Here is a 56,041-nt window from a genome sequence, read left to right as displayed (position 1 = left end):
CGTGCGGCCGGCCCTCCAGAACCTTGTTCACGCGCTCGGCCGGCACGCCGCTCTCGACCAGGAATTTCTGCGTCCCGCCGGTCGCCAGGATCGAGAATCCGAGATCGGAGAGGAGCTTCACGCTCGGCAGGATCCGGGCCTTGTCGGCATCGCGCACCGAGACGAACACCGTGCCGGAGCGCGGCACCTGCGTGCCCGAGCCGAGCTGGCTCTTGGCGAAGGCCACGCCGAAGCTGGCATCGAGCCCGATCACCTCGCCGGTGGAGCGCATCTCCGGTCCGAGCAGCACGTCGACGCCGGGGAAGCGCGCGAACGGGAACACCGCCTCCTTGACCGCGATATGGGCCAGCTCCTTGCGCTTCAGGCCGAAGCTCGCGAGCTTCTCGCCGGCCATCACCCGGGCGGCGATCTTGGCGATCGGCTCGCCGATCACCTTGGCGACGAACGGCACGGTGCGGGAGGCGCGCGGGTTCACCTCCAGCACGTAGATGTCGCCGTCCTTGATCGCGTACTGCACGTTCATCAGGCCGCCGACCTTCAGGGCCAGCGCCATCGCGGTGGTCTGGCGCTCCAGTTCCGCGATGGTCTCCGGGGAGAGCGAGCGCGACGGCAGGGAGCAGGCGGAATCGCCCGAGTGGATGCCGGCCTCCTCGATGTGCTCCATGATCCCGGCGATGAACACGTCCTGCCCATCGCAGACCGCGTCCACGTCGATCTCGGTCGCGTCCGACAGGTAGCGGTCGAACAGCAGCGGGTTCTTGCCCAGCACCGTGTTGATCTGCCCGGTCTTGTCGTTCGGGTAGCGGGCGACGACGTCGGACGGGATCAGGCTGGGCAGGGTGCCGAGCAGGTAGTCGGCGAACTGGCTCTCGTCACGGATGATCGCCATGGCGCGGCCGCCCAGCACGTAGCTCGGGCGCACCACGAAGGGCAGGCCGAGCTCAGAGGCGATCAGCCGGCTCTGCTCGACGGAATAGGCGATGCCGTTCTTCGGCTGCTTCATGCCGAGCTTGTCGAGGAGCCGCTTGAACTGGTCGCGGTCCTCGGCGAGGTCGATCGCGTCCGGGGAGGTGCCGAGGATCGGCACGCCGGCCGCCTCGAGGGCCCGGGCGAGCTTGAGGGGCGTCTGGCCGCCGAACTGAACGATGACGCCGTGCAAGGTTCCGGCCTGCCGCTCGGTCTCGATGATCTCCAGCACGTCCTCGGCGGTCAGCGGCTCGAAATAGAGCCGGTCCGAGGTGTCGTAGTCGGTGGAGACCGTCTCCGGGTTGCAGTTGACCATGATGGTCTCGTAGCCGGCCTCCGACAGCGCGTAGCAGGCGTGGCAGCAGCAATAGTCGAACTCGATGCCCTGGCCGATCCGGTTCGGGCCGCCGCCCAGGATAATGATCTTCTTGGCATCCGTGGGTCGCGCCTCATCGACGACCGTGCCGGCGAAGGGGGCCACGTAGGTCGAGTACATGTAGGCGGTCGGCGCCTTGAACTCGGCCGCACAGGTGTCGATGCGCTTGAACACCGGACGCACGTCGAGCGAGCGGCGCAGGGCGCGCACGTCCGCCTCCTCGGTCTTCGCCAGCACGGCCAGGCGCGCATCGGAGAAACCCGCGGCCTTGAGCTGACGGAACGCCCCGGGGGTGCGCGGCAGGCCGTGGGCCTTCACCCGGTTCTCCAAATCGACGATCGCCTGGATCTGCTCCAGGAACCACGGATCGACCTTGCAGGAGGCGTGGACCTCCGCGTGGCTGACGCCGAGCCGCAGGGCCTGGGCGATCTTGAGCAGACGGTCCGGCGTCGGAACGCCGAGCGCCGCCTTGATGGCGTTGTGATCGTCGCCGCGGCCCAGCCCCTCGATCTCGATCTCGTCGAGGCCCGTGAGCCCGGTCTCCAGCGACCGCATGGCCTTCTGCAGCGATTCCGCGAAGCAGCGGCCGATCGCCATCGCCTCGCCCACCGACTTCATCGCGGTGGTCAGGGTCGGCTCGGCGCCGGGGAATTTCTCGAAGGCGAAGCGCGGTATTTTGGTGACGACGTAGTCGATCGTCGGCTCGAACGAGGCCGGGGTCGCGCCGCCGGTGATGTCGTTGGCGATCTCGTCGAGCGTGTAGCCGACCGCGAGCTTGGCCGCGACCTTGGCGATCGGGAAGCCCGTGGCCTTCGAGGCGAGCGCCGAGGAGCGCGAGACACGCGGGTTCATCTCGATCACGATCATCCGCCCGTTCTCGGGGTTGATCGCGAATTGCACGTTCGAGCCGCCGGTCTCGACGCCGATCTCGCGGAGCACCGCCAGCGATGCGTCGCGCATCACCTGGTATTCCTTGTCGGTGAGCGTCAGGGCCGGGGCGACGGTGATCGAGTCGCCGGTATGCACGCCCATCGGGTCGATGTTCTCGATGGAGCAGACGATGATGCAGTTGTCCGCCTTATCGCGGACGACCTCCATCTCGTATTCCTTCCAGCCGAGGACGCTCTCCTCGATCAGGACCTCGTTGGTCGGGGAGGCGTCGATGCCGCGCTCGACGATGTCGAGGAATTCCTCGCGGTTGTAGGCGATGCCGCCGCCGGTGCCGCCCATGGTGAAGGACGGGCGGATGATCGCCGGCAGGCCGACCTCGGCCAGCGCGATCAGGGCCTGCCCGAGGGCATGCTCGCCGTAGCGCTTGCGCCGCTCGGACTCGCCAGACTGCCACTTGCGCTCGAAGGCCGCGATCGCCGCGGCGCGCGCCTGCTGGTCGGGGTTGGCGGCCTCGATCTTGGCGATCTCGGCCAAAAACTTCTCCCGGTCGGCCTTCTTGGCCGCGGAGGCGTTGGCGAGCGCCGATTTCGGGGTGTCGAGCCCGATCTTGGTCATGGCGTCCCGGAACAGGCTTCGGTCCTCGGCCTTGTCGATGGCCTCGGCCGTGGCGCCGATCATCTGCACGCCGTACTTGGCGAGCACGCCCATCTTCTGCAGCGACAGGGCGCAGTTCAGCGCCGTCTGGCCGCCCATGGTCGGGAGGATCGCGTCGGGGCGCTCCTTCTCGATGATCTTGGCGACGATCTCCGGGGTGATCGGCTCGACATAGGTCGCGTCCGCCATGTCCGGGTCGGTCATGATCGTCGCCGGGTTCGAATTCACCAGGACGATCCGGTAGCCCTCCTCGCGGAGCGCCTTGCAGGCCTGGGTCCCGGAATAATCGAACTCGCAGGCCTGCCCGATGATGATCGGCCCCGCACCGACGATGAGGATCGAGGAAATGTCGGTGCGCTTGGGCATCTGCGGCCTTTTCAGGCCAAGCGCGCCCGGTCGGGCACGGCTCGGATCGGCCCTGCTCCCGGACGCGCGTGGCGGGATTGTCGTTGAACGCCGCGTTTACACGGGGGATCGGCGCATTGGAAGGCCGGGGCCGGGCGGCCGTTTCCGGACCCTCCGCGCCGACGCTCGCCATCCTTGTGTCAACGTCGAATAATTCTCAAGTATCCGAGAGATCATCCGCGGCGTTGCGGAGTCTTTTCGCGGGTCATAAAGCTCCAGCGATCGACGGATCCGCCGATTAAAACGATACCAATTCGAGATAGACGATGATCAGGGAAACGTTCAGCGCGGCGATGCTTCTGCTCGGCGCGGCAGCGGGGGCGCAGGCCACGGAAGTCTCCATCAAGACGCTCAACAGCGGCCCGGGCGGGATGATGGTCTTCGATCCGGCCTTCGTGAAGATTCAGCCCGGGGACACGGTCCGGTTTGTGCCGACCGACAAGGGCCACAACGCCGAGCTCATCAAGGGGATGGCGCCCGAGGGCGCGCCGAGCTTCAAGACCGTGGTCGGCAAGGAGGAGACCGTGACCTTCGAGAAGCCCGGCCTCTACGGCTTCAAGTGCGCGCCGCACTACATCATGGGGATGGTCGGCCTGATCGAGGTCGGCGACAAGCCGGAGAACCTCGAGGCCGCCAAGGCGGTCCAGCATGGCAAGCTGGCCGCCAAGCGCTTCGAGCCGCTGTTCGAGAAGGTGCAGTAGGGATCCGGCGGGGGCGGCCCGCCGCCCCCGCTCAGAAGCCGGCGTGAAGCGCGGCGAGCGCCCGGTCGATGGACAGATAAAAAATCCCGAAGGCGACCAGGGCCGCGGCGGCGAATTCCAGCGCCACGTTCGAGAGCGTCTGCGCCCGGCGGAGCATCTCGCGGCCGAAATACAGGGACACCCAGGCGAGCACGAGCACCGCCGGCATGGCGAACAGGTAGGAGACCGTGCTCTCGACCCGGTCGAGACCGGCAGCCGGATCGATCAGCGCCCGGATGTTGCGCACCCACGGGGCATAGAGGGCGGCGTAAAGGGCCGTCGCCCAGGCGAGGCCGGACGCGATGCCGAGATGGACCATGAACGTGCGGTGCAAGCGGGAGAAGTCGTCGCGTGCCTCGTCGATGGTCATCCGGCAATCCCCTTCGGACGAAACCGCCATGCGCGGTCCGTCGAGGGGTTCCTTAGACCTCCGGAATTCGCAGATTCTGTGACCCCGGCGCGGCCTGAATGGGACCGCGCCGCACCTCGCGTATCAGGCGTCGGCGGCCTTCTCCGGCTCGCCGGAGCGCATCAGCGTGACGAAGCGCTCGAACAGGTAGTGGCTGTCGCGCGGGCCGGGCGAGGCTTCGGGGTGGTGCTGCACCGAGAAGGCCGGCCGGTCGGTCAGGGTGAGGCCGCAATTCGAGCCGTCGAACAGCGAGACATGGGTCTCCACCGCGCTCGCCGGCAGGCTCGCCGGATCCACCGCGAAACCGTGGTTCATCGACACGATCTCGACCTTGCCGGTGGTCTTGTCCTTCACGGGGTGATTCGCCCCGTGGTGGCCCTGGCCCATCTTCACGGTCCGGCCGCCGAGCGCGAGGCCCATCAGCTGGTGCCCGAGGCAGATGCCGAAGGTGGGCACCTTCTCGTCCAGCAGCTTGCGGATCACCGGCACGGCATAGGTGCCGGTGGCCGCGGGATCGCCGGGGCCGTTGGAGAGGAACACGCCGTCGGGCTTCAGCGCCAGGATGTCCTCAGCGCTGGTGGTGGCCGGCACCACGGTCACGTCGCAGCCGGCCTGGGCCAGCAGCCGCAGGATGTTGCGCTTCACGCCGTAATCGATCGCCACGACCTTCAGGCCGTCGCGGGTCCCGCGCTTGCCGTAGCCATCGCCGAGCGCCCAGATGGTCTCCGACCATTCCGAGGTTTCGCGGCTGGTCACCGGCGGCACGAGGTCCAGACCCTCCATGGGGGCCAGGGCCGCGGCGCGGGCCTTCAGCGCTTCGCGGTCGAACCGGCCCTCGGGATCGTTGGCGATCACGGCGTTGGGCATGCCGTGGTCGCGGATGCGGGCGGTCAGCGCCCGGGTGTCGATTCCGGTGATGCCGACGATCCCACGAGCGTCGAGCCAGCCGTCGAGATGCGACGAGGAGCGCCAGCTCGACGGCTTGGTGACCGCCGAGGCGATCACGGTGCCGCGTACGCCGGAGGCCGGCGCCGCCTCCAGGCTCTCCAGATCCTCGTCGTTGGTGCCGACATTGCCGATATGCGGGAAGGTGAAGGTGACGATCTGCCCGGCATAGGACGGGTCGGTCAGGATTTCCTGATACCCGGTCATCGCCGTGTTGAAGCAGACCTCGCCGTCGGCGATTCCCGTCCGGCCGATGCCGAAGCCTTCCAGGATGGTCCCGTCCGCCAGCACCAGCAGCGCTGTCGCGACGGGCTCGGCCCAGGGCTCGGGGGCAGCGGGTTTGGAGGCCTGCGCGGCGGCGTCTTGCAGCATCGGGTCGGTCTCGCTTATGTCCGGCCGAAGGCAGGCACCGCGTTGCGGCGCGCTCGGCTGGCGGCATGATCGTGTGCGGCGCTCTTAACGAGCGGCCCGCGATGGGGTCAATGTGGCCCTGTGGCCGAAGCCGCTCAACACCCGCAAACTGCAGGCCAGCCCCCCGTTTCTCCCGTCGGAAGGTTTATCGAGATGCTGCGCGCCCGCCTCACCACCGAGATGAAGGAGGCCATGAAGGCCGGCGACAAGGACAAGCTCGCCACCGTGCGGATGATCCAGGCCGCCCTCAAGGACAAGGATATCGAGGCCCGCGGCCTCGGCAAGGAGCCGGCCTCCGACGAAGAGATCCTGTCGCTGCTTCAGAAGATGATCAAGCAGCGGACCGAATCCGCCTCGGTCTACGAGCAGGGCGGCCGCCCGGAGCTCGCCGCCAACGAGCGCGCCGAGATCGCGATCATCGAGGCGTTCCTGCCCAAGCAGATGGACGAGGCCGAGACCAAGGCCGCGGTTGAGGCGGCGATCCAGGAGACCGGCGCCGCCGGCCAGAAGGATATGGGCCGCGTCATCGCCGCCCTGAAGGGCAGCTACGCGGGTCGTATGGATTTCGCCAAGGCGAGCGGGCTGGTGAAGGCCGCGCTGGCGGCGAAGGGCTGAGGCTCAGTCGCCGCTCTCTCGGGCGATCCGTGCGGCCATGTAGCTGCGCAGCACCGCATTGATCCGGCTCTGATAGCCGGCACCCTCGTGCTTGAAATAATCGAGCACGTCGGTGTCCAGCCGGATCGAGACGGGGACCTTGCGCGGCGGCATCACGACCTCGGCGCGCGACCAATCGATGTCGAGAGGCGCCGCATCGGGATCATCCGCCACGGCGGCAGCGATCTCGGCGTCGCCGAGGGTAGCGATTCGGTCCCAGTCCGTCCGGCCGGCCGCGCCATCAGTGTCCGAAGCGCGCCGTGTAGGCTTGTCTCTCATGTCGCCTCGCAGCTCTTGCGGAGATGATCCGCACGACGCCCGCCCGTTCGGTCCAAACCACCGCGATGACCGACTGAGCGACTCGACCTAGGCTCACCTTCCGGGCCTCGCCGTTCCGGATCGTTTCGACCGTCAGATGCGGACCGTCGAAAATGCCGGCGGCATCGCAGAAATCGATGCCGTGCTTTTCGAGGTTCACGACTCGCTTGCGCTCGTCCCAAGCGAACCCGGCTTTCGGCATCATCGTAGCCCAGAATCGGACCGTCGTCGATACAATTGTATATACATCGCCGTCCAGCGGAAGTCACCCACTGATGCAGGTCGGTATGATCGAGCGGAGGCATTTCTCCCCGCAATCCCCGGACGGCCTGATTGACGGATGACCGCGTGAGACTCGACCCGCCCCATCGCGCTATATTCAGCGGTCAGGTAATCGACCCACAGGCCCCGTGCGCTATCCCCCCCACATCCTGGAAGAGATCCGCGCCCGGCTGCCGGCCTCCTCCGTGGTCGGGCGGCGGGTGCAGCTGAAGAAGGCCGGCCGCGAATGGCGCGGCCTGTCGCCGTTCAACGCCGAGAAGACGCCGTCCTTCTACGTGAACGACCAGAAGCAGTTCTATCACTGCTTCTCCTCGTCCAAGCACGGCGACATCTTCACCTTCCTGATGGAAACCGAAGGCCTGAGCTTCCCCGAGGCCGTGGAGCGGCTGGCGAGCGAGGCCGGCGTCACCCTGCCGGCGCCCACCGAGGACAACCGCGCCAGCGAGCAGAAGCGCGCGGGAGCCATCGAGGTCATGGAGATGGCCGCCCGGTGGTTCGAGGAACGGCTGCGCTCCGGGCAGGGCAGCGAGGCGCGCGCCTATCTGGAGCGCCGGGGGCTGAAGGACGAGACGCAGCGGGCCTTCCGGCTCGGCTACGCGCCGAACGAGCGCTATGCGCTCCGCGACCACCTCGCCGGGCAGGGGGTCGACAAGGCGCTGATGGTCGAATTGGGCCTGCTCGCCGGCGGCGAGGATGTCTCGGTCCCGTACGATTATTTCCGCGACCGGGTGATGTTCCCGATCACCGACACCCGCGGCCGAGTCGTCGCCTTCGGAGGGCGGGCGCTCTCCAAGGAGGTGCGCGCCAAGTACTTGAATTCGCCGGAGACGCCGCTCTTCCACAAGGGCCGGACGCTCTACAACCTCCACGGCGCCCGCAAGGCGTCACACGAGCGCGGCTCGATCATCGCGGTCGAGGGCTATGTCGACGTCATCGCCATGACGCTGGCCGGCCATCCCGAAACGGTGGCGCCGCTGGGCACCGCGCTGACCGAGGAGCAGCTGGCCCTGCTCTGGCGTCACGCCGACGAGCCGATCCTGTGCTTCGACGGCGACAAGGCCGGCCAGCGGGCGGCCTTCCGGGCCCTCGACATCGCCCTGCCGGCCCTCGAACCCGGGCGTTCGCTGCGAATCGCCCTGCTGCCCGGCGGGCAGGATCCCGACGACCTGCTGCGCTCGGGCGGTCCCGGGGCGATCGACCAGGTGCTGCAGGCTGCTTTGCCCCTGTCGGAGCTGCTCTGGCGCCGCGCCCTCGAATCCGGTCCGGCCGATACGCCCGAGCGGCGGGCCGGCCTCACCCAAACCCTGCGCGCCACCGTCGCCACGATCCGCGACGAGACGGTCAAGCGCTACTACCGCGACGACATCGAGGAGCGGCTGCGCAGCCTGTCGCCCCGCGCCGCGCGTTCCGCCGGGAATGGGCCGAAGGGGCAGGGGCAAGGCCGACGGTTCGTCCGACCGGGCGAGCCGGTCTCGCCGCGCATCACCGGCAGCCCCAGCGCCTCGATGACCGCCTCGGCGGGCTTCTCCGGCGCGGCGCCGGTGCGCGAGGCGGTGATCGCCGGCACGCTGCTGGTCCACCCCGAAATGCTCGCCGAGTTCGGCGACGAGGTCTCGGAACTCGACTTCGAGGATCCCGACGCCCGGGCGCTCCTGTCGGTCCTGGTCGCATCTGCCGCAGAGGATGGGCAAACGAATGCCGACCTGTTGCAAAGCCGCATCACACGGGCCGGTCTCGCAGAGGCGGCGGAGCGGATTCTCGCGCTGGCGCGCTCTCGCGACAGGATTACGCTGTCTCCGCACGCCGATCCGCAGCAGCGCGCGGACGCTCTCAGACAGGCGATGATCTTGCACCGGCAGGCAGGAGCGCTACATAGCGAACTTCGCGAAGCACGGCAGGCGTTTGAGGACGATCCGACCGATGCCGGGTGGGCATGGCTCTGCGAAGTCAAGGCGAGGCTGGAGACCGTCATCGCCGCCGAGGCTGAAGCCGATAAGCCGGTGTCGAGCGACTCGACCGCTGCATGAGGGCTGTGCGATGGCGGTGACGGCGGGCAGAACCCCGCCATAGTTAACAATCGGTCAAGCCTCAGGCTTGCATACGGAACCCGACGACTCAAGGCGTCCGGAGCAATCCGGGGCCACTCGCAAGTATCGCGGCGCCGACGGCGTGGACCGGCCTTCTTCAGGCCTCCGCAGTGCGCCGCATCCGGAACAATAGGCTGATCATGGCGACGAAGGCAACGGAACGGGACGAGACGGACGCTGCCCCCGAGCAGCAGACCGACGGGCCGCTCCTCGACCTGACGGATGCCGCGGTCAAGCGGATGGTCAAGCTCGCCAAGAAGCGCGGCTACGTGACCTACGAAGAGGTCAACGAGGTGCTGCCCGAGGGCCAGTCCGACCCCGACCAGCTCGAGGACGTGCTGTCGCAGCTGTCCGAGATGGGCATCAACGTGGTCGAGGCCGAGGAGACCGACGAGGCCGCCGCGACCGAGAAGACCGCTAACGGCGCCGACGGCGAAGAGGAAGAATCCGAGGGCGGCGAGGTGGCCGAGGTCGCGCCGACGCGCGCCGTCGCGGTCACCACGACCACCAAGGAGCCGACCGACCGCACCGACGATCCGGTGCGGATGTACCTGCGCGAGATGGGCTCGGTGGAGCTCCTGTCCCGCGAGGGCGAGATCGCGATCGCCAAGCGCATCGAGGCCGGCCGCGAGGCGATGATCGCGGGCCTCTGCGAGAGCCCGCTGACCTTCCAGGCGATCATCATCTGGCGGGACGAGCTCGTGGAGGGCAAGGTCCTCCTGCGCGACATCATTGATCTCGAAGCGACCTATGCCGGCCCTGACGGCAAGAACGCCCCGCAGATCGCCGAGGGCGAGAGCGAGGAGGGGGCCGAGGAGGCCGAGCCGCCGGCGCCCCCGGAAGGCGGCGACGACGAGGACGACCTCGAGAACAACGTCTCGCTCGCCGCGATGGAAGCCGAGATCAAGCCGCGGGTCCTCGAGACCTTCGACGCGATCGCCGCGAACTACCGCAAGCTGCGCAAGTTCCAGACCGAGGGCGCCGAGCGCAAGGCCGCCGGCGACAAGAACAGCCCGGCCCAGAACCAGAAGCAGATCGAGCTGAAGGACAGCGTCGTCGCCGACGTGAAGTCGCTGTCGCTTAACAACAACCGCATCGAGGCGTTGGTCGGCCAGCTCTACTCGATCAACAAGCAGTTGATCGGCCACGAGGGCCGGCTGATGCGCTATGCCGAGAGCCACGGCGTGGCCCGGGACGAGTTCCTGCGCCACTACCAGGGCTACGAGCTCGATCCGAACTGGATGGAGCGCGTCGGCACGCTGGGCGGCAAGGGCTGGAAGAACCTGGTCGAGCGCGGCTCGAAGCAGGTGACGGAGCTGCGCGCCCAGATCCTCGACCTCGCCTCCGAGACCGGCCTGGAGATCGGCGAGTACCGCCGCATCGTCAACATGGTCCAGAAGGGCGAGCGCGAGGCCCGGCAGGCCAAGAAGGAGATGATCGAGGCCAACCTGCGCCTCGTGATCTCGATCGCCAAGAAGTACACGAACCGCGGCCTGCAGTTCCTGGACCTGATCCAGGAGGGCAACATCGGCCTGATGAAGGCGGTGGACAAGTTCGAGTACCGGCGCGGCTACAAGTTCTCGACCTACGCCACGTGGTGGATCCGGCAGGCGATCACCCGCTCGATCGCCGACCAGGCCCGCACGATCCGCATCCCGGTGCACATGATCGAGACGATCAACAAGATCGTCCGCACCTCGCGTCAGATGCTGCACGAGATCGGCCGCGAGCCGACCCCGGAGGAGCTGGCCGAAAAGCTGGCGATGCCGCTGGAGAAGGTGCGAAAAGTCCTGAAGATCGCCAAGGAGCCGATCTCCCTCGAAACCCCGATCGGCGACGAGGAGGACAGCCATCTCGGCGACTTCATCGAGGACAAGAACGTCGTCCTGCCGATCGACGCGGCGATCCAGTCGAACCTGCGCGAGACCACGACCCGCGTCCTGGCGTCGTTGACCCCGCGCGAGGAGCGCGTGCTGCGCATGCGCTTCGGCATCGGCATGAACACCGACCACACCCTCGAAGAGGTCGGCCAGCAATTCTCGGTGACCCGCGAGCGCATCCGGCAGATCGAGGCCAAGGCCCTGCGCAAGCTGAAGCACCCGTCGCGCAGCCGGAAGCTCCGGAGCTTCCTGGACAACTGAGCCCCCGCCGCGGATTCCGCGGCGCCTCTCCTCCGACCGCGTTGCCACCGGGCTGCGCGGCCCCCATTGTGGCGCCATGCTCGAACGCCGCCCGCCAACGCCCGGATTGCCGACGGCCTTCGCGGACGGCTCCGAAGCCGACGACGTGCCCTTCGGTGCGCTCCAGCCCTCGGTGGGCATCCGGGACTGGCTGCTGGGCGAGGGCGCCCGGCTGGAGAAGGCCGAGGACATGCTCTCCGGCCTCGCCGAGCGATTGATCGCGGTCGGCGTTCCGGTGGACCGGGCCTCCACGGCGATCGACACCCTGCACTCGGAATATGCCGGGGTCGGCCGGGTCTGGACCCGGGACGGCGGCACCAGCGTCCGTCTGTTCCCGCACGGGAGCCGCTCGCAGGAAGCCTATCTCAGCAGCCCGTTCCACACGGTCCACGAGACCGGCGAATGGCTGATCCTCGATGTCGCCGAGACGCCGGACGACGCCTACGCGATCATCCCGGACCTGAAGGCCGGCGGTTACACCCACTACGTCGTGGCGCCGCTGTTCTTCACCAACGGCACCAAGAACGGCATCACCTTCGCGACGAAGGCGCCCGACGGGTTCGGCGACGACGACATTGCGATTTTGCGCTTCGTCATGCCGGCTTTGGCCGCGGTCGTGGAGATGCGCGTGCTCAACAAGCAGCTCGATCACGTGCTGCGGCTCTATGTCGGCGACGAGCCGCACCGGGCGATCCTGGCGGGCGATATCCGCCGCGGGCAGGTGACGCGGATCCGTTCGGCGATCCTGTTCGCCGACATGCGCGACTACACCCGCACCTCCGCCGACATGACCCCCGAGGAGGCGGTCGGGCTGCTCAACGTGTTCTTCGATTGCCTGGTGCCGCCGATCGAGCGGGAAGGCGGCGAGGTCCTGAAATACCTGGGCGACGGTCTGCTGGCGATTTTTCGCGAATCCGGGGACGATCTCGGGGGCGCCGCCAAGGGCGCGCTCACGGCCGCCCAGCACGCGCTGGCGGCCCTCGACGAGGCCAACGCCCTGCATCAGTTCGCTGTACCGGTGGCGGCCGGGATCGCGCTTCATCATGGCGAGGCCGCCTACGGCAATGTCGGCTCCGGCTCCCGGCTCGACTTCACGGTGATCGGCCGCGACGTGAACCTCGCGAGCCGCCTGTCACGGCTGAACCGGCAGCTCGGCGAGCCGCTGCTGATGTCGAAGCCATTCGTGGATTTCCTCTGGGGCGATCCGATCCCACTGGGCGAGCATGTCCTCGACGGGTTCCGCGAGCCCATGGCGGTGTTCCGGCCGAAATTTTTGCGGCCGCGGACGCCGAGCTGATCGGCCCATCGCAACCGGTTTCGTCTTCGGACGCTGACTGCGACCTGCCGATTGTTCTCCCCGCAGGCCCGACCGGCCAGCCCCGGGGTTGACCGGCGCTCTCCGCGCGACCAGATCTATGCCTGTTCCAGGGAGATCCCCGGCAAGGGGCTGAGAAACCGCTGGCACGTCCTCACGGACCTGCGGCGCGGAAATCCTTTGAACCTGATCCGGCTCATACCGGCGTAGGGATTGGACCGCGGCCGCCCAAAAGGCAGGCCACAGCTTCTCACCGAAGCAGACGGCCCGATCTTCGCGACGGAATCCCGCGGAGATGTTTCTTGTCCTTTGACCGCCCCGTTTCACCGATCGGACGCCGCCGCCTTCCGGCCGGTCTCGCCGCGCAGGCGCCACTGCCCACGCGGGCGGATGTCGCCATCGTCGGCGGTGGGCTGATCGGGCTGTCGATCGCGTGGCGTCTGGCCCGGGCCGGCCGCTCGGTGGTCGTCGTCGAGCGCAACACGATCGGCGCCGGCGCGAGCCTGGCCGCCACCGGCATGCTCGCCCCGGCCGCCGAGCACGAGCCCGGCTCGGACCCGCTCCTGCCGCTTGCCCTCGAATCGCTGCGGCTCTGGCCGGGCTTTCGCGATGCGCTCGAAGCCGAGAGCGGGCTGCCGATCGACTACCGGCCGGATGGCACCGTGGTGGTCGCCATCGGCCGCGACGAGGTCGAGCGCCTGCGCTTCCGCTACGATCTGCAGCGCCGCTCCGGTCTCGACGCCGCGTGGCTGCCGGGCACCGAAGTGCGGCGCCTGGAGCCGGGCTTACGCCCCTCCGTCACCGCGGGCGTCCATTGCCCGCTGGATCACCAAGTCGATCCCCGCCTCGTCATGGCGGCGCTGGCCGAGGCCTGCCGGCGCGCTGGTGTCAATCTGGTGGAGCACAGTGCGGTGACCGGGCTCGACTGGTCCGGCGGGGCCGTCACCGGCATCCGCGTCGGCGATCAGGGCGTGACGGCCGGCACCGTCGTTCTGGCCTCAGGCGCCTGGAGCGGGGAGGGCGGCCTGCTGCCCGAGGCTCTGGCCCTGCCGGTGCGCCCGCTCAAGGGCCAGTCCCTGGCTTTGCGCACCACCGCCCGCACCGGCACGCTCAGCCGGATGATCTGGACCGAGCAGGTCCACATGGCGCCGAAAAGCGACGGCCAGCTGATCGTCGGCGCCACCGTGGAGGATTGCGGCTTCCGCCCCGGCGTCACCGCCGGCGGCCTCTATGCCCTGCTGGAGGGCGCCCGCCGGGTGCTGCCGGGCATCGAGGAGATGGAGGTCGAGGCCGTGTGGAGCGGCTACCGCCCAACCTCGGACGACGACGCGCCGATCATCGACACCCTGGCGCCGGGCCTCGTTGCCGCCACTGGCCATCACCGCAACGGCTACCTGCTCGCCCCGGTCACCGCCGACGCGGTCGCCGCGTTGGTGACGGATGGCGCGCTGCCCGAGATCGCCAGGCCGTTCACCCGGGCGCGCTTCGACCAACCCGAACCCCGGAGGGCCTCGGCATGAAGCTTCTGGTGAACGGCGAGCCGCGCGAGCACGCGGTCGAGACCATCGCGGCCCTGTTCCGGGTCGAGGCCGAGGAGACCGGCATCGAGAGCCCGCAGGGCGTCGCCATCGCGCTGAACGGCCGCGTGCTGCGCCGCCGGGACTGGGACGAGACGCCCGTCGCCGAGGGCGACCGCGTCGAGATCGTCCGCGCCATGCAGGGAGGTTGACCATGGACCAGATTGTCACGCCGCTGCGCCCCGAGGCCGACGTGGATCGCTTCACCGTCGCCGGGGTGGAGCTGTCCTCGCGGCTGTTCATCGGCACCGCCGGCTACCCGACCCAGGCGATCATGCGCGACGCCGTCGCGGTTTCCGGGGCCGAGGTGGTCACCGCCTCGATCCGCCGGGTCTCCCTCCAGGGCCATGGCTCGGACACGGTGCGCATCCTCAAGGGCAAGCGGTTCCTGCCCAACACCGCCGGTTGCGAGACCGCCCGCGACGCGATCATGACCGCGGAACTCGCCCGCGAGGCGCTGGACACCACTTGGATCAAGGTCGAGGTGATCGGCGACCGCGAGACCCTCTACCCGGACGTGGCCGAGCTGATCGAGGCCTGCCGCCACCTCGTGGACGCAGGCTTCGTGGTCCTGCCCTATTGCAACGATGATCCGGTGGTCTGCCAGCGCCTTGAGGATCTCGGCTGCGCCGCGATCATGCCCATGGGCTCGCTGATCGGCTCCGGCATGGGTGTCGCCAACCCGGCCAATATCGAGCTGATCTGCCGCCGGGCCGGCGTGCCGGTGATCGTCGATGCCGGCATCGGCACGGCCTCCGACGCGGTCATTGCCATGGAGCTGGGCGCGGCCGCCTGCCTGATCAACACTGCCATCGCCAAGGCCGACGACCCGGTGCGGATGGCTCGCGCCATGGGCCGGGCCGTCGAGGCGGGCCGCGACGCCTATTGCGCCGGCCGGATCCCGCGCCGCGGCCGGGCCGACCCGTCGAGCCCGCAGCTCGGCCTCGTCGGTTCGTGAGGCCGCTGCCGTCCCGCCTGCTCGCGGTGACGGACCGGCACGGGCAGTCCCGTCCCCTGGCCGACCGCGTGCAGGCGGTTCTCGACGGTAGCGCTCGCTGGGTCTGGTTCCGCGACCGCGACCTGGAACCGGAAGCGCGGCGGCAGCTCGGCACGGACGTCGCCGCCCGGACGCGCGCGGCCGGCGCGTTCCTGACGGTCGGGGGCGATGTCGCGCTAGCCCGCGCGCTCGGCGCCGACGGCGTGCATCTCGGCGGCGGAAGCGGGCCGGCGGCGATCGCGGCGGCGCGCAATGCAGTGGGACCCGGCGCGCTGATCGGCGTCTCGGCCCACGCGCCCGCCGAGGTCGAAGCCGCGGCCCGGGCCGGTGCCGACTATGTCACGTTGAGCCCGATCTATCTCACCGCCAGCAAGCCCGGCTACGGCCCGGCCCTCGGCCCGGAGGGCATCGCGGCCGCCCGGCGCACCGGCCTGCCGGTGGTCGCCTTGGGCGGTATCACGGTCGACCGCATTCCCGCGTGTCGGGACGCGGGCGCCGCTGGCGTCGCCGTGATGGGCGGGCTGATGCGCGCCGCCGACCCAGCGGTCGTAGCCCGCGCCTTCCTGGCCGCGTGGGCCGAGTGACCGGCCGCTACTGGGCCGCCAGAAAATCACCGACTTCGAGCAGCACGAATTCGTTGTCGTCCGCCTTCGCCGGGTCGCGGCTCGCCGAGTAGGGCAGGTTGTTGTCGTTGCCGACGATGATGTGCGTGGCATCGACCCGGTCGACGTTCTCGATGGTGAAGAACGGGAAGGCGAGGGCGCCGTCGGTCAGCGGCTTGCGGGCGAGATGCTGCGGATCGGCGATGTGCAGCAGATCGATCGCGCCGATCTTGCGCACCGGGCCGCCGACATTCGCCTCGTTCATCTCGATCTTGAACACGCGCTTGAACTTGGCCGGCGTCGCGAAGCAGTCCGGGCGCTTCTCGCCGGTAGGACAGGCGCGGTCGGTGGTGCCCTCGTTGTCGTCGCGCTCGATGATGAGGCCGTGGGTCGCGTCGATCAGGTTGAAGTCGCCGATGGCGTTGCCGTTGGCCTCCAGCACGTATTTCCAAGAGCGCCCGGTCCAGCGCGCGCCGGCGACGTCGAATTCGAGGATGCGCAGGAAGGGGCGACCGTCGGCATCCTGCTCGAACGCCTTCTTGTCGGCGTCCAAGACCGGCCCTTCGAGGAGCGGATAGAGGTATTTGCCGTCCGGCGAGGCGGCCATGCCCTCGAAACCCTTCGAGCGCCGGATCTCGAAGGCCACCGTGCCGCCCGGGGCGCCGGGCGTCGTCACCGCGACATGGTCGGGCGAGCGCAGCACCTTGCCGTCGAGCTGCGTCTCGAACACCGCCTCGATCCGGCCGGTCTTGTCGGCGCGGATCAGGTAGGGGCCGAACTCGTCGCCGATCCAGATCTTGTCACCGACGAACTGAAAGCTCTCGGTGTCGAAGTCGGACCCGGTCAGGTAGCGGGTGGTGGTCGCCTCGTTCGCGATCCGGAACGGGACGCGCTTGTCGGGATCGCGCAGGAACACGGTACCCAGCCGCTCCACTGTGCCGGCCTTCCAGTTCATGCGGTAATGGTTGAGATACAGCATGGCGTCCGGCGAATTCGCCTTCGCGCCGAAGCCATTGTCGGTGATCACCCAGAACGTGCCGTCCGGCATCCGCTTGATGCCGGAATGGCCCTGGAGCGGGACGCCCGCCAGGGGCAGCTTCACCCCGGTGGGCCGGCCGTCATCCAAGATCTCGACGGTGCCGGGCTGGTCGACCCGCCGGCCGGTGGTGAACTTGCCGGTGACCTTCAGATCCGCCGGCACATCGGCGGGCGGCGCAACGAAGCTCAGGGCCGGCAGGACGACATGGCCCGCCAAGGTGGCTGGATAAAGGGTCTCGGCGGATGCGCCCGTGACGAGGCCGAGACAGGTCGAGACGAACAGAGCCGAAAAGCAGGGCGAACGCATCGTGGCAGGATCCGGCGAGGAAGGTCCGCCACATGGCAGAGCCATGCGTCACGTCAGTGACACCCCCGAATAAGCCCCGCACCCATGATGTCCGCGCAACGCCGAGTGCAAGACGTGAAGCGCCCGCTTCCGCGTGCGCGTCATCGTCCCGCGCGCCTAGGGCACCGAAAGGGCCGCCGGAGGCGGCAATCCAGAGCCGGCGACGGTGCAAGAGCCTGGTCCACCTGCGATTCTGGATCCCGGGCTCCGCTGCGCGACGCCGGGATGACAGGGTCGGCGCTCCGGCACCCCGGCAGCTCCCGAGCATCCGAGAGGAGGGTCTTTCATTCGCCAGGGGACGGGTCGTCAGCACCAAGAATGTATGCCTCAATTCGCGCCCGATTCGGGGGATTGGCGTTGCAGGCAGACCGATCGTCCTTTGGCTGGCGCTGGCTCGGCCGCGCCCTCGCGTTGCGCCGGGGACAGGTTACCCGGCTGCTGCTCGCCATCGCGGCCGGATACGGCGTCGGGCTCGTCTTTCCGGTGGCGACCCAGCGGATCGTCGACGCGATCGTGGCCGGACAGGCGGACCTGCCGCTGCTCGGATTGGCGGTCCTCGCGATCCTGTCGATCGGCGCGGAGGTTTTGCTGACCGCATTCCGCGGTCGCCTGATCATCGCGCTCGCGGTCTTCCTCGACCGCCGGATGTCACGCCGGGTCTTCGCGCATCTGCTGCGGGTGCGGATCGACGGCGCCGGCTTCAAGTCCGGTGACATCCTGAACCACTTCCAGCAGATCACGAAGATCCGGGACTTCATCCTGCATCAGGTGCCGAACACCGTGATCGATGCCGGCGGCGCGCTCGTCGCATTCGGCCTCGTCTTCCACTACGACGTGGTCGTCGGAACCGTGCTCGTCCTCGCGGCGCCCGTCATCATCGTGGTTGCGAGCAATCAGATCAGCGGCATCTGGAAGTCCGCAAAGGCCTTCTACACGGCCCTGGGCGTCCGCGACGGCACCCTGGCGGAGAGCGTGCATGGCCTCCCCACGGTGAAGGCGCTCGCCCTTGAAGCCGGGCGCATGCGACGCTGGAATACGGTCACGGACACGACGCTCAACGAGCTGAGCGCCGTGATGGATCTGCAGCGCCGCTACGGGCTCCGGTCACAGGCGGTCTCCCGGGCCATGACGCTGCTCGTGATCGGCGTCGGCTGCTGGCGCATCTATGGCGGACACCTGACGGTCGGCGAGTTCCTGGCGATCCAAGTGGTCTCGGCCCGGATCACCGGCCCGCTCCTGAGCAGCGCTGACATCCTGCGCATGACCCAGGAGGTGAACGTCGCGCTCGGGGCGATCGGCGGCTTCCTCGACTTGCCGCGCGAGCGGGCGAACCGCCATCCACCCGTGCGCCGGATCGGCCCCGGCGGCATCCGGCTCGATCGGGTCTCACTGACCTATCCGGGCGCTGCGCAGCCGGCCCTGCAGGAGCTGAGCGTCACACTGCCGGAGCGCGGGATCGTCGCCATCGTCGGCCGCAACGGCTCGGGCAAGTCGACCCTGCTGCGCATCCTGCTCGGCCTGCAGCGCGACTATACCGGCCGGGTCGAGCTGGGCGGCGCCGACCTGCGGGACTACGATCCTCGCTGGCTGCGGGGCCAAATCGGCACCGTGGACCAGGATACGGTGCTGTTCTCGGGAAGCGTGCGCGAGAACCTCGCCGCGCGGCGGCCGGACGCAGCGGCCCTCGACGCGGCGCTGGACTTTGCAGGGGTGCGGGCACTGGTGGAGAACCTGCCCGAGGGGCTCGAAACGCCGCTCGGGGAGGGCGGCCGGGCCCTGTCGGGTGGTCAGCGCCAGCGCCTGTCCATCGCCCGGGCGGTGATCCGCAACCCGCCGGTGGCGCTGCTCGATGAGCCGACCGCCTTCCTCGATCCGGAAGCCGCCCTGGCGCTGGAGCGGAACCTCACCGCCTGGGGCCGCGAGCGGCTGCTGATCCTCGTGACCCATCACCTCGCGGCGGCCCGCCAGGCCGACCGGATCCTGGTCCTCGACGGCGGCCGCCTGCTCGGCGACGGCGGACACGAGGATCTGCTCCGAACGGTGCCGCTCTACGCGGCGCTCTGGGCGGATTACACGCGCTCGATGGTCGAGACCGGGAAGGAGCCGGAGCCGGCGGTTTAACCCTGCTTCGCCGCCGGCCCGTAGGGCGGGCGCGGGATCGCCCGGTGCGCGGCCCGGAGTGCGGCCGACCAGCGCTCGCGCAGATCATGAAAGTAGCCCTCGCCGGCCTCGATCCGGTGGTTCACTTCGAGGTCGAGGGCGCCCCGGCGGGCCACGGCGATGTCGATCGGCAGGCCGACGCCGAGATTCGACCGCATGGTCGAATCCATCGAGACGAGGCTCACCTTCAGGGCGTCGTAGAGGTCGCTCTCGAACTTCACCGCCCGGTCGAGGATCGGCTTGCCGTATTTGTGCTCGCCGATCTGGAGGAACGGCGCGTCGGTGCTGCACTCGATGAAGTTGCCGGCCGAGTAGATCAGGAACAGCCGCATGTCCTCGCCGGCGATCTGGCCGCCGAACAGCAGCGAGATCGAGAACCGGATGCTGGCCGCCTCGAACCCGTCCTTCTCGATCTCCCGGACCCGCCGGATGGCGCGGCCGATGAGCTGCGCCGCCTGGAACATCGTCGGCGCCTCGATCAGCTTCTGGGGCAGCTCGCCCTCCTCGCCGGGGACGCCTTCCTGCAGCAGGCTCAGGACCGATTGCGTGATCGACAGGTTGCCGGCCGAGGCCAGCATCATGACCCGCTCGCCCGGCACGTTGAAGTGGTGGAGCTTGCGGTAGGTCGAGATGTCGTCGAGCCCCGCATTGGTACGGGTGTCGGCGACCATCACGAGCCCCTCCTCGACGAGGACACCGACGCAGTAGGTCATGGCTTTCGGGCTCTCGCGGAGGGCCCCGGCTGGTGCCGAAGACCGTCTTTTTGGGAATCAGGATTGAGCGGCGCCCCTGCCTTGCTCGACGCGGAGCTTGACGTCCAGTGTCTCGGTGCCGCCGCCGGTGCGGCTGCCGCGGATCGGCGCCGCGCCCAGGTAGTCGAGCCCCGAGGCGACGCGGATGTATCCGTCCGACGGCGCGTTCTCGTAGCACGGGTCGAACGCCACCCAGCCGAGATCCGGCACCAGGGCCTCGGCCCAGCCATGCGGCGCCTCGACATCGGCCTCGCCGTCGTCGCGGGCGCGGTAGCCGGCGACGTAGCGGGCCGGGATGCCGAGATGGCGGGCGGCGGCGATGAAGACGTGGGTCAGATCCTGGCAGACACCCTTGCCGGCGGTGAAGGCTTTTCCGGCGGGCACGGCGTTGGCGGCCGGCCCAGCTTCGTAGGCCACCGCCTCCGGCACCGCCCCGCGCAGGCGGTGCAGCACGGCGAGCGGCGTGCCGTCGCCGTCGGTGGCGACCCGCTCGGCGAAGATCTGCAGGTCCGCGCTGGTCGCGCAGAGATCCGTGTCCCGCAGGTAGAACGCGTCCGGCAGGCGCTCGACCGTGCCGCGGACCACCCCGTGGGTGTCCTCGGTATCGACCGAGCCGGTGACCCGGATGGTCAGGGCGTCCGCCGGCGCGTCCGGCGTGAACCAGTGGACGATGTTGCCGAACCCGTCCTCGCGGGCGGTGAGCCGCCCGTCGATGGAGGTGTCGATCCGCCAGGTGCGGACATATTGCCCGTCATGGTCCCGCGGGGTCAGTCGCATGACCTGCACGAGCCCGCGGGCCGGCTGCTCGTAGGTGTAGATGGTCTCGTGGACCACGCGGATGCGCATGCGCCGGGCCTGTCCGTCCTGTTCAGCCGACCAGATACTGCTTGGCGATGGCTTCGCCCACCCTGTTGTTCTCCGCGATGAACGCCTCGACGAACTCGTGGAGCCCCGAATTGAACACGCGGTCGATATCCTCGCTGTCGAGCTTGGCCAGCATGTTCCCGGCCAGGCGCTGGCTCGGCCCGCGCCGTCCGTAGGCATCCGCGATCAGGTCGAGATACTCGACGATCACGCCGTAGCAATTGGCGAAGGAGCGCGGCATCTGCTTGTTCAGCATCAGGAGGTCGGCCACCAGCAGCGGCTTGACGCTCTCGCGATAGACCCAGTGATAGGCGTTGAAGGCCGAGACCTCGCGCAGGATCGTGGTCCACTGGAAGTAGTCGAGGCTGCCGCCCACCGTCTCGTTCTGCGGCAGCAGGATCTGGTACTTCACGTCGAGGATGCGGGCGGTGTTGTCGGCCCGCTCGATCGCCGTGCCGAGGCGGGTGAACCAGAACGCGTCGTTGCGCAGCATGGTCCGGAAGGCCGAACCGTCGAAAGTCAGCGAGACGGTCTTCACCCAGTCGAGGAAGCGGCTGAACTCGTCGCGGCTGAGCTCCTTGCCGGCGTAGTTGCGCAGCTCAAGCCACGCGCCGTTGATCGCGTCCCACATCTCGGTGGTGAGTGCGGTGCGCACCGAACGGGCATTCTCGCGGGCCGACTCGATGCAGGAGCGAATCGAAGACGGGTTATGCGGGCTGAACGCGAGAAAATCGCAGACCGTGTCGGCGTTGACTGCGCTGTAATGCGGCTTGAACAGCTCCGGGTCGCCCGCCGAGGCGAGGGCGGATTCCCATTCGTTGGTCTCGCCGCCGCCGTAGCTGGTGGGCAGCGAGGCCAGCCGGTGCGCCGCGTCGAGGATGCGCGCGACGAAGTCGGCGCGCTCGACGTAGCGCGAGAGCCAGAAGAGGTTGTCGGCAGTCCTGGAGAGCATTTCTTGCGACTCGGATCGGCTCGGCGGCAGGCGGCGCGTCTGGATGTGTGGGGCGATGCCCCCTTAGGCGTCGAGCACCCAGGTATCCTTCGTACCACCGCCCTGGCTGGAATTGACCACCAAAGACCCCTCCTTCAGCGCGACGCGGGTCAGACCCCCGGGCACGATGCGGATCTGATCGGCCCCGTTGAGCACGAACGGCCGCAGATCGACGTGGCGCGGGGCGACCCCGGAGGCCACGAAGGTGGGGCAGGTCGAGAGCGACAGGGTCGGCTGGGCGATGAACCCGTCCGGGGCGTGCTTGAGCTTCTTGGCGAAATCATCGATCTCGCGCTTGCTCGCATGTGGCCCGACCAGCATCCCGTAGCCGCCCGAGCCATTGACCTCCTTCACCACCAGCTCGGACAGATTGTCCATCACGTAGGCGAACGACTCCTTCTCGCGGCAGCGATAGGTCGGCACGTTGTGCAGGATCGGCTCCTCGCCGGTGAAGAATTTCACGATCTCCGGCATGTAGCTGTAGACGGCCTTGTCGTCCGAGATGCCGGTGCCTACGGCGTTGGCCAAGGTCACGGAGCCGCGCTCGTAGGCATTCATCAGGCCCGGCACACCGAGCACCGAATCCGGCCGGAACACGAGAGGATCCAGAAAATCGTCGTCGAGGCGGCGGTAGATCACGTCGACCCGGCGCGGCCCCTCGGTGGTGCGCATGTAGACCACGTCGTCCTTGGTGAAGAGGTCGGACGCCTCCACCAGTTCGACGCCGAGTTTGTCGGCCAGGAACGAGTGCTCGTAGAAGGCCGAGTTGTAGCGGCCGGGGGTCAGCAGGACCACCGTGGGATCGCGCGTGGCCGAGCTCGGCGCGAGGCTGCGCAGGGTCGCGAGCAGGGCGTCCGGGTAGTTCTCCACCGGGGCGACCCGGTGCTTGGAGAACAGGTCCGGGAACAGGCGCAGCATCACCTCCCGGTTCTCCAGCATGTAGGAGACCCCGGACGGGATCCGGGCATTGTCCTCAAGGACGAAGAAGTCCTTCTCGCCGGTGCGGACGATGTCGATCCCGGCCACGTGCACGTAGAGGTCGTGCGGCACCCGGAACGAGCGCATCTCCATGCGGTAATGGGCGTTCCGGTAGACCAGATCGGCCGGAATGATGCCGGCCTTGATGCATTCCTGGGCGCCGTAGACATCCTTCAGGAACAGGTTGATCGCGGTCACCCGCTGCTTGAGGCCGCGCTCCAGGAAATCCCATTCCGGCTTGGTGATCACCCGCGGGATGATGTCGAACGGGATCAGCCGCTCGGTCGATTCGTTGTCGCCGTAGACCGCGAAGGTGATGCCGATCCGGCGGAATAGCAGCTCGGCCTGGCTCCGGCGGGTGTTGAAATGCTCGGGCGGGGTGGTCTCGAGCCAGGTCTTCAGCTTGCCGTAGGCATCGCGGACGGCGGCCGGATCGGCGGCGCCGTTGCCGAGTCCGTTCATCTCGTCGAAGGCCGTCAACGCCATTCCGCTTCTCCCTAACGCTCCCGCTCTTCAGGCAAGAGACGCGCCACCCCCAGCAGGGCTATACGTGCGGTCGACAACGCTCAAGACGGCAGGAAGATCAGAACAGCTTGAGGCCTTTCAAGCTGGCATGTCCGTTTCGACCGAGGATGACATGGTCGTGCACCACAATTTTAAGGGGTGCCAGGACCGAGACGATCTCGCGGGTCATCGCCACGTCGGCCGCCGACGGGGCCGGGTCGCCCGAGGGATGGTTGTGGGCGAGGATGATCGCGGTGGCCGAGAGTTCCAGCGCCCGGCGGGCGACCTCGCGGGGATAGACCGGCGTGTGGTCGACCGTACCGCGCCCCTGCACCTCGTCGGCGATGAGGTGATTGCGCTTGTCGAGGAACAAGATGCGGAATTCCTCGCGCGGCGCGAACGCCATGGTGGTGCGCAGATAGTCCTGGAGCGCGCTCCAGGAATTGAGCAGGTCGCGCGTGCGGAGCGCCCCCCGGGCGAGCCGCCGCCCCGCGGCCTCGATCACCTTGAGGTCGGCGGCGACCCCGGCGCTCACGCCCTCGACCTCCATCAGCCGGGCCGGCTCGGCGCTCAGCACCTCGGCGAAGCTTCCGAATCGGGCAACCAGCGCCTTGGCGAGCGGCTTCACGTCCCGCCGGGGAATCGCCCGGAACAGGACCAGTTCCAGCAGCTCGTAATCGGCCAAGGCGTCGCCGACCGCCGCGAATTTCTCCCGCAGGCGGTCGCGATGGCCGTGATAATGCGGCGGCTCCTTGGCGGCAGGCACGGCGCTCTCGGCGAACAGCCCCGCCGCGCTGCCGTCCTCCGGAGCCACGGCCGGTCAGGCCGCCGGATTGATGGGCTGATGCAGCCCCTCGGGCGAGATCGTGAAGATCTCGACGCCGGTCTCGGTCACCGCCACGGTGTGCTCGAACTGGGCGGAGAGCGAACGGTCGCGGGTCACCGCGGTCCAGCCGTCGCCCAGCACCTTCACGGCCGGCCGGCCGAGATTGATCATCGGCTCGATGGTGAAGAACTGGCCGGGCTTCAACGGCACGTCGTAGCTCGCCTCGACGTAGTGCAGGATGGTCGGCGCATCGTGGTAGATCCGCCCGAGGCCGTGGCCGCAGAAGTCGCGCACCACCGAGCAGCGCTCGCTCTCGGCGAAGGTCTGGATCGCCCGGCCGATATCGTTGGTCGAACCGCCGGGCTTCACCGCCGCGACGCCGCGCATCAGCGCCTCGTAGGTGATCTCGCACAGGCGCTGCGCCTTGCGGGGCACCTCGCCGACATAGGCCATCCGGCTCGAATCGCCGTGCCAGCCGTCGAGGATCAGGCAGCAATCGAGGTTGACGATGTCGCCCTCGCGCAGGGGCTTGTCGTTCGGGATGCCGTGGCAGACCACGTGGTTGATCGAGGTGCAGATCGACTTCGGATAGCCGCGATACAGCAGCGAGGCCGGATAGGCGCCGTGATCCATGGCGAATTCATAGGCGAGCTTGTCGAGCTCCTCGGTGGTGACGCCGGGCTGCGTCGCCTCCATCAGGACGTCCAGGGCCTCGGCGGTCAGGCGCCCGGCCCGGCGCATGCCCTCGAATCCTTCGGGACCGTGGATCGGCGGCTCCGGCGCGCGGCGCGTGCCCTGCGCGGTGGCCTGTTCCTGTTGCATCGTCGTGACTTTTTGCGGCGTCGTAAATCGGGTGCCGACCCTATGTACGGTGCCCGGCGCGGCAGGCCAAGCCGCCCGCGCCGGACGGTGCACGGGTGCGCGGCGGTGGAGGCTTGCGTGGGCCGCGGGGCTGGCGGCATAAGCGGCCGCGAGGCGCCCCGGAGCGCCCGGGCAGATTCGCCCGTGCGGACGGGTGCGGGGCAGGCGAGGGCCGTATGGCAGGCAAGGCGGTACCGCACTTCCACAACGAGCCGGGCGTGCCGGTGATCGCGGTCGGGGTGAAGGAATTCATGTGCATCGGCGCGCTGCCGCCGTTCGACCACCCGCACGTGTTCCTCGACATGGGCGCCGACACCGAGATCATCTGCCAGTACTGCTCGACGCTCTATCGCTACCGCGCCGGCCTGAAGGCCGACGAGGCCGATCCGCAGGCCTGCGTCTGGCACGACGCCGCCGCCGTCGCCGCGGAGTAGCGCCCCCTCCATTGCCCTCAGACAGTCGAACGCCCCTGGAAATCGGGATCGTCGGGGCCGGGATCGGCGGTCTGACCGCGGCCCTGGCCCTGTCGGATGCCGGGCACGCCGTCACGGTGATCGAGCGTCGCACCGGCTTCAGCGAGGTCGGGGCCGGGATCCAGATCTCCCCGAACGCGAGCCGGGTGCTGGCCGATCTCGGCCTCTCTGCGGCCCTGCGCCGGGCGGCGAGCGAGCCGCCGGGGGTGGAGGTGCGCGCCCTTGAGAGCGGCCGCCGGATCGGCGGCGTGGCGCTGGGCGTGGCGGCCCAGGAGCGCTTCGGCGCGCCCTATTACGTGATCCACCGGGCCGACTTGCAGACCCTGCTGCTCGATGCCCTGCGCAGCCGCCCGGCGATCCGCCTGATGATGGGCCGCGACATCACCGGCCTCGCCGAGACCGATTCCGGCGCCGTCCTCACCGCCGAGAGCAGCGGCGGCGCCCAGGCGTTGCCGTTCGACCTCGTGATCGGCGCCGACGGCCTGCGCTCCCGCCTGCGCGCTCATCTCGACGCAGCGCCGCTGCGGCCGGGCCGCGCGGCGGCGTGGCGCGCCCTGATCCCCAGTGAGGCGGTGCCGGAGGCGCTGCAAGGTCCGGCCACCGGCCTGTGGCTCGGCCGGGGCCGGCACGTCGTGCATTACCCGGTGCGGGGCGGCCGCTTCCTCAACGTCGTGGCGGTGGTGCCCGAGGCGGTGGGCGACGAGGATTGGGGTCGCCTCGGCGAGCCCGCGGTGCTGCGCGCGCATCTGCGCGGCTGCGCCGGCCCCTTGCGCGATCTGCTGAGCCTGCCCGATTCCTGGCTGGTCTGGTCGCTGGCCGACCGGGCCGTAGCCCGTCCCCTGGCCGCCGGCCGGGTGGCGCTGCTCGGCGACGCGGCGCACCCGGTCCTGCCCTACCTCGCCCAGGGGGCCGCCCTGGCGATCGAGGATGCCGCCGTGCTGAGCCGCGCCCTGGCGGACAACGCCGACGTCCCCGCGGCGCTCGCAGTCTATTCAACCGATCGGACCGCCCGGGTGCGCCGGGTGCAATGGGCGGCCCGCTCGAACGGCCGGACCTACCACGCCGGCCGTCTCCTGGGCTTTGCCCGCAACACCGTGATGGCCCGCCTCGGCCCCGACGGCATGCGCGACCGTTACGCTTGGCTCTACGGCTGGACGCCCCCCGCTTGATCACGCGCGCCGGCGCCGCTACCGAGGGGCCCATGCGGACGTGGCGGAACCGGTAGACGCACGAGACTTAAAATCTTGCGGCCGCAAGGCCGTGCGGGTTCGAGTCCCGCCGTCCGCACCATGAAACCCGAATCGATCGCCGCTTCACTCCTCCGGGATCCGGCCCGGCGGCACCGGCCCCCGGCCGCGCTCGCGCTCCGTCCGCACCGGGCGCCGCTGACGCTCGGCGCGGATGTCGTCGGGGGTCGGCGGGGCCGAGGGATAATTCGACGCGAACGGGTGGGCCGGCGCAGACCGCGAAGAGCCGCCGAAGAGTGAATCGAAAAAGCCCTCCTCGGCGTGGACATGCGTCGAAGCGACGAGGAGGCCGAGGGCCAGGATCGGGCGAAGCAGCGTCGTCATCCGGTCCCGCTAGCCCGACTTTCCGGCGGATCGGAGGCCGGCTTGGAACCCGGCGGCGGGCGACGGGTTCGCGTTCCACCAATCCGAGCGCGTACAGGAGTCGCAATGTCCGAGGTTACCTATCGCATCGTCGAGCACGATGGCGGCTTCGCCTACAAGGTCGGCGACGTCTTCTCCGAGACTTTCCCGAGCCGCGAAGAGGCCCTCCAGGCCGCCCAGGCCGCCGCCGCCGAGCAGCAGGTCCCCGGCTCCACCGAGGGCATCCGCTACCAGGACAAGAGCGGAAGCTGGCACGACGAGACCGCGCAGGGCAGCGATCGTCCCCGCGCCAAGGTTGTGGACTGACCGGAGCGGCCTTGCCGTGGCGCCAACGAAAGCCGCAACCCAGGCGCGCACCAAGGCCCGTCCGAAGCCGGACGCCACCCCCAAGCCGGCGCGTCCCAAAGGTGCGCGCCGCACGACCCCGTCGCCCGAGACCCTGGCGGAGCTGGGGCCGGACCGGCTCATCGGGCTGATCCTCGGCGAGACCGCACGCAACCCCACCTTCAAGAAGCTGGTCACCGCCGCGCTCGCCGCCCTGCAGGGTCCGGATGCCGTCGCGGCGATGATCGACCGGCGGCTGGCGGCCCTCGAATCCGCCCAGGGCTACATCGACTGGCAGAAGCGCCGGGCCTTCGCGGCCGATCTTGACGCAACCGTGACGGTCATCCTCAACGAGCTGCGCCCGCTGGATGCCGGCGCCGCCCTCGATCGTCTCCGGCGCTTCTTGGACGGCGGCGACGCGGTGCTGAACCGGGTCGATGACAGCACCGGCGCGGTGCAGGGCGTCTATGAGCGCGCCACGGACGCCTTCGTGGAGATTGCCGCCGGTCTGACGCCGGCCGAGGCCGCACGGGTCGCCACCAGCCTCGTCGCCCCCTTCACGGCCGACCCGTTCGGCCCCCTCGGCACGCTGCTGGGCGAGATGGTGTCGACGCTCGCGCCGGACGCGCTATCGGAGATCGACACGGCGCTGGCGGAAGCAGCTGCTGGGATGGAGATGGCCGGCACTCCACGGAGTGACGCCGCCCATCGCCGCGTCGCCGCCCGCGGTCAGATCCTGCGCCTGCGCCAAGTGATCGCCGACCGGCGCAACGACACCGACGCCTTCATCGCCCTGGAGTGCGAGATTGCGCCGGGCCGGGAGGACCGCCGTTCGGTCGCGCAACGCCTGCTCGGCGCCGGCCGGGCCGGGGAGGCCCTGGACTGGATCCGGCGGGAGCAGGAGCCGGGCCTGCGCATCGTGACCCGCGCCGACCTGATCGCCGGCTTCGACCCGCGCGGGCCCGAGCGCGAGCGGCAGGCGTTGGAGATCGAGATCCTCGACGCGCTCAACCGGGGCGAGGAGGCGCAGGCCCTGCGCTGGGCGCTGTTCGAGCGCGATCTCGACGCCCCGATGCTGCGCGCCTACCTCGCCAAGCTCCCGGATTTCGAGGACGAGGAGGCGCTTCAGAAGGCGCTCGATCACGCCGAGTCTTTCGCCAATCCCCACCGGGCACTCGCCTTCCTGGTGGGCTGGCCGGACCTATCCCGGGCTGCGGGGCTGGTCACCGAGAAGCGAAAGCTCTGGCAGGGCGAGAACTACGCCGTGCTGGCGCCGGCCGCCGAGGCCCTGGTCCAGGATTACCCGCTCGCCGCCACGATCCTGTATCGCCGCCTTCTCGACGGCATCCTCGAATCCGGCCGCAGCGCCGCCTATGCCCACGGTGCGCGCTACCTGCTGGAACTCGATGGCCTCGCCGACCGCCTAGCGGCGGGTGCGATCGACCCAGCGCCGGCCGCCTACCGGGAGAGGCTGCGGCGGGATCACGGCCGCAAGCACGCGTTCTGGGGGTTGCTGCGCGACTGAGCGCCTGTTTGACCGGTCATTCCCATCCTCAACCTCATCCTGCGGTGGCGTAGCGGAGCGGAGCCCTCGAAGGAGCCCTCCAGCCAGCCGCGCGATCCCTTGAGGGCTCCTTCGAGGCTGCTGCGCAGCACCTCAGGATGAGGGGAGAGATCAGGATCTCCGTCGATCAGAACCATCACGCGACTGCAATCGCGCAGTCAAACAGGCTCTGAGATGTTGTCGTCCAAGTCGTTTGGCATCCAGATGCAGATCCTAGTCTTTTCTACATCCCCGACGCGTGCCTGGAAGATGCGCCTGAAAATCGGTCCCTTTGTTGGATCAGGGATTTAGCTCGGCTATTCCCGTCATTGCGAGCGCAGCGAAGCAACCCAGGGACACGCACCATTCTGGGATCGCGCGCTGCCCTGGGTTGCTTCGCTGCGCTCGCAATGACGGTTGAGACGATGATACGCGCGGGCCGGCCGGGAACGGCGGGCGGGAGAGCGAGCCCTATGAGGCTTCCAAAACCTCGATCGCATCGACGCGATCGGGATAGAACGCGACGTGGTCCCTGATGGCCGAAACGGCCGGGAACGGCGCCTCGTAGCTCCACACCGCATCGGGGCGCCGAACGCCTTCGACGACGAGATCGAAATACCGGGCCTCGCCCTTGTACGGGCAGTGGCTGGTCTTGGCGGAGGGCACGAAGGAGTCCGCCTGGATGTCCGCCCGAGGGATGTAGAACACCGGCGGGTAGCTCGCCTCCTGCAGGCGCACGGCGTTGCGCGTGTCCGCCACCGCCACGCCGGCGACCAGCACGCGGATCCGGTGCGGCTCCGGCGTGAGGGTGATCGGATGGTCTGGTCCGGGCTGTTTCATGGCGTTCTCCCAGGTTCGGGTTTCAGTTCGACGGTTCCAAGGGCATCGGCCAAGCGGGATTTGGCGGTCCCGGGGCGCAGCGGCTTTTGCTGGCTCTCATGGGGGACCCAGCCTGAGAGCCACAGCACCTCGAAGGTCGCCCGCACCCGCCCGTCGGGGTCCGAAAAGCGCTCGGCATAGACTTCCGCAGCACGCACCAGGGTCGCCCGGCGCAGGGGCGTGCGCCGACGCTCGGTGAGCACGTTGGTCATGCCCATGGCGCGCAGATCGCGCATCAGCCCGAACAGGTCGGCGTAGCGCACCGTCAGGGTGTCGGTATCGGCCACCGGCAGGGCGAACCCCGCCCGCTGCAGCAGGGCGCCTGCCTCGCGCACAGCCGCGAACGGCGACACCCGCGGGCTGATCCCGCCCTCGATCTCGCTCTCGGCCTGGGCGAAGCTCTGGCGCAATTCGGTGAGCGTCGCGCCGCCGAGCAGGCAGCCGAGGAACAGGCCGTCCGGCCGCAGCGCCCGGCGCAGCTGAATCAGCGTGCCAGGAAGATCGTTGACGGCGTGCAGCGTCAGCAGGGAGACGGCCAAGTCGAGGCTCCCGGCGACCAGGGGCAGGAATTCCGGGTCTCCGACGATGTGGTTGCCGCCGGATCCGGGCAGGGCCGCCAGGCGGAGAATCAGGGATTTCGGATACCGGGACGCGAGCGCCGTGCCCGCCCCCGTGCCGGGTGTGGCGAGGTCGAGCACCGTCGAGAAATCGCGCAGTACCGCGCCCAGGCGATCATCCAGATCCTCGACGAGCCGGTCGAGCAGAAAACCGGCGTAGCCGATCCGCTCGGCCCGGGCGAGGCGATGGCGGGCGAGGGCGGTGTCGAACAGGGCGGCCGGGGCGTTCATGGGCCTGCACATGGCGCTTGCGGCGGCGTCCCGCCAGCATCCCGTCCGCATGCCTGTGAACAGGATCGATGGCGGCTGCACACGGTGCCGTGAGGCGCGCTAACCTCATGGAACGACTCGGCAGCGCCGCCGTTCCTGCTGCGACCGACCGTAAGGCCGAGATTGATCAAGGAGTTCAGGTCATGAAGCGCACGCTCATCGGAGCCGCAATGGCCCTCGCCGCCCTCACCGCCGCGAGCGGCGCAGAGGCCAAGGGCTGCATCAAGGGCGCGATCGTCGGCGGCATCGCCGGCCATTATGCCGGGCATCACGGCCTGGTCGGCGCCGCCGCCGGCTGCGCCATCGGTCGCCACCGGGCGAATTCCCAGGCCCGGCAGCGAGACCAGGCGATCGACCAGCAGGGCGCACGCCCGGTCTCGGCCCGCTAAGACCGGTCCTTCGACCGCATGACGGCGATCAACGCCGTCGCATCGGCCCTGCGCGGCTTGCCGCGCGGGGTCGTGTCGTTGATCTACCCGCCGACTTGCTCCGGCTGCGGCGGTGCGACTGCTGATCCCGGCGCCCTGTGCCCGGCCTGCTGGACCGGCCTGCGCCTGATCGAAGAACCCCTATGCCAGCGCTTCGGGAGGCCGTTCGCGGTCGATCTCGGCGTCGGGCCGCTGCTCTCGCCGCGCGCCATCGCCGAGCCGCCGGTCTTCGGACGCGCCCGCGCGGTTGCCCTCTACGATGAGGTCGCCCGCCGTCTGGTCCACCGGTTGAAGTACGAGGATCGGCTCGATTTGGCCGGCGTGATGGGCCGGATGATGGCGGCGAGCGGCCGGGCCTTGATCGCTGAGGCGGAGTGCATCGTTCCGGTCCCGTTGCACCGCTGGCGGCTCTGGCGCCGGCGCTTCAATCAGGCCGCCCTGCTGGGCCGGGTGATCGCCAGGGGCGCCGGGCTGCCGTTCGAGCCGTCGGTGCTGGTCCGGGTCCGGGCGACCCGCTCCCAGGTCGGCCTGAGCCGGGCGGCCCGGGCCGAGAACCTGAGCGGGGCGTTCCGGGTGGCGGCCGCGCAGGCGCACCGCATCCGCGGACGGCGGGTCCTGCTGATCGACGACGTCATGACCACCGGCGCCACAGGCAATGCCGCCTCCCGGGCGCTCCTGCGCGGCGGGGCGGCGTCGGTGGACCTGCTGACCTTCGCGCTGGTCGATACCGCCGCCGGGTAAGACCGGTCAGGCCGTGGCCCGCTCGCGGTTCGGGAAACTCACCGCCAGGGTGAAGTCGAACGCCTCCGCGATGCTCTCGTACCAAAGCGAGAACGGCGTCGGCCGGGCGAGGTGGAGCGCGCCCTCGGTCTCGGAGCCGGCCCGGTGCAGGGCCGCGCCCTGCTTGGCTGCCAGCCGCAGCATCGGGCCGTTGCCGGAGAGGCAGCGCACGTGCAGGTCGGCCACGCCGCGATGGCGGGCGGCGCGGGCGATCCGGGCGAACAGGTCGGCACCGATGCCCTGCCGACGGAAGGCGCGCTCGACCGCGAAGGCCGCCTCGGCGCTCGGACCGAGGCCGTAGGGCGAGGCACCCGGCCCCATGGGCCGCAATTCGGCCAAGCCGCGCAGTTCGCCGTCCACGAAGGCGCCGTACATCACCCCCTGAGCGGTGAGCGCCTGCGCGGCATAGGCCCGCACGCCGGCTTCACTGACATTGCCCATGAAGCGATTCGCACGCGCCTCGGAATCGAGGCGCAGGAAATAGTCGAGCACCGCATTGCGGTCGGCCGGCCATAGGCGCCGGACCGTGTGGGCCGACACGGCGAGGTGTCGAACAGCCATGATGGGTCTCCGGTCTGTGCGCGTTGTCGCGCCGATTAATCCGGACGTTCCTCCCGAAAGACGGGGCTGATCTCGCATCCCCATGGCCGTTGTGCAATGCAGCAATATGACTGAGGCCAACCGTGGACACGCTGCCATGCGCGGACCGGATGGAACGGTTCGCCGTACCGTGTTCCGGGCTGGGCTTGATTCGGGTCCAGCTTGCGCGGCACAGGGATGCGGCTCAGGTCGGGAACGGTCGATCGGGCGCGGGGGGTGCCGGTCAGGCGCCATGCGGAGCTGCAGGGGACCGGCGGCGTGAGCGAGCAATCCGGGAAGCAACACGCGCCATCCGCGGAGGCGCGGGCCAGCGCCGTGTCGCCCGGCCCGGTCCATGAGCGTTACGAGGCCCTGGTCGCCACCGGCGCGATCGAGCGCGATCCCGCCCAGGCGCAGCTGGTGCGTGCCCTCGACCGGCTGCTCCAGGACCTCGGGCGGCGCAAGCGTGCCAGCAAGACCAGCGCGCTCGGCTGGTTGTTCCGGCGCAAGGACGAGGCCGAGGCGCCCAAGGGGCTCTACATCTGGGGCTCGGTCGGGCGCGGCAAGACCATGCTGATGGACCTGTTCCACGACGCCGCGCCGGCGCCGAAGCGGCGGGTCCATTTCCACGGCTTCCTGGCGGACGCGCATGAGCGCATCCACGCCTACCGGCAGGCGCTAAAAGCCGGCACCGTGAAGGGCGACGATCCGATCGGCCCGGTGGCGGACCAACTCGCCGACGAGGCGACCCTGCTGTGCTTCGACGAGTTCACGGTGACCGACATCGCCGACGCGATGATCCTCGGCCGCCTGTTCGGCCATCTGTTCCGGCGCGGCGTCACCGTGGTGGCGACCTCGAACGTCGAGCCCGACCGGCTCTACGAGGGCGGCCTCAACCGGGCGCTGTTCCTGCCGTTCGTCGCGACCCTGAAGGAGCGGGTCGAGGTCGTGCGCCTCGATTCGCGCACCGATTTCCGCCTGGAGAAGCTCGGCGGCGCGGCCGTCTACCACGTCCCGGCGGACGAGGCCGCCCGGACGGCCCTGGACGCCGCGTTCAAGGGGCTGACCGGCAAGGCCAAGGGCCGCCCGGCCACGATCCAGGTCCATGGCCGGGACGTGGCGATTCCGGAGGAGGCGAACGGTGTCGCCCGCTTCGGCTTCGACGACCTCTGCCGCAAGCCGCTCGGGGCCTCGGACTACATGGCCCTGGCGCGGGCCTTCCACACGGTGATCCTCGACGGGATCCCGGTGATGCAGGAGGCCGAGCGCAACGAGGCCAAGCGCTTCATCACTCTGGTGGACACCCTCTACGACCGGCACGTGAAGCTGGTGGCGTCGGCGGCTGCCGAGGCGCAGGATCTCTACGTGGCCGAGACCGGCCGGGAAGCGTTCGAGTTCGACCGGACGGTCTCCCGCCTGATCGAGATGCGCTCGCGCGAATACCTCGCCCTGCCGCATGGGCGGGCCGATTCCGAGGCTTCGGGCGCCAGCACCGGGCTGGTGGAGACGTGAGCAGCCGCCCGGGAGTCGGATCGATCTTTCGCCTGCGGCGCCCGAACTGGCGCGGTGCCGGCCCGCTGGGGCCGCTGCTCGGCTCGCCGGCCGCCTTCGTCCTGCTGGTCGTGGCGCTCGCGGCCGGCACCGCCAACTACATCGCCGGGGAGGCCGACCGGGCCGCCACCGCGCAGGCCAACGCCACGATCGCGGGGGTCGAGCGCCTGCTCTCCGAGGTCAAGGACCTGGAGACCGGGGAGCGCGGCTTCGTGCTGGTCGGCAGCGAGGATTACCTGACGCCCTACACCCTCGCGCTCGGCAAGATCGAGACCGAGCTTGCCGGCCTCGGCTCGACCGCGCAGGAGCCGGTGCGCGCCGGCGGCCCGTCGCTCGCCGGGCTGGTGGCGCAGAAGCGCGACTTCGCCACCCGGGTGGTCGCGGCGCGCCGGGAACGGGGCTTCGACGCGGCCACAGACCTCGTGCGCACCGGCGAGGGCAAGCGTCTCATGGACGCGATCCGCATGGAGGCCGCCGCCCGCCAGGCAATGACGGCCCAGCACCTCGCCGACGTGCAGGTTCGGGAGCGCTGGCGCGGGCTGATCCTGTTCCTGCTCTCCGGTGCGGCGGCGCTCGGCGCGATCGTGCTGCTCGCCCGCCTCGCCCTGGTGCGGCGGCAGGAATCCCTGCGCATGTCGCGCCTGCTCGACGGCGTGCTCGCCAACGCGCCCGTGGGCCTCGGCTTCCTCGATCGGGACCTGAAGATCCGCCACATGAACCGGGCGCTCGCCACCATGAGCGAGCGCGGCTTCGGGGCCGATCTCGGCGCGCCGATCTGGGCGATGCTCCCGACCCTGCGCGAGGCGCTGGCGCCCAAGCTTGCCGCGGCCCTCGAAGCGGGTCTGGTCTCGCCGAACGTGCCGGTGGCGGTGCCGACACCCTCCGCCCCCGGCGGCGTGCGCCAGTTCTCGATGAGTTTCTATCCCCTGCGCGGCGAGGGCACGTCGCCCGACAGCGGCCAGGACGTGGAGGGCGTCGGCCTGGTCGTGGTCGACGACACGATCCGACATCTGGCCGAGATGCGGACCCGGCGCAGCGAGGAGCGCTTCCGCTCGCTGATCGAGGCCAGCGCGGCGATCGTCTGGACCGCCAACCCGGAGGGAAGCCTGCACCGGCGCCAGACCGCCTGGAGCCGCTTCACCGGCCAGGACGAGGCCACCTATGCCGGCCTCGGCTTCCTCGACGTGATCCACCCGGACGACCGCGCCCACACCCAGGCCGACTGGTCCCGGGCGGTGTCGACCCTGACGCCCTACGCCACCGAGCACCGGCTGCGCGCCCGCTCCGGCGTCTACCGCCACATGAGCGTGCGCGCGGTCCCGATCCTCGAAGCGGACGGGACCTTGCGCGAATGGGTCGGCACCCACACCGACATCACCGAGCGCAAGGAGGCGGAAGCGGCCATCGAAGCGGCCCGCGCGGCGGCCGAGGCGGCCAACGAGGCCAAGAGCCAGTTCCTGGCCAATATGAGCCACGAGCTGCGCACGCCGCTCTCGGCGGTGATCGGCTATTCCGAGATGGTCCAGGAGGAGCTGGAGGATCTCGGCGAAGCCGACCTGATCGCCGACATGAAGAAGATCGAGTCCAATGCGCGTCATCTCCTCGGCCTGATCAACGACGTGCTCGATATTTCGAAGATCGAGGCCGACCGGGTCGAGATCTATGCGGAGGATTTCGACGTGGCCGAGGTGGTCCGCGACGTGGCCGCCACCGTCGAGGGCCTGATCGCCAAGAAGGGCAACGCCCTGGCCCTGGAGCTGGCCGAGGATGTCGGCCGGGCCCATACCGACGTGACCAAGCTGCGCCAGTGCCTGATCAACCTCTTGAGCAACGCCGCGAAGTTCACCGAGAACGGCCGGATCACACTCGGCGTCACCCGCACCGCCGAGGCTCTGCGCTTCACGGTGGCGGATACCGGCATCGGCATGAGCGACGAGCAGGTCGGGCGGCTGTTCGAGCGCTTCACCCAGGCCGACGCCTCGACCACACGGCGCTTCGGCGGCACCGGGCTCGGTCTGTCGATCACCCGGGCCTTCTCGGAGATGCTCGGCGGCGCCATCGTGGTGGAGAGCCGGGAAGGGCAGGGGACCACCTTCACGCTGACGCTGCCGGTGCAGTTCCGGGGCCCGGAGGCCGAGCACGCGCAGACGCCCGGCGATACCCCGGGCGATCGCAGGACGATCCTGGTGGTCGACGACGATGCCGCGACCCGGGACCTCCTCGCCCGCTTCCTGGAGCGCGAAGGATTCTCCGTTGCGGTGGCCGAGGACGGCCGCCGGGGTCTGGAACTGGCCAAGTCCCTGCGCCCCCGGGCGGTGCTCCTCGACGTGACCATGCCGCAGATGGACGGCTGGGCGGTGCTGCGCGCCCTCCGGGCGGATCCCGAGGTCGGCGCGACGCCGATCGTGATGGTGACGGTGCTGGACGAGCAGAACCTCGCCTTCTCGCTGGGGGCCACGGACTATCTTCAGAAGCCGATCGACTGGGGCAGCCTGCGCCATGTCATCGACCGGTTCCGGCCGGTCACCACGGACGGTCCGATCCTGGTGGTCGAGGACGAGGCGGACGTGCGCGCCCATGTCTGCGCCTATCTCGGCCGCGAGGGTTTCCCGGTGGTCGAGGCCGAGAACGGCCTGCGCGCCCTGGAAACCCTGGAGGCGGAGCGCCCCTGCCTGGTCCTGCTCGACCTGATGATGCCGGAGATGGACGGGTTCGGCTTCCTGCGGGCCTTGCGCGCCCGGCCGGGCTGGCGGGACATCCCCGTGGTGGTGCTCACCGCCAAGGACATCACCGCCGAGGACCGCCGCCGCCTCGCCGGCCAGGCCGACCGGGTGCTCGCCAAGGGCACGACGGGCTTGAGCGAGCTCGCCCGCGAGTTGCGAGCGCTGATGCCGGGGCATGCGGAGGTGGGCTGACGCCGCGCATCATCCCCGAGCGGGGGAGGCCGGCTCTTGGGACGATGCCGGCCGGGGGCCGCGGGCGATCCTGGCTGTCAGATCCCCCGGAACGCCAGCACCAGCGCCCCGACCGCGATGCCCCAAAGCGCCAGGGTCGACCAGAGCGCGCGCCGGCCCTCGCTGCGGGCGAAGTGCTCCAGACGCCGCGCGTCGCCCGTCCCGGCCTCGTCGAGGCGGACCAGCACGCGCTTGAGCCGGGTCGCGAGGTCGGGAATGTCGCCGACCACGTCGGACAGCACCCGCAGCGCCTCGAAGCCGCTCTGGGCACGCCCGAGCGGGCCGGCATTCTTGGTGATCCAGCTGCGCACCACCGGCTCGGCGGTGGTCCACATGTCGAGGCGCGGATCGAGCGAGCGGGCCACGCCCTCAACCACCACCATGGTCTTCTGCAGCATCACCAGCTCGGTCCGCGTGCTCATGTCGAACAGGGCGGTGATGTCGAACAGCAAGGTCAGCACCTTGGACATCGAAATCTCGTCGGCCCGGCGCTGGTGGATCGGCTCGCCGATCGCCCGGATCGCCTGCGCGAAATCCTCCACCGAATGGTGCGCCGGCACGTAGCCGGCCTCGAAATGCACCTTCGCCACCCGGCGGTAGTCGCGCAGGATGAAGCCGAGCAGGATCTCGGCGAGGAATCGGCGCTCGTTCAGGCCGAGCCGACCCATGATGCCGAAATCCACGGCGACGAGCCGCCCCTCGGCATCGACCAGCAGGTTCCCCTGGTGCATGTCGGCGTGGAAGAAGCCGTCCCGGATCGCTTGCCGCAAGAAGCTCTGGATCACGGTGCGCCCGATCGCCTGCGGGTCGTGGCCGGCGGCGGCGAGTTCGGCCGCGCTGTGCAGGCGCACGCCCTCGATCCACTCGGCGGACAGCACTTCCCGGGCGGTCAGCTCCCATTCGGGCTTGGGCACGCGGAAATCGAGGTCGCCCTTGGTGTTCTCGGCGATCTCTGAGGCGGCGGCCGCCTCCAGGCGGAAATCCATCTCCATCATCACGGAGCGGGCGAGAATCTCCACCACCTCGCGCGGGCGCAGCCGCTCGGCCTGCGGCGAGAGCGCGTGCACCACCCGGGCCATGAAGCGCATGACTTCGAGGTCGCGCATGAACCGCTCGCGGACGCCCGGCCGCATCACCTTCACGGCGAGCGCCCGCTGCGTGCCGTCGGCATCCTGCACGACCGCCTTGTGGACCTGCGCGATCGAGGCGGCGGCGATCGGCTCGCTGAACGAGACGAACAGCGTGTGCACCGGCTTGCCGAGCGCGGCCTCGACCACCTTCAGGGCGGTCTCCTGCGGGAAGGGCGGCACCCGGTCCTGCAGCCGCTCCAGGTCGAAGGCCGCCCGCATGCCGACGATGTCGGGCCGGGTCGCCAGGAACTGGCCGAATTTCACGTAGGACGGGCCAAGCCGTGTCAGGGCGGACGACAGACCGGCGGCGCCGTCATCCAGACCCCGGCGCTCCAGGGACCGTCCGAGCTTCAGGGCGAAGCGCAGATGCGCGGGGAGCTCGGAGGGATCGACGAGGGCGAGCGCGCCCTCGCGCGCCAGGACGAAGCCGACCCGGGCGCCGCGGAACAGGTTGATCGCGGCGCCGATCATCGACGCGCCGAGACGTTCCCGCCCCCCTCTGCGGGGGAGGGGGGGAGATCGCGTGCACCGGCCAAGATCAGGAGACCTTCCAGCCGGAATGGATCGCCACGATCCCGCCGGACAGCGGCCGGTCGGTGACGTGGCGGAAGCCGGCGCGCTCGATCATGCCGCTGAACGCGCCCCGGGTCGGGAATTTCCGGATCGATTCGACGAGGTACCGGTAGGATTCGGCATCCCCGGCGACGCGAGCGCCGATCCGCGGGATCACGTGGAAGGAATAGGCGTCGTAGATCCTGTCGAGCAGCGGGATGTCGACGGCGGAGAATTCGAGGCACAGGAACCGGCCGCCGGGCTTGAGCACCCGGCGCGCCTCGGCGAGCGCGGTCTCGATCCGCGGCACGTTCCGGATGCCGAAGGCGATCGTGTAGGCGTCGAAGGCGGCGTCCGGCAGGGGCAGGCTCTCGGCATTGCCGGTCACGAAGGCGATCCGGTCGCCCGCGCCCTCGACCTTCTCCTTGGCTCGCTCGGCGCCGACGCGCAGCATCGATTCGTTGATGTCGAGCACCGTAACCCGCGTCTTCGGGCCACCCGCAGCGAGCACCCGGAACGCCACGTCGCCGGTGCCGCCGGCCACGTCGAGATGCGCGAACGGCCGGCCCTGCGGCGGCCGCAGCATCGAGACGAGCTGCGCCTTCCAGGCCCGGTGCAGGCCCGCCGACATCAGGTCGTTCATGACGTCGTAGCGGCGGGCAACCGAGTGGAAGACGCTGTCGACGCGCCCCTGCTTCTCGTCGAGCGACACGCGCTCGAAGCCGAAATCCGCGCCCTCGCGCTCCGTCGCCCCGTCCCCGGCCTTCATGACGCTCCCGTTCCGAGAGCCGTTCCCGATCGCGTTGCGCTCGGGAACGGCTCCAAGTTCTTGATGTGACGCGCTCGCTGACGCCGAACCGGTATCCACTTCGGCGGCGAGCGCTCTAAAGCCCGTGCGTCATAGCGAAGGCTGCGCCCATCCGCCATGCGTCCTAACACGCGGGCGGTGACGGATCCTCAGCCGACGCGGGCGCGCAGCGCATCGGCCACGGCGTTCGCCATGGCGCGGGTGCCGATCGGGTTCGTACCCTCGCCTGCGATGTCGGCGGTGCGCGCGCCGCTCGCCAGCGCATCCATGACGGCACCGTCCAGCGCGTCGGCGGCCTCGCCGAGGCCGAACGAGTAGCGCAGGCACATGGTCAGCGAGCCGATCATCGCGATCGGATTCGCCTTGTCCTGGCCGGCGATGTCCGGGGCCGAGCCGTGGCAGGGCTCGTAGAGCGCCCGGCGCACGCCGCTGTCATCCACCGCCCCCAGGGAGGCCGAGGGCAGCATGCCGAGCGAGCCGGTGAGCATCGCGGCGAGGTCGGACAGCACGTCGCCGAACAGGTTGTCGGTCACCAGCACGTCGAACTGCTTCGGCCGGCGCACCAGCTGCATGGCGCAATTGTCGGCGAGCACGTGCTCCAGCTCGATGCTGGCATAATGCTCGGCATGGACCTTGGTGACGACCTCCTTCCACAGGACGCCGGACTTCATCACGTTGTGCTTCTCGGCCGAGGCGACGCGGCCGGAGCGCTTGCCCGCCAGATCGAAGGCGACATGCGCGATCCGCTCGATCTCGCTCGTGGTGTAGACCTGTGTGTCCACCGCCCGCTTGGAGCCGTCCGGCAGGGTGGTGATCTCCTTGGGCTCGCCGAAATAGACGCCGCCGGTCAGCTCCCGGACGATCATGATGTCGAGGCCCTCGACCAGCTCGCGCTTGAGCGCGGAGGCGTCGGCCAGAGCCGGGTAGCAGATCGCCGGCCGCAGGTTGGCGAACAGCTCCAGATCCTTGCGCAGGCGCAGCAGGCCGGCCTCGGGGCGGCTCTCGTAGGCGACGCCCGCCCATTTCGGGCCGCCCACCGCGCCGAGCAGGATCGCGTCCGCGGCGCGGGCGCGCGCCAGGGTCTCGTCCGAGAGCGGGCTGCCATGGGCGTCGAGGGCGCAGCCGCCGACGAGATCCGTCTCGGTCTCGAACGTGGCGAGGCCGGTCTCCTTGAGGGCGCCGAGCACGACCTGCATGCCGCCCGCGACCTCCGGGCCGATCCCGTCGCCGGGCAGGAGCAGGAGCTTGTAGCTGGCCATGGCGGTCTCGCGGGTTCTCTCTCGACGTGCCGGCGGGCTTTATCGAGGGCGAACCGCGCTTGGCAAGGTCGCGGTCGGAACCGGGCCTTGTGTTTCCGCAACGCGGGCGCTACCTCTGCCGCCCACCGCGCGGATGCTGCATCACGCCGTCCGCGCCTCACCCGGGAGAGACGAGCCTTGGCCAGAGCCGGCTCAGCGACCGAGACCGCCCACGCCGCCTCGCCGGCGCTGCGGTCGCGCGCGCGTCGTGCCGGGCTTCTCCTTCCGCTTCTGCTTACCCGCCCCTGAGGGCCGTCCGGGCGCGCGCGCCTGGGCCTTCAGGGGATTTTTTGAACTCGCGAACCTCGCCCCTTTTGGGCTCCCCGCCGCCCCGAGCCTTCCGCCGGGCGGCCCGCGACAGGGTAAAGCCATGACCACGACCACCAGCAGCACCACCGCCCGCGAACGCATCGTCATCTTCGACACGACCTTGCGCGACGGCGAGCAGTGCCCCGGCGCCACCATGACCCACGACGAGAAGCTCGCGGTGGCCGAACTGCTCGACACGATGGGCGTCGACATCATCGAGGCCGGCTTCCCGATCGCCTCGATCGGCGATTTCGAGGCTGTGTCGGAGATCGCCCGGCGCACCAAGCGCGCCACGATCGCGGGTCTCGCCCGGGCCATCCCGGCCGATATCGCCCGGGCCGGCGAGGCGGTGCGGCATGCCCAGCGCGGGCGGATCCACACCTTCGTGTCGACCTCGCCGATCCACCTCGCGCACCAGATGCGCAAGAGCCAGGACGAGGTCCTCGAGATCATCCTGAAGACCGTGGCCCAGGCCCGCGACCTCGTCGAGGACGTGGAATGGTCGGCCATGGACGCGACCCGCACGCCAATCGACTACCTGTGCCGCTGCGTCGAGGCCGCGATCAAAGCCGGCGCCACCACGATCAACCTGCCCGACACGGTGGGCTACGCCACGCCCGCCGAGTACCGCGACATGTTCGCGTCGGTGCGCGAGCGGGTGCCGAACGCCGACCAGGCGGTCTTTTCGGTCCACTGCCACAACGATCTCGGCCTCGCGATCGCCAACTCGCTCGCCGGCATCGAGGGCGGCGCCCGGCAGGTCGAGTGCACGATCAACGGTATCGGCGAGCGGGCCGGCAACGCCGCGCTCGAGGAGATCGTCATGGCGCTGCGCACCCGCGCGGACGTGCTGCCCTACGAGACCGGCATCGAATCGACCATGCTGACCCGCGCCTCGAAGCTGGTGAGCCACGCCACCAACTTCCCGGTGCAGTTCAACAAGGCGATCGTCGGCCGCAACGCCTTCGCGCACGAGAGCGGCATCCACCAGGACGGCATGCTCAAGAACGCCGAGACCTACGAGATCATGACCCCGGCCTCGGTCGGCCTGAGCAAGACCTCCCTGGTGATGGGCAAGCACTCGGGCCGGGCGGCGTTCCGCTCCAAGCTCGACGACCTCGGCCTGCACCTGTCCGACAACCAGTTCCAGGACGCGTTCGAGCGGTTCAAGGCGTTGGCCGACCGGAAGAAGCACGTCTACGACGAGGATATCGAGGCGCTGGTCGACGAGAACCTCGCCACGGCGCACGACCGGATTCGGCTGGTGTCGCTCTCGGTCATCGCCGGCACACGGGGGCCGCAGCGCGCGACCCTGCGCATCGCCGACGAGACCGGAACGCGGATCGAGGAGGCGGACGGCAACGGGCCGGTGGATGCCGTGTTCAACGCGATCACCGCCCTGGTGCCGCACAAGGCCGAGCTGGAGCTGTACCAGGTCCAGGCCGTCTCCGGCGGCACGGACGCCCAGGCCGAGGTCTCGGTGCGCCTGCGCGACGGCGAGCGCAGCGTCACTGCCCGCGGTGCCGATCCGGACACGCTGGTGGCCTCGGCCAAGGCGTATCTCTCGGCCCTGAACAAGCTCGCGGCCCACGCGGTGCGGGTTCATGCACAGCACGCGGCGGCGGAATAGCAAAAAACCTGCGTCCGGGGGTGGACAGCCCCCGGATGCGTTGGTATCAGCCCGCCACCCCGGACGGACTTGGTGGCCGCCGGGGCGGATCGCAGACGCGATCGGGCGCATAGCTCAGTTGGTAGAGCAGCTGACTCTTAATCAGCGGGTCCTAGGTTCGAACCCTAGTGCGCCCACCAAGATCCTCGAAGACCTCCCTTAGAAATTCAGCCCTCGACTTGTACCGGTGTGCCGTGTGGGTCGTTTTCGTGCCCCGTCTCCGGTGGCATGATGCTGGATGCCGGCGCGGCCATCGCCGCGGCCGCGCTCATGCACAACGAAATCAAAACTTGTGCGATAGGGCCGAGGATAATTGCTATCGCCTGATCAATCTAGATGTCGTAACTATCTCCGCCTGAATATGATCTAGCCGTCGCATGTCGACGGCAGAATGCGGAGATGTGTCGATTGGTTCGTTTCGCCTCGATTGTCGCCGCGGCCGGGGTTGGCGCCCTGGTGACGTGCGGGTCCGCGTGGGCGGGATCGGAGATCACCGTCGCGGCGATCGCGACGGGCCGGCTCTACATCGTCGGGACGACGGAGGGTCCGCGCAGGCCCGTGGTGCTGGAGAACAGATTCCGCACCGAGTCGGATGACAAGGGCACGTTCCAGTACGAGCTGATCTACCATCCGGCCCGGTGCATCGTCTCCGCGACGATCGACGGCAAGACCGTCGAAGCGGTCGTCAGCAATTGCAGCCAGCATTGTGAGGTCGTCCCGCAGAGTGCAGCCGCCGCCGGCCCGGCAGCGGCCGTGCCGGTGCCGGGGCAGGGGGGACCTGCGGCCGCAGCGGGCCGGACGCCGCCGCGATCGCCGCAGCACAACCGGGCCGCCATCGCGACGCCGCCGGCCCGGACCGGTCCGGCAGCCGAGCCGTCCGCCGCCCCTGCCGGTCAACGGGCCGGTGCCCCGAACAGAGCCCGGATCGAGCGGCCACCGAGCCCGCCGCAGCGGTCCGTCAGCCCAGCACCGCCGCAGGCCCGAGCCGTCCAACCGGTCAAGCCGGCCCGGAAACCCCGGCCAGCGCCGCAAGAGGCGCCGGACGATACCGGTCCGCCGATCGCCGATTGATCGGGCGTTCCCCAAGGGCCGCGGGCGACATCTGGGTTCCTCGCCCATCAAAACCGCTCGCTCGTCGGCGCCGCGCCCTCTGCGGCGATCCGGCCGACAGCGTAGCCCATCGCGGGGGCCGGCCTCGAAAAACCCGCCGCGCCTGAGGGAGACCAGAGAAGTGGGCACCTTCGGAATCGGCGAAACCCGCATCACCGCCGCCCAAGCCCGCAGGACTGTAAGAGCGCGATGCAGATCGGAAAGCCGCCGAAGCCGTCATCGCCTCTACGAAACACATTTTATGAAGCCGGCAATGGGCGTCGAGGTCATGCGCGATCCAGATCTGCGGATGACGCGATCGTTCGCCGCGGCATTTTAACTCATATAAAAATAGCGACTTCAATTAACGAAGATATCTCTAATAAGCTCTATATTCACATCATTAATTCAGTCTAACAATAGAAAAAATCAATGGTTGAAGAAATATCTCGCTGCAACTTTTAATTTACAACCTACCCTGTCAGCGCTACCATTTCCAGGGAAGGCGAGAGATAATCCACCGATCCTGAGTTTGAAATAACGGATCGACCTTCACCTCGATGAAGACCATTTTTTCGACCCTCGGAGAACAGGCGGAAACGAATTTCCAACTTTGGAGAGATTTCGCTCGCGATCGACTTATGCCGGCCGAGCTGTACCGGGTCGATGATGGTGTATTTCGTGGCCTGTTCGAAGGTACCGATCTCGGATCGCTGCTGATCACCCGTTCGACGTTCAGCGCCGTCCGCGTCGAGTCGACACCGAGCACGCTGCGTCGGAACGCCAAGCGGGACACGCTGGCCGTCACGATCAAGCTGTCCGGCACGTCGAGTTGCGAGCAGTTCGGACGCCAGGCCACTGTGCAGCCCGGCGAAATCATGGTTCTGGATCGGGCCAATCCATCCGTCCGGCAGACGTCCGGATCGTCCCGATCCCTGCTCCTGGAAATTCCGCGCGCTCGCTTGGAGAACCTTCTCGGCGACGCGCGCCACTTCTCGGCCCTCACCGTCGGAGCGGATCTCGGCAGCGCCAAGCTGGTGACGACGTTCCTGGATACGCTGCTGCGGGTCGAGAACGCCTTCACGCCCGATGCGGCCAAGCGGATGTCGGCGATCGCCGTGGACCTGATCGCGGCCAGCGTCGCCGAACGCCTGGCCAAGGAAGTGCCCAAGCCCTTGCACGGCACCGTCGTGGTCCAACGCGCCAAGGCCTACGTCGAGGCGCACCTGGGCGACTCCTCCCTCGATCCGCCCAAACTGGCGACGGCAGTGGGGGTTTCTCTGCGCCGGCTCCAGGAACTTTTCAAAGAACAGGGTCAGCACATTTCGGACTGGATCTGGCAACGTCGCCTGGAGACTGCAGCCAAGCGTCTGACCGACCAAGGCTGCCGCCATCTTTCCATTGGCGTTCTGGCCTTCGGCTGCGGCTTTGCCAGCCAAGCCCATTTTTCCCGCCGGTTCAGGGACCGATACGGGATGGCGCCGAGCGACTTCCGGCATCTGGCCGACGCGGCCGATCCAAAAGCTTGAGCCTCGACCGGGCCGTGGCGGCTCGTTCGAGGTTGGGCCGGGGCGGTGACCGGCACCATCGCCGGCGTGGCGGGCGCCGCGGAGGAGACCGAGCGGCGAGCCAGGTCCTGGGGGCGGTATCCGCGCGCAGTCGCGGCGGTCCGCGCATCTCGCCACCGCGCGCGGCCTGAACGCGGATATCGAGACGCGCCTGACGCGAAACCATCAGGTCACGTCCCAGGTGTGCCGGAGCACGCCCATCCTGAAAGCTTGGGCATACATCAGGGTCACACCGCGAACACAGTCGCGGACCTGATGGAGACTTCCGATGACCCTCGCTGCCCGCCTCACCCTCGCTGCCGCCGCGACGCTCGCCACCGTCGCGATCCTGGCCAGCACCTATGTCCAGGCCATGAGCCTCGCCCTGCCGGCCCACTTCGCCTGATGTCGGCAGATCCCGGCGACGGAGCGCCCGGTAACCCGACGCCCCGTCGCCTCTGAAAATGAACGCTCCGCATCCGGGGAGTTGGCGATGCACAGGCTCATGAATTCAGTCATGACCGGCGCCACATGGGTCGCCGACGCGCTCGATGATCTTGTCGCGGACGTCATCAGCGGCTTCGGGAATGCGGCCCCGCTCATCGCACCGGGCGATGAACGGCCTCTCGAGGATCCTTCAGCCCCCACGCCGTAGCGAGAGCACCCGCAACGACATCGCCGGACATGCCGGCGGTCCGAACGACGATCACGATCCTTGATCGGCCCCGTCGATCGCCGAGCCGGCGGCCTGCTCCTGCCCCTCGCGATCGGGAATCCGGTAGCCGCGCTCCCAGGTGGCGTGAGCGTCCGAATTCTCCGGATACGGGTTGGCCGTGATCGGATCCCCGCGATCCCGGGCGTGGCGCCCCTCGTCGCTGATCGCGGTGGGTGAACGAGTCGACATCGTCACGGCATGACCCTCCGGGTTATGATTCTGGTTCGGCCAGAGGCTTTTCGCGGCGCCTCCACACGGATCAACGGATGATCGCCGCCGGCCCGGCCTCCGAGCGCGCCCCCGATCCGGTCACGCGCCACACCGTGCCGCCGGCATCGTCGGCGATGAGCAGGCTGCCCTGGGCATCGATCGCCAAGCCGACCGGCCGGCCGCGCGCCTGATTGTCGGCATTGACGAAGCCGGTGACGACGTCCCGGGCCTTGCCGACGGGCTTGCCGTTCTCGAACGGGATATAGACCACCTTGTAGCCGTTGAGCGGATCGCGGTTCCAGCTGCCATGCTCGGCCACGAAGGCGCCGCTCCGGTAGCTCTGCGGCAGGCCGGTGCCGGTGGCGAACGCCATCCCGAGCGGGGCGACGTGGGAGCTCAGCGAATAGTCGGGCATGATCGCCTGGGCGACCAGTTCCGGGCGCTGCGGCATCACCCGCGGATCGAGGTTCCGGCCCCAGTAGCTGTACGGCCAGCCGTAGAAGCCGCCATCCTTCACCGACGTCATGTAATCCGGCACGAGGTCGGGTCCGAGCTCGTCGCGCTCGTTGACGACGCACCAGAGAACTTTGGTCCGCGGCTCGAAGGTCAGGCCGTTCGGGTTGCGCAGGCCGGTGGCGTAGAGCCGGTGGGCGCCGGTCACCCGGTCGATCTCCCAGATCGACGCGCGGTCGGTCTCCTCGTCGATCCCGTTCTCGGTGACGTTGCTGTTCGAGCCGACGCCCGCATATAGCTTGGTCCCATCGGGGCTGGCCGTCAGGCTCTTGGTCCAGTGATGGTTGATCCGCCCCGCCGGCAGCTCGGTGAGCTTGGTGCCAGGTTCGGTGATCTGCGTCGTGCCCGGCTTGTAGGGGTAGCGCATCACCGCGTCGGTGTTGGCGACGTAGAGGTCGTCCCCGACCAGCGCCATGCCGAAGGGCGCGTTCAGCGTGTCGAGCAGGACCGTGCGCAGCTCGGCCACGCCGTCGCCGTCGGCATCACGCAGCAGGGTGATGCGCTGGCCCGGCTTCTCCGGCGGATGGGACAGGCCTTCCAGCCAGCCCATGATGATCTCCTTGGGCCGGTTGATCGGCGGGGTCGGGCCGCCGCTCTCCGCCACCAGGATATCGCCGTTGGGCAGCACCAGGAGCGAACGCGGGCTTTTGAGGCCCGTGGCCAGGGCCTTCACCTGCAACCCGGCCGCGACCTGCGGGGTCTCGCCGTCCTTCCAGCCGACCGAGCGGGAGACGTGCATCGGCGGCAGCAGGTACTGGTGCAGCGCGGGCAGGGGCGGGTTCGGCCCGACCTGCGTCTGCGGGTCGATCGGATCCGGTCCGCAGGCCGCCAGCAGCGGCAGCAGGGCGGCCCCGGCGAGAAGGTGACGAAGCCGGCTCATGCGCGCTCTCCCGGCCGAACGCCGACTCGGTGACGATGGATCAAAGCGGCACCCCTCCAGCCGGTGACCATCAGGATCAGGACGACCAGGGCCGAAAGGATCAGGCCCGTCGGCACGACGGATGTGTAGGCGTCGCGGCTGTGCACGAAGGCGTTGACGATCGCGAGGAACAGCGCAACCGCATTGCCGGCCACGTGGATCCAGGCGGGCTTGAGCCGCCGGATGCTCCGATCCCCGAAGAAATCGATCGCGCCGGCCAGCGCCGCGAACACGGAGGCGACCAGCCCGACGGTCAGGAGCCAGACCGAGAAGTTGGCCCATTGCATGTTGGCCGTCGACCAATACGCGACATCGGTCACGAGGGTCCCGACGAAGCAGACGATCGGGATCGGCACAAGCATCGGATGGATGGGATGACCGGCGATGCTGGCGGTCGATCGCGGGTACATTTCGGACACAGCGATCCTCGTCATACGATCACATCGTTCAGCGAGGATTCTACCGCGCGCCGCCGCAAAGGTTCCGTGTAGGGTGTCCCTGCGACAGGGCGAGCCGCCGGGACGTGGGCGGCCAGCTGAGTCGCTACGGCAAGCTGGGCCGATGCGAGGGAGCGGCGTGCGGCCCCGCACCGTCGAACCGCGAAAACTGTGTCGTTTTCTAAGATCAGCGCCCGGCACCACTATTGCCGAGTCTGCTCAGCATCGCCATTTCTTGTCTCATACGCGGACAAGCGGCGACGTGCAGTCCAGGATTGAGCCAATGGCCGCTGCAACAGTAGAAAAGCCACTCGATGTCGGTGGCCCGATCAGCCGCCGGGCAGCCGCGCTCGGCAACGTCAAATGGTTTCGCGCGCTCGCCAGCCGAGCGCAGCGCGATGGCGGTCCGCAGGCCGCCTTGCGCGCGGCCAATGCCCGGGCGGCGGCCCGCATCATCCTCCGCCAGGCGAAACGCGACGCGCTGGTCAGCCAGATCGCGCGCGAAGCCCTGCAGGGGGATCGGGCGTCGTCCTGACGTTCGACCGGCGCTTGCGACAGGGTCGAGGCCGCGATCTCGGATATGAGATTCTGGCCGTCGCGACGCGTCAGGCACCTCCGGCCGCTGCGCGATGTCGCCTCCGGAGCAGCGACACTTCTGGGTCTCGATCTGCCCGTCATCGAACGACCGGGAATCCACGCGGAGCCGGGGCTGCGGCAGTGGCGGCACTCCGCTTGCCGGCAGCCCTGGCCAAAGATCAGCGCTTGAACTTGCCGTCGTACTTGAACTCCGGCGCGGATTTCAGCTGATCCTTGGTGGCGCCGATGATCGCCTTCCACTTCTTCGCGTCGGCATCGTAGCCGAGGGCAACGGAGGACGGCGCGACGGCGACGTAGCGCTCGCCCATGCCGAGGAAGCCGCCGACGGAGACGATGTAGCCGACGAGCTTCTCATGGACGATCGCGAGGTCCTTGATCTCGCCGACGGTGTTGTTCGCCGCGTCGGTGATGTTGAGGCCGATCAGGTTGTAGCTCAGCACCGCGTCCTGCGGCACGCTCTCGAACTTGGGGGCCACCGTCGGGGGCGTGTCGTTGGCGGCGAGGGCAGGGCCGGCCAGGACAGCGGCGGCGAGGGTAGCGAGGACGAGGCGGCGCATAAGGATCTCCAGCGGCCCGGAATGGGCGCCTGGAAAGTGCCGGCCCGGTCGCATCGTTCCGCCCTCGCGCAGAAATGTTAATGCCCGGAACATGGAACCGATCGGATCCCTCAGGCGGGCATCGCCGGGTCTCCGCGCGGCATGACGGCCCAAAGCGATTGTACGGGTCCACGGCCGGGACAGTTCAGCTGGACCGCGCCCGAACCGTCCCTGGCGGCAAGCGGCCGCTGGACGCATGTCACGGCCGGATGATGACCGGGGGACACGGACTGTGAAACAGGGAGAGGTCGTGAAGGCGTTGCCGGGTGGCGCGGGCTTGGGTGCCGTCACGCGACAATCGGGCGCCTGGATCGACGGGCTGATCGGCGTCGCGATCTTCAGCGCCTCCCTGGTGGCGACCCGCCTCGCGCTGACCGGCATGGATGCGCTGTTCCTCAGCGCGGCACGGGCAGCACTCGCCGGCCTCGCGGGGGCGGCTGCGCTGCTGATCCTGAGAGAGGCGTGGCCGCGGAGGAGCGATCTCGGTGCGCTCGCGATCGTGGCCGTCGGGGTCGTAGTCGGCTTCCCGCTCCTGACCGCGCTGGCCCTGCGCACCGTCGGCGCAGCACACGGGACCGTCTTCGTCGGCTTGCTGCCGCTTTCGACCGCCCTGTTCGGCGCCCTGCGCTCGGGCGAGCGCCCGTCCGCGGCCTTCTGGGTCCTGTCGGTGCTGGGCGCCCTCGTGACGGTGGGCTTCGCCGCCCGCGGGCTCGACGGGCCGCCGGGACCGGGGGACGCCTTCATGCTCGCGGCGATCCTGGTCTGTGGGCTCGGCTATGCAGAGGGCGGGATCCTGGCGCGGCGGCTCGGCGGCTGGCAGGTGATCGCCTGGGCGACGGTCCTGTCCCTGCCGCTCTCCCCGCCGCTGGCGCTGGTCTTTAGCCCGGCCAATCCCGGCGCGATCCCGCTCCCGGCCTGGGCTGGCCTGGGCTATGTGGCCCTGTTCAGCATGCTGATCGGGTTCGTGTTCTGGTACCGGGCGCTCGCCCGGGGCGGCATCGCGGCAATCGGGCAGCTTCAGTTGCTGCAGCCGTTCCTGGGGCTCGGCGTCGCCGCCCTGGTGCTCGGCGAGCGGATCGAGCCCGCGATGATCGCCGCGGCCATTCTGGTCGCCGCCTGCGTGGCCCTGGCGCGGCGGCTGGCCTGAACCGGGTTCAACCGGCCTTGGCCACCACCTCGATGTCCCGGTCGAGCCCGCTCTCGACCTTGAACTCGCGGGTATAGACCTGCCCGTCATGGCGGGCGATCAGCACGTAGTCGCCCTCGGCCAGGGTCACTTGCGGAAACGCGCCGATCGCCTCGCGGATCGTGTCGCCGCCGGGCGTCAGCACCGAGAAGGCGGTGCCGGCATAGGCCTCGGCCCCGGGGGCAGCGACCAGCTTGAGGGTGACGGTGGCGGCGCGGTGGTTGAGGGTCGCCTCCGTGACCTTGCCGTTCTCGACGCGCAGGTCGGCGCGCTGGATCGCGTTCGACTCCCCATAGGTCGAGACCACGTGATACGTGCCCTCCGGCAGACGCAGGATCTCCCCGGCCTTGATGCCGGAGCGCACCAGCCGGCCCTCGGAATTGGTCCCCACCGGCACGAACACCGAGAACGAGACCTGCGCGGCCGGAATTTTTTGGTCGCCGACGGCCCCGGCGAGCTTCAGGGCGCCGGCCGCGACCCGGAGGGTGTCGGTGGCCGGCTGGCCGCCCATCACGATCCGCTTCGAGGCGCTGGCGAAGCCGTAGGTCACGGTCGCCACGTAGGCGCCGGGGGCGAGGATGAAGTTCGGCTCGGCCTCGGTGGAGCGGCCGACGATCGACGGCCGGGTGCCGTCGCCGCGATCCTCGTAGATCCGCCAAGCCAGCCCCTGGCGCAGGGACACGCCCGCCCCGGATAGAAGCGCCGACAGGGACAGCTGCGCCTCCGGCTCGGCCGGCGGCATGCTGGGCGGCAGGCTCGGGCTGGTGATCGACGGGGAGGGCAGGGGGTCGCCGAGGCGGTTCTGGAACACGCCCTGCTGCGCGAGCGCGTTCGCCGGCACGAGATGGGCCGGCAGGAGAATTGCCACCGCCATCGCGGCAAGCCTCGTGCGCATCGGTCGAATCCTCATCAAGCCGTATCCGGGCCCGCCTGTGCCTTCGGACCATGGCGGCGGCAAGGCCGCACGCTCTTCCACCGCCGGGCCCTGCATGCCACATCCGGGTGCCGATTTCCCAGCGGGACAGGACGCATGAACGCCACCCTCGACCTCCTGACAACGCGCCGCTCGGTGCCGCCCCTGCTGCTCGACGGCCCGGGGCCGGACCGCGCCCAGCTCGAGACCATCCTGACCGTCGCCTCCCGGGTGCCCGACCACGGCAAGCTGGCGCCCTGGCGGTTCATCGTCATCGCCGAGGCGGCCCGGGAACGGGTCGGCGAGACCATCGCGGCGACCTTTTTGGCCGACAATCCCGAGGCGACCCCCGAGCGGCTGGCCCAGGAACGCGGCCGCCTGATGCACGCGCCGGTCGCCGTCGCGGTCGTTTCCCGCACCGGCCCACATATAAAAATCCCGGACTGGGAGCAGTTGCTCTCGGTGGGCGCCGCCACGATGAATCTCGTGATCGCGGCCAATGCCTCCGGCTTCGCCACGTCCTGGCTGACCGAATGGTACGCCTACGACCGCCGGGTGCTGGATGCGCTGGGCCTCGCGCCGTCCGAAAAGCTCGCCGGCTTCGTGCATATCGGCCGGGCGCGCGAGGTGCCGTCCGACCGGCCGCGGCCGAGTCTTTCCGAGATCGTGACCTATCTCTGAGCGAGACAGACCTCAGAAGGCGCACCCGTGCATTACGATCTCGAAGCCCCGCGCGAGGCGCGCGCCCTGCCGCACAACCCGCTGAAGGCGATCGTCGCGCCGCGGCCGATCGGCTGGATCAGCGCCATGAGCCGGGACGGCAAGCTCAATCTCGCGCCGTACTCGTTCTTCAATGCGGTGGCCGACAACATGGTGGCGTTCTCGTCCTCGGGCCGGAAGGACGCCATGACCTTCGCCGAGGAGGGGGCCGAGTTCGTCTGCAGCCTGGCGACCTGGGATCTGCGCGACGGGATGAACGATTCCTCGGCGCCATTGCCGCGGGGCGAGAGCGAGTTCGCCTTCGCCAAGCTCGAGACCGCCCCCTCGCAGAAGGTGCGACCGCCCCGGGTGGCGGCCTCGCCCGCCGCCCTCGAATGCCGCTGGCTTCAGACCGTCCCGCTGGTGCCGCTCGGCGGGGCTGAGGCCGAGAACTTTCTGGTGATCGGGCAGGTGGTGTCGATCTACGTCGACGAGCGCTTCGTCACGGACGGCATGGTCGACACGGCGGCGATGCATCCGATCCTGCGCGGCGGCTATTTCGATTACTTCCGTGCCACCGCCGACACCCGGTTCCAGATGCGCCGTCCGAAGGGCGCGGCCGAGTTCACCGGCTCCTGAAACCGGATATCGCCGCGCAACGTCGATTGAGGAGTTGTTTACCATAAGCGGCGCAGGTTCACGGTGTCCTCAGACCCCGTGCGCGCCCGGATGTTCCTGTTCACCACGCCGTCCAGCCCACCGGAGAGCAGCCCACCCGCGCAAGGACGGGCGGCGTCGGGCGCGGCCGCCTCCGGGCCAGTGGTCCAGGCGATCCGCGACGGCGCGATGGCGAGCGGCGTCGGCTTCGACTACCTCCTGGCCACGGCCCGGCGGGAATCCGCCCTCGATCCCGCCGCCAAGGCCGGGACCTCGTCGGCCACCGGCCTGTTCCAGTTCATCGAGCAGACCTGGCTCGGGGTGATGAAGAATGCCGGGCCGAAGCTCGGCCTCCAGGCGCATGCGGACGCGATCACCCGGCAGCCGGACGGCACCTATACGGTCCCGGATGCCGACCAGCGCCAGGCGATCCTCGATCTGCGGCGCGATCCCAAGATCTCCGCGACGCTGGCCGGCGCCCTGACCCAGCAGAATTCCGACGCGCTCGCCGCGGCCCTCGGGCGCGACCCGACATCCGGCGACCTCTATGCGGCGCATGTCCTCGGGGCCAAGGGCGCGGCCGCGTTGATCTCGACCGCCCGCGCCTTCCCGGCCCGGGCCGCCGCCCTCGACCTGCCGGAGGCGGCCGCCGCCAACCGGGCCCTGTTCTACGATCGGGCTGGCCGGCCACGCAGCGCCGCCGAGCTCTATGCCAGCCTGTCGGCCGCCGCGCAGGGCGCCGCAGCCGCCACCGACCTGACCGCCCTGCGCCAGGACGGCGCCCCCGCCACCCAGGCGGCCACCGCCTATGCCAGCACCGCGACGGCGTTCGGCGGCAGCTCCGACCTGCGCAGCCTGTTCCAGACCGACCAGCGCGGGGCGGCGTCCGACGCGGTGGCGCGACTCTGGCAGGCCCGCAACGCGGCGCCGCCGACCCAGCACGCCGCGCCGACCTATTTTCCGCGTTCGGGCGCCGAACCTCCACCGAGCATTGCCGCGATTGAGCCGGCGACTACAGGCGCCCTCGCTGAACCGGCGCCGACGCCGGCCGGTCTCGCCCTCGTCAACCCGCCGCTGCCGCCCCGCCGCCCGGCCGATCTCGCCGGCGCGGGATCCACCACCGGCACCAGGACCAGCCTGTTCGCCCCCCGGAGCGGCCCATGATCATCCGCGAGTTCCTGGCCTGGACCCAGAACGCCTCGGCCGGCCGCCGAGCCGAGGCCACCACCGCGCTGGCGCGGGCGTACCTCTACGGCGACCTCTCCGCCGACGAGGCCTGGGAGGCCAAGACCGCGCTGCTGTCGCTGCTCGACGATCCGTCGCCCTTGGTCCGCCGGGCCCTCGCCGAGACCTGCGCGGCCTCCGCCCGGACGCCGCGGCCCCTGGTGGTCGCCCTGTCCTGCGACGTGCCGGAGGTAGCGCGTCTGGTCCTGGCACGCTCGCCGGTGCTGACCGACGCGGATCTGGTCGATGCCGCGGCTTTGGGCGACGAGGCCACCCGGGCCGTGATCGCCGCCCGCCACCATCTCTCGCACGCGGTCTCGGGAGCTCTGGCCGAGATCGGCGAGCTGGACACCCTGGTGGTGCTCGCCGGGAACCCCACGGCGAAGATTACCGCGGGCCGGATGCTGCGCATGATCGAGCGCCGCGGCGACGAAGCGGACTTACGCGAAGCGCTGCTCCGCCGATCCGACCTGCCGCCGGAGGTGCGCTACGCGATCGGACTCGCGGTGGCCGAAGCCCTGTCGCTGTTCGTCACAGACCGCGGCTGGCTCGGCACCGAGCGCTGCGACCGGATGCGCCGCGAGGCGGGCGAGCGCGTGGCCCTGGAGGCCTGCGATCAATCCGGCGCTGCCGGGGTCGCGCGCCTCGTGACGCATCTGCGCACGACCCGCCAGCTCACCGCGGGCCTGATCCTCCGGGCCGTGCTCTCGGGCCGGACCGACTTCGTGCAGGCGGCGCTGGCCGACCTGTCGGGCCAGGATCATGTCGGGATCGCCCGGGCCATGCGGGAGCCGCGGTCCTTCGCCGAGCTGCACCGGAAGGCCGGGCTGCCCGACGCGCTGCTGCCGGCGATGCAGGCGGCCCTTTCCGCGCGGCAAGCAGCCGGCGGACCGACCGGCCTGCGCGGCGCCGGCCTGTCGCGCCGGATGATCGAATCCGCCATCGACGCCTGCACCGACTTGCCGGCGCCGGAGATGCACGCGGTGGTCGCCCTGCTGACCCGCTACGAGGCCGAGGCCGCCCGCGACGAGGCCCGCGAAGTCGCCCGTGCTATCGCGGCCGAAGCCATGGCCCGGGAAGCCGTCCGCCGCGACGCCGAGGCCACGGATGCCGCCTGGCGCGCCGCCCTGGAGAGCCAGCGCCGCACCGCCTTCGCCGAACCGGAGAACGCCGTCGAAGTCGTCGCGGCGGCTCCGATCGAGACCGCCGATCCGGTGGTGGTCGAGGCTACACAAGGCGAGCCGGCGGTGGCCGAAGTGCCCAACCCGGTCGGCGCGATCCTGGATGCGCTGCCCGAGCAGATCCTGGCCTGGTACCGCACGGAGCCGAAGGAGGAGGATCCGGAGGTCCAGGCTGCCATGCAGGAGGTCCTCGACGGGCTCGGGGCCGACCTGCTGGATCAGTTCCGCGCCAGCCGCGACACTGCGGATGCGGGGTCGGACGAGGTGATCCGGATCGCGGCCTGACCGAAGCCAGGAACCCATCGCTGGTCTACACAACCCGCTCCGTCATTCCGGGGCCGCGAAGCGGAGCCCGGAACCCAGAAACGCAGGTGTCGCACGGCCCTGCATCGGCGGTGGATCTGGATTCCGGGCTCGCCTGCGGCGCCCCGGAATGACGGCTTAAAAGCTTCAGCCTCCGTCCGTCGTCCAGGCCGTTGGACGGATCGGACGGCGCTCGGCGCAAACGGGGCGAGGGACGCGGCCGTGAGTTTGCTTATTCGGCCGCCCGCCGCTCGATCGCGTCGACCAAGCCGAACCGGTCGATGCTGTCCTCCAGCCGCAGGGCCGCGTTGATCAGCGCCATGTGCGAGAAACCCTGGGGCACGTTCCCGCG

51 protein-coding genes, 2 tRNA genes and 1 riboswitch (1 of these 54 cut by a window edge) are annotated in these 56,041 nt (G+C 69.5%); of the genes, 29 read left to right on the top strand and 24 right to left on the bottom strand.

What is annotated here, in order from left to right:
* Window positions 1-3,253 carry the 5' portion of a carbamoyl-phosphate synthase large subunit gene (gene carB / locus MKL20_RS16680; protein ID WP_244037597.1) on the bottom strand. It extends 221 nt beyond the left edge of the window, so 3,253 of the gene's 3,474 nt are visible here — the first part of the coding sequence; the start codon lies at window positions 3,251-3,253; the stop codon falls past the left edge of the window.
* Between the two features lie 305 nt (window positions 3,254-3,558).
* Between carB and MKL20_RS16675 the strand changes: the two genes are divergently transcribed.
* Entirely contained in the window at window positions 3,559-3,993 is a 435-nt protein-coding gene (locus MKL20_RS16675) for a pseudoazurin (RefSeq protein ID WP_244037596.1), read from the top strand.
* Between the two features lie 31 nt (window positions 3,994-4,024).
* On the opposite strand, the gene MKL20_RS16670 is transcribed toward MKL20_RS16675, so the two are convergent.
* Window positions 4,025-4,402: a hypothetical protein gene (locus tag MKL20_RS16670; RefSeq protein WP_244037595.1), complete on the bottom strand. Its 378-nt coding sequence runs from the start codon at window positions 4,400-4,402 to the stop codon at window positions 4,025-4,027.
* Window positions 4,403-4,525: 123 nt separating this feature from the next.
* Window positions 4,526-5,758, bottom strand: coding sequence for a glutamine-hydrolyzing carbamoyl-phosphate synthase small subunit (gene carA / locus MKL20_RS16665; protein WP_244037594.1), 1,233 nt, complete (start codon window positions 5,756-5,758; stop codon window positions 4,526-4,528).
* A 192-nt stretch (window positions 5,759-5,950) separates the two neighbouring features.
* Here carA and MKL20_RS16660 point away from each other — a divergent pair, with 192 nt between their 5' ends.
* Window positions 5,951-6,412, top strand: a complete 462-nt coding sequence (locus MKL20_RS16660) for a GatB/YqeY domain-containing protein (RefSeq protein ID WP_244037593.1) — start codon at window positions 5,951-5,953, stop codon at window positions 6,410-6,412.
* A gap of 3 nt (window positions 6,413-6,415) precedes the next feature.
* Here MKL20_RS16660 and MKL20_RS16655 read toward each other — a convergent pair whose 3' ends face one another.
* Both MKL20_RS16655 and MKL20_RS16650 read right to left on the bottom strand, forming a co-directional pair.
* Window positions 6,416-6,730: a BrnA antitoxin family protein gene (locus MKL20_RS16655; RefSeq protein ID WP_244037592.1), complete on the bottom strand. Its 315-nt coding sequence runs from the start codon at window positions 6,728-6,730 to the stop codon at window positions 6,416-6,418.
* Window positions 6,693-6,974, bottom strand: coding sequence for a BrnT family toxin (locus MKL20_RS16650; protein WP_244037591.1), 282 nt, complete (start codon window positions 6,972-6,974; stop codon window positions 6,693-6,695). The genes MKL20_RS16655 and MKL20_RS16650 overlap by 38 nt, the downstream gene beginning before the upstream one ends.
* 205 nt (window positions 6,975-7,179) lie before the next feature.
* Between MKL20_RS16650 and dnaG the strand changes: the two genes are divergently transcribed.
* The 7 genes from dnaG to MKL20_RS16615 all read left to right on the top strand — a co-directional run bounded on the left by dnaG (window position 7,180) and on the right by MKL20_RS16615 (window position 15,791).
* Window positions 7,180-9,078 (top strand): DNA primase, encoded by a 1,899-nt coding sequence (dnaG, locus tag MKL20_RS16645; RefSeq protein WP_244037590.1) that lies wholly within the window; start codon window positions 7,180-7,182, stop codon window positions 9,076-9,078.
* A 200-nt stretch (window positions 9,079-9,278) separates the two neighbouring features.
* Window positions 9,279-11,279, top strand: a complete 2,001-nt coding sequence (gene rpoD / locus MKL20_RS16640) for an RNA polymerase sigma factor RpoD (RefSeq protein ID WP_243970329.1) — start codon at window positions 9,279-9,281, stop codon at window positions 11,277-11,279.
* A gap of 76 nt (window positions 11,280-11,355) precedes the next feature.
* Window positions 11,356-12,615 carry an adenylate/guanylate cyclase domain-containing protein gene (locus MKL20_RS16635; RefSeq protein ID WP_243970328.1) on the top strand — a complete coding sequence of 420 codons (1,260 nt, stop codon included), beginning with the start codon at window positions 11,356-11,358 and terminating at the stop codon, window positions 12,613-12,615.
* A gap of 120 nt (window positions 12,616-12,735) precedes the next feature.
* Window positions 12,736-12,864, top strand: a riboswitch (TPP riboswitch).
* A 71-nt stretch (window positions 12,865-12,935) separates the two neighbouring features.
* Window positions 12,936-14,153 (top strand): glycine oxidase ThiO, encoded by a 1,218-nt coding sequence (thiO, locus tag MKL20_RS16630; protein WP_279594804.1) that lies wholly within the window; start codon window positions 12,936-12,938, stop codon window positions 14,151-14,153.
* Window positions 14,150-14,362 (top strand): sulfur carrier protein ThiS, encoded by a 213-nt coding sequence (thiS, locus tag MKL20_RS16625; RefSeq protein ID WP_243970324.1) that lies wholly within the window; start codon window positions 14,150-14,152, stop codon window positions 14,360-14,362. Before thiO ends, thiS begins: the two co-directional genes overlap by 4 nt.
* A 2-nt stretch (window positions 14,363-14,364) precedes the next feature.
* Window positions 14,365-15,168, top strand: coding sequence for a thiazole synthase (locus MKL20_RS16620; RefSeq protein WP_244037589.1), 804 nt, complete (start codon window positions 14,365-14,367; stop codon window positions 15,166-15,168).
* Window positions 15,165-15,791: a thiamine phosphate synthase gene (locus MKL20_RS16615; RefSeq protein ID WP_244037588.1), complete on the top strand. Its 627-nt coding sequence runs from the start codon at window positions 15,165-15,167 to the stop codon at window positions 15,789-15,791. The genes MKL20_RS16620 and MKL20_RS16615 overlap by 4 nt, the downstream gene beginning before the upstream one ends.
* Before the next feature lie 7 nt (window positions 15,792-15,798).
* Here MKL20_RS16615 and MKL20_RS16610 read toward each other — a convergent pair whose 3' ends face one another.
* A complete protein-coding gene (locus MKL20_RS16610) occupies window positions 15,799-17,154 on the bottom strand; it encodes an esterase-like activity of phytase family protein (RefSeq protein WP_244037587.1) in 1,356 nt (451 codons plus the stop codon).
* Between the two features lie 396 nt (window positions 17,155-17,550).
* On the opposite strand from MKL20_RS16610, the gene MKL20_RS16605 reads away from it, so the two are divergent.
* Entirely contained in the window at window positions 17,551-19,314 is a 1,764-nt protein-coding gene (locus tag MKL20_RS16605; RefSeq protein ID WP_244037586.1) for a peptidase domain-containing ABC transporter, read from the top strand.
* Here the strand turns inward: MKL20_RS16605 and MKL20_RS16600 are convergent.
* The 6 genes from MKL20_RS16600 to map all read right to left on the bottom strand — a co-directional run bounded on the left by MKL20_RS16600 (window position 19,311) and on the right by map (window position 25,090).
* Window positions 19,311-20,066, bottom strand: a complete 756-nt coding sequence (locus MKL20_RS16600) for a peptidase (protein ID WP_243970314.1) — start codon at window positions 20,064-20,066, stop codon at window positions 19,311-19,313. The genes MKL20_RS16605 and MKL20_RS16600 overlap by 4 nt on opposite strands.
* Window positions 20,067-20,123: 57 nt before the next feature.
* Window positions 20,124-20,951, bottom strand: coding sequence for a transglutaminase family protein (locus MKL20_RS16595; protein ID WP_243970311.1), 828 nt, complete (start codon window positions 20,949-20,951; stop codon window positions 20,124-20,126).
* A gap of 22 nt (window positions 20,952-20,973) precedes the next feature.
* On the bottom strand, window positions 20,974-21,921 hold the full coding sequence (locus MKL20_RS16590) for an alpha-E domain-containing protein (RefSeq protein ID WP_243970309.1): 948 nt from the start codon (window positions 21,919-21,921) through the stop codon (window positions 20,974-20,976).
* 63 nt (window positions 21,922-21,984) lie between these two features.
* Window positions 21,985-23,424, bottom strand: coding sequence for a circularly permuted type 2 ATP-grasp protein (locus MKL20_RS16585; protein ID WP_244037585.1), 1,440 nt, complete (start codon window positions 23,422-23,424; stop codon window positions 21,985-21,987).
* A gap of 97 nt (window positions 23,425-23,521) precedes the next feature.
* Window positions 23,522-24,256 carry a RadC family protein gene (gene radC / locus MKL20_RS16580; protein WP_244037584.1) on the bottom strand — a complete coding sequence of 245 codons (735 nt, stop codon included), beginning with the start codon at window positions 24,254-24,256 and terminating at the stop codon, window positions 23,522-23,524.
* Window positions 24,257-24,262: 6 nt separating this feature from the next.
* Window positions 24,263-25,090, bottom strand: coding sequence for a type I methionyl aminopeptidase (gene map / locus MKL20_RS16575; protein ID WP_244037583.1), 828 nt, complete (start codon window positions 25,088-25,090; stop codon window positions 24,263-24,265).
* A 215-nt stretch (window positions 25,091-25,305) separates the two neighbouring features.
* Between map and MKL20_RS16570 the strand changes: the two genes are divergently transcribed.
* From MKL20_RS16570 to MKL20_RS16560, 3 genes are all read left to right on the top strand, one after another.
* A complete protein-coding gene (locus MKL20_RS16570) occupies window positions 25,306-25,563 on the top strand; it encodes a zinc-finger domain-containing protein (protein ID WP_050732645.1) in 258 nt (85 codons plus the stop codon).
* Between the two features lie 11 nt (window positions 25,564-25,574).
* Window positions 25,575-26,771, top strand: coding sequence for an FAD-dependent monooxygenase (locus MKL20_RS16565; RefSeq protein ID WP_244037582.1), 1,197 nt, complete (start codon window positions 25,575-25,577; stop codon window positions 26,769-26,771).
* 34 nt (window positions 26,772-26,805) lie between these two features.
* A tRNA-Leu gene (locus MKL20_RS16560) sits at window positions 26,806-26,892 on the top strand.
* Window positions 26,893-26,915: 23 nt separating this feature from the next.
* Here the strand turns inward: MKL20_RS16560 and MKL20_RS16555 are convergent.
* Window positions 26,916-27,173, bottom strand: a complete 258-nt coding sequence (locus MKL20_RS16555; protein ID WP_244037581.1) for a hypothetical protein — start codon at window positions 27,171-27,173, stop codon at window positions 26,916-26,918.
* Window positions 27,174-27,278: 105 nt separating this feature from the next.
* Between MKL20_RS16555 and MKL20_RS16550 the strand changes: the two genes are divergently transcribed.
* Both MKL20_RS16550 and MKL20_RS16545 read left to right on the top strand, forming a co-directional pair.
* Window positions 27,279-27,518, top strand: coding sequence for a DUF2188 domain-containing protein (locus MKL20_RS16550; RefSeq protein ID WP_243970296.1), 240 nt, complete (start codon window positions 27,279-27,281; stop codon window positions 27,516-27,518).
* Window positions 27,519-27,534: 16 nt separating this feature from the next.
* Window positions 27,535-29,061 carry a DUF6880 family protein gene (locus MKL20_RS16545; RefSeq protein ID WP_244037580.1) on the top strand — a complete coding sequence of 509 codons (1,527 nt, stop codon included), beginning with the start codon at window positions 27,535-27,537 and terminating at the stop codon, window positions 29,059-29,061.
* A gap of 489 nt (window positions 29,062-29,550) precedes the next feature.
* Here the strand turns inward: MKL20_RS16545 and MKL20_RS16540 are convergent, their stop codons facing one another.
* Together MKL20_RS16540 and MKL20_RS16535 are read right to left on the bottom strand one after the other, a co-directional pair.
* Window positions 29,551-29,919, bottom strand: a complete 369-nt coding sequence (locus MKL20_RS16540) for a DUF427 domain-containing protein (RefSeq protein ID WP_244037579.1) — start codon at window positions 29,917-29,919, stop codon at window positions 29,551-29,553.
* Window positions 29,916-30,806, bottom strand: a complete 891-nt coding sequence (locus MKL20_RS16535) for a methyltransferase domain-containing protein (protein ID WP_244037578.1) — start codon at window positions 30,804-30,806, stop codon at window positions 29,916-29,918. The genes MKL20_RS16540 and MKL20_RS16535 overlap by 4 nt, the downstream gene beginning before the upstream one ends.
* Window positions 30,807-30,988: 182 nt before the next feature.
* On the opposite strand from MKL20_RS16535, the gene MKL20_RS16530 reads away from it, so the two are divergent.
* Both MKL20_RS16530 and MKL20_RS16525 read left to right on the top strand, forming a co-directional pair.
* Window positions 30,989-31,234, top strand: a complete 246-nt coding sequence (locus MKL20_RS16530) for a hypothetical protein (RefSeq protein ID WP_244037577.1) — start codon at window positions 30,989-30,991, stop codon at window positions 31,232-31,234.
* An 18-nt stretch (window positions 31,235-31,252) separates the two neighbouring features.
* Window positions 31,253-32,014 carry a ComF family protein gene (locus MKL20_RS16525; protein ID WP_244037576.1) on the top strand — a complete coding sequence of 254 codons (762 nt, stop codon included), beginning with the start codon at window positions 31,253-31,255 and terminating at the stop codon, window positions 32,012-32,014.
* Between the two features lie 6 nt (window positions 32,015-32,020).
* Here the strand turns inward: MKL20_RS16525 and MKL20_RS16520 are convergent, their stop codons facing one another.
* Window positions 32,021-32,614, bottom strand: coding sequence for a GNAT family N-acetyltransferase (locus MKL20_RS16520; RefSeq protein ID WP_243970285.1), 594 nt, complete (start codon window positions 32,612-32,614; stop codon window positions 32,021-32,023).
* A gap of 297 nt (window positions 32,615-32,911) precedes the next feature.
* On the opposite strand from MKL20_RS16520, the gene zapE reads away from it, so the two are divergent.
* Window positions 32,912-34,144, top strand: a complete 1,233-nt coding sequence (gene zapE / locus MKL20_RS16515; RefSeq protein WP_244037575.1) for a cell division protein ZapE — start codon at window positions 32,912-32,914, stop codon at window positions 34,142-34,144.
* Window positions 34,141-37,098 (top strand): response regulator, encoded by a 2,958-nt coding sequence (locus tag MKL20_RS16510; protein WP_244037574.1) that lies wholly within the window; start codon window positions 34,141-34,143, stop codon window positions 37,096-37,098. The genes zapE and MKL20_RS16510 overlap by 4 nt, the downstream gene beginning before the upstream one ends.
* A 77-nt stretch (window positions 37,099-37,175) precedes the next feature.
* On the opposite strand, the gene ubiB is transcribed toward MKL20_RS16510, so the two are convergent.
* The 3 genes from ubiB to leuB all read right to left on the bottom strand — a co-directional run bounded on the left by ubiB (window position 37,176) and on the right by leuB (window position 40,886).
* A complete protein-coding gene (ubiB, locus tag MKL20_RS16505) occupies window positions 37,176-38,738 on the bottom strand; it encodes a 2-polyprenylphenol 6-hydroxylase (protein ID WP_244037573.1) in 1,563 nt (520 codons plus the stop codon).
* 67 nt (window positions 38,739-38,805) lie between these two features.
* Window positions 38,806-39,588 (bottom strand): bifunctional demethylmenaquinone methyltransferase/2-methoxy-6-polyprenyl-1,4-benzoquinol methylase UbiE, encoded by a 783-nt coding sequence (gene ubiE / locus MKL20_RS16500; protein ID WP_243970276.1) that lies wholly within the window; start codon window positions 39,586-39,588, stop codon window positions 38,806-38,808.
* 188 nt (window positions 39,589-39,776) lie between these two features.
* Window positions 39,777-40,886, bottom strand: a complete 1,110-nt coding sequence (leuB, locus tag MKL20_RS16495; RefSeq protein WP_244037572.1) for a 3-isopropylmalate dehydrogenase — start codon at window positions 40,884-40,886, stop codon at window positions 39,777-39,779.
* Window positions 40,887-41,295: 409 nt separating this feature from the next.
* On the opposite strand from leuB, the gene MKL20_RS16490 reads away from it, so the two are divergent.
* The 4 genes from MKL20_RS16490 (at window position 41,296) to MKL20_RS16475 (ending at window position 45,521) form a co-directional block, all read left to right on the top strand.
* Complete coding sequence (locus tag MKL20_RS16490) at window positions 41,296-42,864, top strand: 2-isopropylmalate synthase (protein ID WP_244037571.1); 1,569 nt, start codon at window positions 41,296-41,298, stop codon at window positions 42,862-42,864.
* A 103-nt stretch (window positions 42,865-42,967) separates the two neighbouring features.
* Window positions 42,968-43,043 (top strand) — tRNA-Lys (locus MKL20_RS16485).
* Between the two features lie 268 nt (window positions 43,044-43,311).
* The gene (locus tag MKL20_RS16480) at window positions 43,312-43,974 is read left to right on the top strand and encodes a hypothetical protein (protein WP_243970269.1); all 663 of its coding nucleotides are present in this window, start codon (window positions 43,312-43,314) and stop codon (window positions 43,972-43,974) included.
* A 578-nt stretch (window positions 43,975-44,552) separates the two neighbouring features.
* Window positions 44,553-45,521 (top strand): helix-turn-helix domain-containing protein, encoded by a 969-nt coding sequence (locus tag MKL20_RS16475; RefSeq protein WP_244037570.1) that lies wholly within the window; start codon window positions 44,553-44,555, stop codon window positions 45,519-45,521.
* Between the two features lie 724 nt (window positions 45,522-46,245).
* On the opposite strand, the gene MKL20_RS16470 is transcribed toward MKL20_RS16475, so the two are convergent.
* The 3 genes from MKL20_RS16470 to MKL20_RS16460 all read right to left on the bottom strand — a co-directional run bounded on the left by MKL20_RS16470 (window position 46,246) and on the right by MKL20_RS16460 (window position 48,330).
* Window positions 46,246-46,443: a hypothetical protein gene (locus MKL20_RS16470; RefSeq protein WP_244037677.1), complete on the bottom strand. Its 198-nt coding sequence runs from the start codon at window positions 46,441-46,443 to the stop codon at window positions 46,246-46,248.
* 70 nt (window positions 46,444-46,513) lie between these two features.
* Entirely contained in the window at window positions 46,514-47,857 is a 1,344-nt protein-coding gene (locus MKL20_RS16465) for a PQQ-dependent sugar dehydrogenase (RefSeq protein WP_244037569.1), read from the bottom strand.
* Complete coding sequence (locus MKL20_RS16460) at window positions 47,854-48,330, bottom strand: DUF2231 domain-containing protein (RefSeq protein ID WP_409568160.1); 477 nt, start codon at window positions 48,328-48,330, stop codon at window positions 47,854-47,856. The genes MKL20_RS16465 and MKL20_RS16460 overlap by 4 nt, the downstream gene beginning before the upstream one ends.
* Before the next feature lie 286 nt (window positions 48,331-48,616).
* Here MKL20_RS16460 and MKL20_RS16455 point away from each other — a divergent pair, with 286 nt between their 5' ends.
* Window positions 48,617-48,868 (top strand): hypothetical protein, encoded by a 252-nt coding sequence (locus MKL20_RS16455; RefSeq protein WP_244037567.1) that lies wholly within the window; start codon window positions 48,617-48,619, stop codon window positions 48,866-48,868.
* 220 nt (window positions 48,869-49,088) lie between these two features.
* Here MKL20_RS16455 and MKL20_RS16450 read toward each other — a convergent pair whose 3' ends face one another.
* Entirely contained in the window at window positions 49,089-49,487 is a 399-nt protein-coding gene (locus MKL20_RS16450) for a PRC-barrel domain-containing protein (protein ID WP_243970258.1), read from the bottom strand.
* A gap of 316 nt (window positions 49,488-49,803) precedes the next feature.
* On the opposite strand from MKL20_RS16450, the gene MKL20_RS16445 reads away from it, so the two are divergent.
* Complete coding sequence (locus tag MKL20_RS16445; RefSeq protein ID WP_244037676.1) at window positions 49,804-50,673, top strand: DMT family transporter; 870 nt, start codon at window positions 49,804-49,806, stop codon at window positions 50,671-50,673.
* Window positions 50,674-50,680: 7 nt separating this feature from the next.
* Here MKL20_RS16445 and MKL20_RS16440 read toward each other — a convergent pair whose 3' ends face one another.
* Entirely contained in the window at window positions 50,681-51,607 is a 927-nt protein-coding gene (locus tag MKL20_RS16440) for a hypothetical protein (protein WP_244037566.1), read from the bottom strand.
* A gap of 135 nt (window positions 51,608-51,742) precedes the next feature.
* Between MKL20_RS16440 and MKL20_RS16435 the strand changes: the two genes are divergently transcribed.
* The 4 genes from MKL20_RS16435 (at window position 51,743) to MKL20_RS16420 (ending at window position 55,671) form a co-directional block, all read left to right on the top strand.
* The gene (locus MKL20_RS16435) at window positions 51,743-52,306 is read left to right on the top strand and encodes a nitroreductase (RefSeq protein ID WP_244037565.1); all 564 of its coding nucleotides are present in this window, start codon (window positions 51,743-51,745) and stop codon (window positions 52,304-52,306) included.
* Between the two features lie 27 nt (window positions 52,307-52,333).
* The gene (locus MKL20_RS16430; protein WP_244037564.1) at window positions 52,334-52,963 is read left to right on the top strand and encodes a flavin reductase family protein; all 630 of its coding nucleotides are present in this window, start codon (window positions 52,334-52,336) and stop codon (window positions 52,961-52,963) included.
* Window positions 52,964-53,053: 90 nt separating this feature from the next.
* A complete protein-coding gene (locus MKL20_RS16425) occupies window positions 53,054-54,145 on the top strand; it encodes a lytic transglycosylase domain-containing protein (RefSeq protein ID WP_244037675.1) in 1,092 nt (363 codons plus the stop codon).
* Complete coding sequence (locus MKL20_RS16420) at window positions 54,142-55,671, top strand: DUF2336 domain-containing protein (protein WP_244037563.1); 1,530 nt, start codon at window positions 54,142-54,144, stop codon at window positions 55,669-55,671. The genes MKL20_RS16425 and MKL20_RS16420 overlap by 4 nt, the downstream gene beginning before the upstream one ends.
* Window positions 55,672-56,041 lie beyond the last annotated feature (370 nt).

This window comes from Methylobacterium sp. E-066, from assembly GCF_022829635.1.
Taxonomy (GTDB): domain Bacteria; phylum Pseudomonadota; class Alphaproteobacteria; order Rhizobiales; family Beijerinckiaceae; genus Methylobacterium.
The sequence above is the reverse complement of the archived record's forward strand: the minus strand, read 5'-3'. Positions and strand labels throughout refer to the sequence as shown.

Coding starts and splice junctions, on each gene's coding strand:
- MKL20_RS16620 (WP_244037589.1), top strand. CDS start 14,365: ATGGACCAGATTGTCACGCCGCTGCGCCCCGAGGCCGACGTGGATCGC.
- MKL20_RS16535 (WP_244037578.1), bottom strand. CDS start 30,806: ATGAACGCCCCGGCCGCCCTGTTCGACACCGCCCTCGCCCGCCATCGC.
- rpoD (WP_243970329.1), top strand. CDS start 9,279: ATGGCGACGAAGGCAACGGAACGGGACGAGACGGACGCTGCCCCCGAG.
- MKL20_RS16440 (WP_244037566.1), bottom strand. CDS start 51,607: ATGCGCACGAGGCTTGCCGCGATGGCGGTGGCAATTCTCCTGCCGGCC.
- MKL20_RS16650 (WP_244037591.1), bottom strand. CDS start 6,974: ATGATGCCGAAAGCCGGGTTCGCTTGGGACGAGCGCAAGCGAGTCGTG.
- MKL20_RS16610 (WP_244037587.1), bottom strand. CDS start 17,154: ATGCGTTCGCCCTGCTTTTCGGCTCTGTTCGTCTCGACCTGTCTCGGC.
- MKL20_RS16525 (WP_244037576.1), top strand. CDS start 31,253: ATGACGGCGATCAACGCCGTCGCATCGGCCCTGCGCGGCTTGCCGCGC.
- thiS (WP_243970324.1), top strand. CDS start 14,150: ATGAAGCTTCTGGTGAACGGCGAGCCGCGCGAGCACGCGGTCGAGACC.
- MKL20_RS16465 (WP_244037569.1), bottom strand. CDS start 47,857: ATGAGCCGGCTTCGTCACCTTCTCGCCGGGGCCGCCCTGCTGCCGCTG.
- leuB (WP_244037572.1), bottom strand. CDS start 40,886: ATGGCCAGCTACAAGCTCCTGCTCCTGCCCGGCGACGGGATCGGCCCG.
- ubiE (WP_243970276.1), bottom strand. CDS start 39,588: ATGAAGGCCGGGGACGGGGCGACGGAGCGCGAGGGCGCGGATTTCGGC.
- MKL20_RS16520 (WP_243970285.1), bottom strand. CDS start 32,614: ATGGCTGTTCGACACCTCGCCGTGTCGGCCCACACGGTCCGGCGCCTA.
- MKL20_RS16470 (WP_244037677.1), bottom strand. CDS start 46,443: ATGTCGACTCGTTCACCCACCGCGATCAGCGACGAGGGGCGCCACGCC.
- MKL20_RS16555 (WP_244037581.1), bottom strand. CDS start 27,173: ATGACGACGCTGCTTCGCCCGATCCTGGCCCTCGGCCTCCTCGTCGCT.
- MKL20_RS16670 (WP_244037595.1), bottom strand. CDS start 4,402: ATGACCATCGACGAGGCACGCGACGACTTCTCCCGCTTGCACCGCACG.
- MKL20_RS16420 (WP_244037563.1), top strand. CDS start 54,142: ATGATCATCCGCGAGTTCCTGGCCTGGACCCAGAACGCCTCGGCCGGC.
- MKL20_RS16585 (WP_244037585.1), bottom strand. CDS start 23,424: ATGGCGTTGACGGCCTTCGACGAGATGAACGGACTCGGCAACGGCGCC.
- MKL20_RS16425 (WP_244037675.1), top strand. CDS start 53,054: ATGTTCCTGTTCACCACGCCGTCCAGCCCACCGGAGAGCAGCCCACCC.
- MKL20_RS16460 (WP_409568160.1), bottom strand. CDS start 48,330: ATGACGAGGATCGCTGTGTCCGAAATGTACCCGCGATCGACCGCCAGC.
- MKL20_RS16540 (WP_244037579.1), bottom strand. CDS start 29,919: ATGAAACAGCCCGGACCAGACCATCCGATCACCCTCACGCCGGAGCCG.
- MKL20_RS16660 (WP_244037593.1), top strand. CDS start 5,951: ATGCTGCGCGCCCGCCTCACCACCGAGATGAAGGAGGCCATGAAGGCC.
- MKL20_RS16590 (WP_243970309.1), bottom strand. CDS start 21,921: ATGCTCTCCAGGACTGCCGACAACCTCTTCTGGCTCTCGCGCTACGTC.
- map (WP_244037583.1), bottom strand. CDS start 25,090: ATGCAACAGGAACAGGCCACCGCGCAGGGCACGCGCCGCGCGCCGGAG.
- MKL20_RS16475 (WP_244037570.1), top strand. CDS start 44,553: ATGAAGACCATTTTTTCGACCCTCGGAGAACAGGCGGAAACGAATTTC.
- MKL20_RS16530 (WP_244037577.1), top strand. CDS start 30,989: ATGAAGCGCACGCTCATCGGAGCCGCAATGGCCCTCGCCGCCCTCACC.
- MKL20_RS16550 (WP_243970296.1), top strand. CDS start 27,279: ATGTCCGAGGTTACCTATCGCATCGTCGAGCACGATGGCGGCTTCGCC.
- MKL20_RS16435 (WP_244037565.1), top strand. CDS start 51,743: ATGAACGCCACCCTCGACCTCCTGACAACGCGCCGCTCGGTGCCGCCC.
- ubiB (WP_244037573.1), bottom strand. CDS start 38,738: ATGATCGGCGCCGCGATCAACCTGTTCCGCGGCGCCCGGGTCGGCTTC.
- MKL20_RS16595 (WP_243970311.1), bottom strand. CDS start 20,951: ATGCGCATCCGCGTGGTCCACGAGACCATCTACACCTACGAGCAGCCG.
- carA (WP_244037594.1), bottom strand. CDS start 5,758: ATGCTGCAAGACGCCGCCGCGCAGGCCTCCAAACCCGCTGCCCCCGAG.
- MKL20_RS16635 (WP_243970328.1), top strand. CDS start 11,356: ATGCTCGAACGCCGCCCGCCAACGCCCGGATTGCCGACGGCCTTCGCG.
- MKL20_RS16600 (WP_243970314.1), bottom strand. CDS start 20,066: ATGACCTACTGCGTCGGTGTCCTCGTCGAGGAGGGGCTCGTGATGGTC.
- MKL20_RS16570 (WP_050732645.1), top strand. CDS start 25,306: ATGGCAGGCAAGGCGGTACCGCACTTCCACAACGAGCCGGGCGTGCCG.
- MKL20_RS16675 (WP_244037596.1), top strand. CDS start 3,559: ATGATCAGGGAAACGTTCAGCGCGGCGATGCTTCTGCTCGGCGCGGCA.
- MKL20_RS16655 (WP_244037592.1), bottom strand. CDS start 6,730: ATGAGAGACAAGCCTACACGGCGCGCTTCGGACACTGATGGCGCGGCC.
- MKL20_RS16450 (WP_243970258.1), bottom strand. CDS start 49,487: ATGCGCCGCCTCGTCCTCGCTACCCTCGCCGCCGCTGTCCTGGCCGGC.
- MKL20_RS16455 (WP_244037567.1), top strand. CDS start 48,617: ATGGCCGCTGCAACAGTAGAAAAGCCACTCGATGTCGGTGGCCCGATC.
- MKL20_RS16490 (WP_244037571.1), top strand. CDS start 41,296: ATGACCACGACCACCAGCAGCACCACCGCCCGCGAACGCATCGTCATC.